Source organism: Streptomyces sp. 184 (assembly GCF_045781775.1).
Taxonomy (GTDB): domain Bacteria; phylum Actinomycetota; class Actinomycetes; order Streptomycetales; family Streptomycetaceae; genus Streptomyces.
This window is the reverse complement of sequence record NZ_CP123230.1, coordinates 7,225,060-7,282,730: the sequence shown is the minus strand read 5'-3', so window position 1 is coordinate 7,282,730 and position 57,671 is coordinate 7,225,060. Positions and strand designations below refer to the sequence as shown.

General features: G+C 74.3%; 44 protein-coding genes and 1 pseudogene (2 of these 45 only partly in view). 24 read left to right on the top strand and 21 right to left on the bottom strand.

Annotated features, from left to right (window positions below):
* A protein-coding gene (locus QBL21_RS30910) for a flavin-containing monooxygenase (RefSeq protein WP_407565522.1) crosses the window boundary here: on the top strand, positions 1-1,038 show its 3' portion. Its footprint begins 243 nt before the window's first position; the window shows 1,038 of its 1,281 coding nt (coding positions 244-1,281); its start codon lies off the left edge, out of view; its stop codon occupies positions 1,036-1,038.
* Between the two features lie 151 nt (positions 1,039-1,189).
* On the opposite strand, the gene QBL21_RS30905 is transcribed toward QBL21_RS30910, so the two are convergent.
* Entirely contained in the window at positions 1,190-1,957 is a 768-nt protein-coding gene (locus tag QBL21_RS30905; protein ID WP_407565521.1) for a class I SAM-dependent methyltransferase, read from the bottom strand.
* A 470-nt stretch (positions 1,958-2,427) separates the two neighbouring features.
* Here QBL21_RS30905 and QBL21_RS30900 point away from each other — a divergent pair, with 470 nt between their 5' ends.
* The gene (locus tag QBL21_RS30900) at positions 2,428-2,787 is read left to right on the top strand and encodes a helix-turn-helix transcriptional regulator (protein ID WP_407565520.1); all 360 of its coding nucleotides are present in this window, start codon (positions 2,428-2,430) and stop codon (positions 2,785-2,787) included.
* 66 nt (positions 2,788-2,853) lie between these two features.
* Here the strand turns inward: QBL21_RS30900 and QBL21_RS30895 are convergent, their stop codons facing one another.
* Positions 2,854-3,192: a hypothetical protein gene (locus QBL21_RS30895; RefSeq protein ID WP_407565519.1), complete on the bottom strand. Its 339-nt coding sequence runs from the start codon at positions 3,190-3,192 to the stop codon at positions 2,854-2,856.
* Between the two features lie 174 nt (positions 3,193-3,366).
* On the opposite strand from QBL21_RS30895, the pseudogene QBL21_RS30890 reads away from it, so the two are divergent.
* Positions 3,367-6,314, top strand: a pseudogene (locus tag QBL21_RS30890) (BTAD domain-containing putative transcriptional regulator).
* A gap of 60 nt (positions 6,315-6,374) precedes the next feature.
* On the opposite strand, the gene QBL21_RS30885 reads toward QBL21_RS30890, so the two are convergent.
* The 3 genes from QBL21_RS30885 to QBL21_RS30875 all read right to left on the bottom strand — a co-directional run bounded on the left by QBL21_RS30885 (position 6,375) and on the right by QBL21_RS30875 (position 12,786).
* Entirely contained in the window at positions 6,375-9,275 is a 2,901-nt protein-coding gene (locus tag QBL21_RS30885; protein ID WP_407565518.1) for a BTAD domain-containing putative transcriptional regulator, read from the bottom strand.
* Positions 9,276-9,496: 221 nt separating this feature from the next.
* On the bottom strand, positions 9,497-9,655 hold the full coding sequence (locus tag QBL21_RS30880) for a hypothetical protein (protein ID WP_407565517.1): 159 nt from the start codon (positions 9,653-9,655) through the stop codon (positions 9,497-9,499).
* A 215-nt stretch (positions 9,656-9,870) separates the two neighbouring features.
* Positions 9,871-12,786 carry a BTAD domain-containing putative transcriptional regulator gene (locus tag QBL21_RS30875; protein WP_407565516.1) on the bottom strand — a complete coding sequence of 972 codons (2,916 nt, stop codon included), beginning with the start codon at positions 12,784-12,786 and terminating at the stop codon, positions 9,871-9,873.
* Positions 12,787-13,247: 461 nt separating this feature from the next.
* Here QBL21_RS30875 and QBL21_RS30870 point away from each other — a divergent pair, with 461 nt between their 5' ends.
* A complete protein-coding gene (locus QBL21_RS30870) occupies positions 13,248-14,168 on the top strand; it encodes a TIGR03619 family F420-dependent LLM class oxidoreductase (protein ID WP_407565515.1) in 921 nt (306 codons plus the stop codon).
* A 52-nt stretch (positions 14,169-14,220) separates the two neighbouring features.
* Here QBL21_RS30870 and QBL21_RS30865 read toward each other — a convergent pair whose 3' ends face one another.
* Both QBL21_RS30865 and QBL21_RS30860 read right to left on the bottom strand, forming a co-directional pair.
* Positions 14,221-15,708 carry a CehA/McbA family metallohydrolase gene (locus QBL21_RS30865; RefSeq protein ID WP_407566621.1) on the bottom strand — a complete coding sequence of 496 codons (1,488 nt, stop codon included), beginning with the start codon at positions 15,706-15,708 and terminating at the stop codon, positions 14,221-14,223.
* Between the two features lie 159 nt (positions 15,709-15,867).
* Positions 15,868-16,248: a hypothetical protein gene (locus QBL21_RS30860; protein ID WP_407565514.1), complete on the bottom strand. Its 381-nt coding sequence runs from the start codon at positions 16,246-16,248 to the stop codon at positions 15,868-15,870.
* A 79-nt stretch (positions 16,249-16,327) separates the two neighbouring features.
* Here QBL21_RS30860 and QBL21_RS30855 point away from each other — a divergent pair, with 79 nt between their 5' ends.
* The 4 genes from QBL21_RS30855 (at position 16,328) to QBL21_RS30840 (ending at position 24,925) form a co-directional block, all read left to right on the top strand.
* Entirely contained in the window at positions 16,328-17,245 is a 918-nt protein-coding gene (locus QBL21_RS30855; RefSeq protein ID WP_407565513.1) for an LLM class flavin-dependent oxidoreductase, read from the top strand.
* Between the two features lie 108 nt (positions 17,246-17,353).
* Positions 17,354-20,017, top strand: coding sequence for a bifunctional FO biosynthesis protein CofGH (locus QBL21_RS30850; RefSeq protein ID WP_407565512.1), 2,664 nt, complete (start codon positions 17,354-17,356; stop codon positions 20,015-20,017).
* A gap of 212 nt (positions 20,018-20,229) precedes the next feature.
* Positions 20,230-23,625, top strand: coding sequence for a tetratricopeptide repeat protein (locus tag QBL21_RS30845; protein ID WP_407565511.1), 3,396 nt, complete (start codon positions 20,230-20,232; stop codon positions 23,623-23,625).
* A 181-nt stretch (positions 23,626-23,806) separates the two neighbouring features.
* Entirely contained in the window at positions 23,807-24,925 is a 1,119-nt protein-coding gene (locus QBL21_RS30840; protein ID WP_407565510.1) for an ADP-ribosylglycohydrolase family protein, read from the top strand.
* On the opposite strand, the gene QBL21_RS30835 is transcribed toward QBL21_RS30840, so the two are convergent.
* Positions 24,913-25,320, bottom strand: a complete 408-nt coding sequence (locus QBL21_RS30835; protein ID WP_407565509.1) for a winged helix-turn-helix transcriptional regulator — start codon at positions 25,318-25,320, stop codon at positions 24,913-24,915. The two genes, QBL21_RS30840 and QBL21_RS30835, sit on opposite strands and share 13 nt — an antisense overlap.
* Before the next feature lie 140 nt (positions 25,321-25,460).
* Here QBL21_RS30835 and QBL21_RS30830 point away from each other — a divergent pair, with 140 nt between their 5' ends.
* Positions 25,461-26,105 carry an NADPH-dependent F420 reductase gene (locus QBL21_RS30830; RefSeq protein ID WP_407565508.1) on the top strand — a complete coding sequence of 215 codons (645 nt, stop codon included), beginning with the start codon at positions 25,461-25,463 and terminating at the stop codon, positions 26,103-26,105.
* A gap of 145 nt (positions 26,106-26,250) precedes the next feature.
* Here the strand turns inward: QBL21_RS30830 and QBL21_RS30825 are convergent, their stop codons facing one another.
* From QBL21_RS30825 to QBL21_RS30815, 3 genes are all read right to left on the bottom strand, one after another.
* A complete protein-coding gene (locus QBL21_RS30825) occupies positions 26,251-26,460 on the bottom strand; it encodes a DUF397 domain-containing protein (RefSeq protein WP_407565507.1) in 210 nt (69 codons plus the stop codon).
* Between the two features lie 220 nt (positions 26,461-26,680).
* Entirely contained in the window at positions 26,681-27,538 is an 858-nt protein-coding gene (locus QBL21_RS30820) for a helix-turn-helix domain-containing protein (RefSeq protein ID WP_407565506.1), read from the bottom strand.
* 333 nt (positions 27,539-27,871) lie between these two features.
* Positions 27,872-28,621 (bottom strand): GPP34 family phosphoprotein, encoded by a 750-nt coding sequence (locus QBL21_RS30815; RefSeq protein WP_407565505.1) that lies wholly within the window; start codon positions 28,619-28,621, stop codon positions 27,872-27,874.
* Between the two features lie 1,872 nt (positions 28,622-30,493).
* Here QBL21_RS30815 and QBL21_RS30810 point away from each other — a divergent pair.
* The 3 genes from QBL21_RS30810 to QBL21_RS30800 all read left to right on the top strand — a co-directional run bounded on the left by QBL21_RS30810 (position 30,494) and on the right by QBL21_RS30800 (position 36,420).
* Positions 30,494-32,344 carry a D-alanyl-D-alanine carboxypeptidase gene (locus QBL21_RS30810; protein WP_407565504.1) on the top strand — a complete coding sequence of 617 codons (1,851 nt, stop codon included), beginning with the start codon at positions 30,494-30,496 and terminating at the stop codon, positions 32,342-32,344.
* An 81-nt stretch (positions 32,345-32,425) separates the two neighbouring features.
* The gene (locus QBL21_RS30805) at positions 32,426-34,654 is read left to right on the top strand and encodes an MFS transporter (RefSeq protein WP_407565503.1); all 2,229 of its coding nucleotides are present in this window, start codon (positions 32,426-32,428) and stop codon (positions 34,652-34,654) included.
* A gap of 425 nt (positions 34,655-35,079) precedes the next feature.
* On the top strand, positions 35,080-36,420 hold the full coding sequence (locus tag QBL21_RS30800) for a winged helix DNA-binding domain-containing protein (protein ID WP_407565502.1): 1,341 nt from the start codon (positions 35,080-35,082) through the stop codon (positions 36,418-36,420).
* Between the two features lie 156 nt (positions 36,421-36,576).
* Here the strand turns inward: QBL21_RS30800 and mihF are convergent, their stop codons facing one another.
* Positions 36,577-36,897 (bottom strand): integration host factor, actinobacterial type, encoded by a 321-nt coding sequence (mihF, locus tag QBL21_RS30795; RefSeq protein ID WP_407565501.1) that lies wholly within the window; start codon positions 36,895-36,897, stop codon positions 36,577-36,579.
* Positions 36,898-37,409: 512 nt separating this feature from the next.
* Here mihF and QBL21_RS30790 point away from each other — a divergent pair.
* From QBL21_RS30790 to QBL21_RS30765, 6 genes are all read left to right on the top strand, one after another.
* Positions 37,410-38,792, top strand: a complete 1,383-nt coding sequence (locus QBL21_RS30790; protein WP_407565500.1) for a radical SAM protein — start codon at positions 37,410-37,412, stop codon at positions 38,790-38,792.
* Positions 38,793-38,856: 64 nt separating this feature from the next.
* The gene (locus QBL21_RS30785; RefSeq protein ID WP_407565499.1) at positions 38,857-39,504 is read left to right on the top strand and encodes a class I SAM-dependent methyltransferase; all 648 of its coding nucleotides are present in this window, start codon (positions 38,857-38,859) and stop codon (positions 39,502-39,504) included.
* A gap of 55 nt (positions 39,505-39,559) precedes the next feature.
* The gene (locus QBL21_RS30780) at positions 39,560-39,994 is read left to right on the top strand and encodes a MerR family transcriptional regulator (protein ID WP_407565498.1); all 435 of its coding nucleotides are present in this window, start codon (positions 39,560-39,562) and stop codon (positions 39,992-39,994) included.
* A 13-nt stretch (positions 39,995-40,007) separates the two neighbouring features.
* Positions 40,008-40,349 (top strand): thioredoxin family protein, encoded by a 342-nt coding sequence (locus tag QBL21_RS30775; RefSeq protein ID WP_407565497.1) that lies wholly within the window; start codon positions 40,008-40,010, stop codon positions 40,347-40,349.
* Between the two features lie 142 nt (positions 40,350-40,491).
* Positions 40,492-41,082, top strand: a complete 591-nt coding sequence (locus QBL21_RS30770) for a hypothetical protein (protein WP_407565496.1) — start codon at positions 40,492-40,494, stop codon at positions 41,080-41,082.
* A gap of 132 nt (positions 41,083-41,214) precedes the next feature.
* A complete protein-coding gene (locus tag QBL21_RS30765; protein WP_407565495.1) occupies positions 41,215-41,622 on the top strand; it encodes a RidA family protein in 408 nt (135 codons plus the stop codon).
* A gap of 10 nt (positions 41,623-41,632) precedes the next feature.
* On the opposite strand, the gene QBL21_RS30760 is transcribed toward QBL21_RS30765, so the two are convergent.
* From QBL21_RS30760 to QBL21_RS30750, 3 genes are all read right to left on the bottom strand, one after another.
* A complete protein-coding gene (locus tag QBL21_RS30760; protein WP_407565494.1) occupies positions 41,633-42,208 on the bottom strand; it encodes a TetR/AcrR family transcriptional regulator in 576 nt (191 codons plus the stop codon).
* Positions 42,209-42,275: 67 nt separating this feature from the next.
* A complete protein-coding gene (locus QBL21_RS30755; protein WP_407565493.1) occupies positions 42,276-43,904 on the bottom strand; it encodes an MFS transporter in 1,629 nt (542 codons plus the stop codon).
* Positions 43,905-44,026: 122 nt separating this feature from the next.
* On the bottom strand, positions 44,027-44,746 hold the full coding sequence (locus QBL21_RS30750) for a TetR/AcrR family transcriptional regulator (RefSeq protein WP_407565492.1): 720 nt from the start codon (positions 44,744-44,746) through the stop codon (positions 44,027-44,029).
* A gap of 200 nt (positions 44,747-44,946) precedes the next feature.
* Between QBL21_RS30750 and QBL21_RS30745 the strand changes: the two genes are divergently transcribed.
* Positions 44,947-48,318, top strand: a complete 3,372-nt coding sequence (locus QBL21_RS30745; RefSeq protein WP_407566620.1) for an MFS transporter — start codon at positions 44,947-44,949, stop codon at positions 48,316-48,318.
* Positions 48,315-50,060, top strand: coding sequence for an ABC transporter ATP-binding protein (locus tag QBL21_RS30740; protein ID WP_407565491.1), 1,746 nt, complete (start codon positions 48,315-48,317; stop codon positions 50,058-50,060). Before QBL21_RS30745 ends, QBL21_RS30740 begins: the two co-directional genes overlap by 4 nt.
* 197 nt (positions 50,061-50,257) lie before the next feature.
* On the opposite strand, the gene QBL21_RS30735 is transcribed toward QBL21_RS30740, so the two are convergent.
* On the bottom strand, positions 50,258-50,800 hold the full coding sequence (locus tag QBL21_RS30735; RefSeq protein ID WP_407565490.1) for a DUF1707 domain-containing protein: 543 nt from the start codon (positions 50,798-50,800) through the stop codon (positions 50,258-50,260).
* Positions 50,801-51,078: 278 nt separating this feature from the next.
* On the opposite strand from QBL21_RS30735, the gene QBL21_RS30730 reads away from it, so the two are divergent.
* Entirely contained in the window at positions 51,079-51,567 is a 489-nt protein-coding gene (locus QBL21_RS30730) for a hypothetical protein (RefSeq protein ID WP_407566619.1), read from the top strand.
* Between the two features lie 91 nt (positions 51,568-51,658).
* On the opposite strand, the gene QBL21_RS30725 is transcribed toward QBL21_RS30730, so the two are convergent.
* From QBL21_RS30725 to QBL21_RS30710, 4 genes are all read right to left on the bottom strand, one after another.
* A complete protein-coding gene (locus tag QBL21_RS30725) occupies positions 51,659-52,681 on the bottom strand; it encodes an aldo/keto reductase (RefSeq protein WP_407565489.1) in 1,023 nt (340 codons plus the stop codon).
* Between the two features lie 39 nt (positions 52,682-52,720).
* Entirely contained in the window at positions 52,721-53,737 is a 1,017-nt protein-coding gene (locus tag QBL21_RS30720; RefSeq protein WP_407565488.1) for an SDR family NAD(P)-dependent oxidoreductase, read from the bottom strand.
* Between the two features lie 116 nt (positions 53,738-53,853).
* A complete protein-coding gene (locus QBL21_RS30715; RefSeq protein WP_407565487.1) occupies positions 53,854-54,045 on the bottom strand; it encodes a hypothetical protein in 192 nt (63 codons plus the stop codon).
* Between the two features lie 139 nt (positions 54,046-54,184).
* The gene (locus QBL21_RS30710; RefSeq protein WP_407565486.1) at positions 54,185-55,246 is read right to left on the bottom strand and encodes a helix-turn-helix domain-containing protein; all 1,062 of its coding nucleotides are present in this window, start codon (positions 55,244-55,246) and stop codon (positions 54,185-54,187) included.
* Between the two features lie 293 nt (positions 55,247-55,539).
* On the opposite strand from QBL21_RS30710, the gene QBL21_RS30705 reads away from it, so the two are divergent.
* Both QBL21_RS30705 and QBL21_RS30700 read left to right on the top strand, forming a co-directional pair.
* Positions 55,540-56,121: a TetR/AcrR family transcriptional regulator gene (locus QBL21_RS30705; protein WP_407565485.1), complete on the top strand. Its 582-nt coding sequence runs from the start codon at positions 55,540-55,542 to the stop codon at positions 56,119-56,121.
* Positions 56,122-56,295: 174 nt separating this feature from the next.
* Positions 56,296-56,907, top strand: a complete 612-nt coding sequence (locus QBL21_RS30700) for a glyoxalase (protein ID WP_407565484.1) — start codon at positions 56,296-56,298, stop codon at positions 56,905-56,907.
* A gap of 33 nt (positions 56,908-56,940) precedes the next feature.
* Here the strand turns inward: QBL21_RS30700 and QBL21_RS30695 are convergent, their stop codons facing one another.
* Positions 56,941-57,567 carry a TetR/AcrR family transcriptional regulator gene (locus tag QBL21_RS30695; RefSeq protein WP_407565483.1) on the bottom strand — a complete coding sequence of 209 codons (627 nt, stop codon included), beginning with the start codon at positions 57,565-57,567 and terminating at the stop codon, positions 56,941-56,943.
* Between the two features lie 35 nt (positions 57,568-57,602).
* On the opposite strand from QBL21_RS30695, the gene QBL21_RS30690 reads away from it, so the two are divergent.
* A protein-coding gene (locus tag QBL21_RS30690; protein ID WP_407565482.1) for a saccharopine dehydrogenase crosses the window boundary here: on the top strand, positions 57,603-57,671 show its beginning. It continues 963 nt past the right edge of the window; the window shows 69 of its 1,032 coding nt (coding positions 1-69); the start codon lies at positions 57,603-57,605; the stop codon falls past the right edge of the window.

The window sequence follows — 57,671 nt, the reverse complement described above, 5'->3', positions numbered from 1 at the left end:
ATGCCGATCCCGCGCCGGTACGGGCGGTGGGTGGGGCGGGACCACCTCGCGCACTACCTGGAGGAGTACGCGGAGCACCACGAGCTGGAGATCGTGCACAACGTCGAGGTGGAGCGGGTGGACCGCGCGGAGGGCGGCGGCGTGGCGGAGGGCGCCGGCCGGGCGGCGGGCGGCGGCCGGGCGGTGGGCGCCGGCCGGGCGGTGGGCGGCGGCCGGGCGGTGGGCGCCGGCTGGAAGGTCGCCGCGACCGGCGGCCGGGTCCTCGACGCCCGCCGCGTCGTCGTCGCCACGGGCTACTGCCACACCCCGTACGTACCGGACTGGCCCGGCCGCGACACGTACCGCGGCGAACTGCTGCATGCCGCGCACTACCGCAACCCCGCCCCGTACGAGGGCAAGGACGTCCTCGTCGTCGGCGCGGGCAACACCGGCGCCGAGATCGCCGTCGACCTGGCGGACGGCGGCGCGAAGCGGGTGCGCCTCGCGGTACGGACACTGCCGCACATCGTGCGCCGGCCGACGGCCGCGTGGGGCGCGGCGGCGGGCCGCCGCCTCGGCGCCGCCCTCCCGGCCCGCACCGTCGACCGGCTGGCGGCCCGCGCGGGCCGCGTCGCGGTCCCGGACCTCGGCGAGTACGGCCTGCCGCGCCCGGCGAGCGGGCTCTACACCCGGGCCCGCGAGGGCGCGGTCCCGATCGTGGACAAGGGCCTCATCGCGGCCGTACGCGCCCGCCGGGTGCTCCCGGTCCCGGCGGTGGCGTCACTGGACACCGGCGGCGTGATCCTCGCGGACGGCGACCGCACGGAACCGGAGGCGGTGATCGCCGCGACGGGCTGGCGCCGCGGCCTGGAGGACGTGGTCGGCCACCTGGACGTCCTGGACGCCCACGGCCTGCCCCGCACCCGCGGCTGGCGGGCACCGGAGGGGGCACCGGGACTGCACTTCGTCGGCTACACGGCGGCGGTCAGCGGGAGCCTGCGGGAAATCGGCGTGGAGGCGGGCAAGTTGGCAAGAGCGGTGGCAAGAAGCCGAGCCTGACCCGAGGGGGGACGCGAGGCGGCACGGACGCCGACCTCGGGGCCCCGCGGGCGGAACCCGCCGAGCGCGGGCGAAGGCCCCGGCGCTCCGCGGGCAGAACGCGCTGAGGGCGGGCGAAGGCCCCGGTGCCCGCGGCCGGAACGCGCCGGTGTCAGGCAGCCCGCCGGAAGAGGGCCGTCCACAGGAACGCCTCCCCGAAGTACGGCGACTCGGCCCCCTCGTCCCGCATCCGCCGCAACTCGACCTCCTCCCACCCCGGTCCGGCGAAGACCCACCGCAGCGACTCCGGCGTGTACGCCAGCCCGCCGCGCAGTCCGCCGTGCCGCCGGCCGTCCCCGTAGAACGCGGCGTCCGGCAGCTCCGAGCCCATGCCCCCGGGCCCGGCGGCGAAGCAGGCGAGGCCGAAGTGCCCGCCGGGGGCGAGGTGGTCGCGCAGCAGGGCGAGGTAGCTGACGCGGCGGTGCGGGGGCAGGTGGTGGAAGCAGCCGGAGTCGTAGATGAGGTCGTACGGTCCGCCGCGCAGCGGGCCGGGCTCGTCCCGTACGAGACCGAAGGCGTCCCCGCAGTGGAACCGCACCGCCACCCCCGCCTCGCGCGCCCGCTCCTCGCCCCAGGCAACGGCGGTGGCGGAGAGGTCGACGGCCTCGACGTCGAAGCCGTGGGCGGCGAGGAAGACGGCGTTGCGGCCCGGGCCGCAGCCGAGGTCGAGTGCCCGGCCGGGGGCGACGAGGTCGCGGTCCAGATACGAGACCAGGTTCTCGTCCGGCTTGTCGGCGAAGAACGGGACGTCCCGCTCCCGGTCCGCGTAGAAGCCGTCCCACCAGCCGCCGCCCTGCTCGGTCCACCGATCGGCACCGGTCGCGAACATCCCGTCCAGCAGCCGCAGTACGTCCTCCACGGACCGCACGTCCCGCTCCATTGCGCGCACTCCCTCCCGCCCGGAGCACGACCGTACGTGAAACGAGGACGGTGCCCGTCCGACGACTTCCCCTGATGGTCATCGGACGGGCACCGTGTTGGCCGCCCACCTGATCGGTGTAGATAGCGGCCGACCGCTCGGCCCGGCATTCCCCCTGCTGGCGGGCCTGATAAGAGAATGGCAGCGACCGATCAACGTTTGGTTAATGCCCACGTCAAGCTTTCGTTCATCGCCCTCACGGCCCGCCGCGGAGCCCGGTCGGAGCACCGTCGGGGCCCGGTCGGGGGCGGGGCGGCAGGGGCGCCTCAGGGGCGCACGAGGTGCCGGGGCAAGGGCGCCTCGGACACATTGGCGAGAAATAGCCAGCATTGGACGGGGACGTCCTGATTCCTTGACGTGCGTCCGGCCGCCCGAATATTTTCACGGCTGCCATACCACTGCGAAACGGGGGGCTGGGAGGTCTAACGGTCGTGGGCCAGAGGAAGTCGAGCGCGTGTGAGACCACTGCGAAAGGAGGTTTACGGGCTCCGGGAGATCCGGACGGAATACCGTCGCTGACCGATCGCGAGCGGCAGACGCTCTTCCTCGTCGGTACGGGCGCGGGAAACCGCCTCATCGCCCGCCGGCTGGGAATCTCGGAACGGACGGTACGGGCGCACCTCAGCAATGCCGTACGCAAGATCGGAGTGCGTTCGCGCTCCGGGGCGGCGGTCTTCGCCTTCGCGTATCTCGATCTCGTGGACCTTCCGGAACCACCGGACGCGAAGGAACCGCCGCGACCGCGCACCGCGGGCGCGCCCCGCCCGCCGGCGAACTCCGCCCGCCGCTGACCGGTGCACCCGCCGCTGACCGCGCGCTGTCCGCCGCCCACCGCGCGCTGACCGCCGCGCAGCGGATCAGCGGGCGCCCTCCGCCGTATCGGCGAGGCACGCCCCCACGAGCCACCCCCGCCGCACCGCCTGCGCCCCGCCCTGGAAGCGGCTCTCCGCGCCGAGGTGCTCCAGCAGTTCGGCCACCCGCCTGCTGTACGTCCGCGGGGACATGTGCAGATTGCGGCAGGCGACCGTGTCCGGCGTCCCGCGCGACAACTCGGCCAGCACCGGCACCAGGTGAGGCGGCGGCGGTGCGGCGAGCTGTCGTACGGACCGGTGGCTGAACCGCTCGTCCGGAAATTCGTCGACGACGAGACGGAGACCGTGTGTCTGCGCTGTTGCCCGGGGAGTCGAATCGCTCATGCCGTACAGCGAAACGGACACCCATGGACACGCTGTGGACAGCGCGTCGAGGGTCGTCAATCCGCTGTCAATCGGCCCCGGCGGACGGCCGCGGAAATGCCGGGGAATGGGCCGGTGGCGGCGGATGTCCCGGGTGCGGCAGACTGTGTGCGCGGGACTGGGCAGGGGGTGGGCATGTCCGAAGGCCAGCGCGCCGGGTTACGCGCCGCGTCACCCGAACACGGCCCGGCAAAGGGCGCGTCGGTGCGCTTCGCCCTGCTGGGGCCGGTGCGGGTCAGGCGCGACGGACAGCCCCTGAACATCGGCTCGCCGCAGCAGCGGGCCGTGCTCGCCATGCTGCTGCTGCGCGGCGGCCGGCACGTGTCCGTGGAAGAACTCGTCGACGCCGTCTGGGGCGAGGCCCCGCCGCGCGACGCCGTGGGGACCGCACGCACCTACGTCTCCCGCCTCCGCCGCGCCCTCGGCCCCGACGCTGACCTGCTGCGCGGCGAAGCCGGCGGCTACGCCGTACACCTGCGCGCCGGCGCCGAACTCGACGTCGAGACCGCCACCCGCCTGGCCGCCGAAGCGGACGCCGCCCTGGCGGCGGGCCACCCCGAGCGGGCCCGCGAACTGCGCGGCGACGCGCTGGAGCTGTGGGACGGCGAACCCCTCGCCGGCCTCCCCGGCCCGTACGTGGAACGGCAGCGCACCCGGCTGGCCGAGTGGCGGCTGTCGCTGCTGGAAGGCCGGCTGGAGCTGGACGTCGAGGTGGGGCGGCGCGCGGAGGCGATCTCGGAGCTGACGGCACTGACGGCGGCGCACCCGCTGCGCGAGCGCTTCCGCGAGCTGCTGATGCTGGCGCTGTACCGCAGCGGCCGGCAGGCGGAGGCCCTGGCGGTGTACACGGACACACGCCGCCACCTCACGGACGAACTCGGCGTGGAACCGGGCCCTGAACTCGCCGCGTTGCAGCAGCGGATCCTGCGGAGCAGGGACCAGCCGGCACCGACGGCATCCGCCCGGGCGACCACCGCGGTTCCACCGGCGCAACTGCCCGCCACGCTCCCGGACTTCACCGGCCGGGGCCTCGTGGTGGAGGAACTGGGCAAGCAACTGGTGCAGGCGCCGCACATGGTGATGGCGGTCTCGTCGGTCTCGGGCATCGGAGGCGTGGGCAAGACCACGCTGGCCGTCCACGTCGCGCACGCGGTACGGGAGTCGTTCCCGGACGGCCAGTTGTACGTCGACCTCCAGGGCTGGGGCTCGTCACCGGCCGACCCGCTGGGCGTCCTGGGCTCGTTCCTCCGCGCCCTCAACGTTCCGGACGCCGACATCCCCGAGACGCTGACCGAGCGCGCCGCCCTGTACCGCTCCGTCCTGGCGGGCCGCCGCGTCCTGGCGCTGCTGGACAACGCGGGCGACGCCGCCCAGGTACGGCCGCTGCTGCCGGGCACCGAGGGCTGCGCGGCGCTGATCACCTCCCGCGCCCGCATGGCCCACCTCGTCGGCGCGCACCACGTCGACCTGGACGTGATGGACCCGGACGAGGCGCTGCTGCTCTTCACCCGCATCGTCGGCACCGAGAGGGTCGAACCCCACCGGGGCGCGGCGATGGACGTCGTAGCGGCCTGCGGCTTCCTGCCGCTGGCGATCCGCATCGCCGCCTCCCGCCTGGCGGCGCGCGCACGTGGACCGTCTCGGTGCTGGCCCGGAAGCTGTCGGACGAACACCGCCGCCTGGACGAACTCCAGGTCGGAGACCTGGCGGTCAAAGCCACCTTCGAACTCGGCTACGGCCAACTCGAACCGGAGCAGGCCCGAGCCTTCCGCCTCCTGGGCCTGGTCGACGGCCCCGACATCTCCCTCAGCGCGGCAGCGGCCATCCTCGACCGCGACGAAGACGACACCGAAGAACTCCTCGAAACCCTGGTCGACACCAGCCTCCTGGAATCCGCAGCCCCCGGCCGCTACCGCTACCACGACCTCCTCCGCCTCTTCGCCCGCACCTGCGCCCAGCGCGAAGAACCGGAGGCGGAACGGGAGGCAGCACCGTCTCGCCTCCTCGACTTCTACCTGGCCACAGCGGCACGGGTGTACGAGCTGGACCGCCCCGGCGACAACCTCACGTCGCATCTCTCCGCGGTGGCGCACCGCGGCCTGCGCTTCGCCGACCGGCACACCGCGCAGGACTGGCGCCTGGGGGAGGCGGACTGCCTGCTTGCCACCGCGCGCCAGCTCGTGGGCACAAGCACCCTCGCCCGCGCCGTCGACCTGCTCATGGTGACCGTCGACCTGGCCGAGTCCGGGAGGTACTCGCTTCCGTTCGCGCGGGTTGCCGGCCACCTGCTGGAGGCCGCGCAACGCTCGGGCGACCGCCGCAGCGAGGGCCGGGTGCACGACGTGCTGTCCGCTTCGTACATCGACTCCGGCCAGTTCGAGCAGGCGGAAATGCACGCCGCGGAGGCCATGCGGCTGGCGCGCGCAAGCGGAGACCGGGTCATCTACGGCCACGCCGCCTCCGACCGCGGCATCGTCGCCGACATCCAGGGACGCTCCAGCGACGCCGCAATCCACCTGGAGGACGCCCTTGCCGCCTACCGCGCCGAGGGGAACCTGCTGGGCGAGGCCAGCGCGTTGGCCAACCTGTCACGTATGCACGGCGACGCCGGGCGGACGACGCTCGCCGTCGAGCTCGCGCAGCAGGCTCTTGCCATTCACCACACGCTCGGCCCGAGCTTCCGGATGGCCAACGGCTTGTACGCCCTCGGCATCATCACCGTGGCAGGCCGACCGGACGACGCGCTCACGCAACTCGACTCCGCGCTAGAGCTCTTCCGCGAGAACCACATGCACTTCTGGGACGGCATGACGCACTTCCGTATGGCCGAAGCCGCGTTCGCGGCCGAGCGGCACTCCGAGGCCGCCGTGCTCGCCGAGCAGTCGCTCGGGCAGTTACAGAGCGTCGGCGGCGACTGGCACCGCGGGATCGTGCTCACCCTCCTGGGCCGTACGCTGCTGGAGATGGGTCAGCGGGGCCGTGCACGGGCCTGCTGGACCGAAGCGCTAACCCGGCTTCGGAAGTCCGATTCCGCGGAGACCGGCGAGGTGAGCGCGCTGCTCGCCTCCATCGCGCCGGACTGATACCGGCTGCCGACCCGTGCCCCGTCGCATCGCGGAGGCGCGCCCCCGTAGGCCGGGTTCTTATCCCTGCTGCGCCTTGGTCGATCCGGACTCGCGGAGTTCGCGGGCCTCGGTCAGACACGCCTGCGCCCGGTCGGGCTGGCCGAGTTCGCCGAGTGCCCGGCCGAGGACGGTGAGCGCGCTGCCGCGGTGCCAGTCGCCCCCGATGCCGCGGAAGCGGGACAGAGCCCTCTCGGCGTACGAAGCCGACTCGGCCGGTTCGTGCACGGCGAGGTGGACCTGCGCGATGCGGAAGTAGGACAGGCCCTCCCACAGCTCCATGCGGTTCGCCCGGAAGAGCGCGGCAGCCGCGTCCAGTTGGGTGAGCGCTTCGAGATGCCGGTCGGCGGTGTTGAGCACGATGCCCAGGGAGTACCTGCTGCTCGCCAGGCGGAGCGGCGCCTTGGCCTGGTCGTCGAGCCGAACCGTCTGCTCCGCCAGCTCGATCGCTCTGGCCGTCGAGCCCGTCTCGCTGTGGATACGGGCGAGGTTGCGCATGGCGCAGGACTCACCGTCCAGGTTCCCGTCCTCCCGGTAGGCGACGAGAGCCCGCTCCAGGCTGTGCGTGGCCTCGTCCTGATGCCCCAGGAGGGAGGCGGTGACACCGCGGTCGTTCGCCCCCTCACCGGCCGCCCAGATGTCACCGCAGGCATCGGCGAGGCGACAGGCGCGGGTGGCGTGCTCGTACGACAGCTCGAAGCGCCCCGTGAACTGGTGGGCCGATGCCAGGACGATGTGGGCGCGGGCCTGGCTGCGGATGTCGTCGGCCTCTCCGGCGGCTTCGAGCGTGGCGGCGGCGAGCGGCACGAACCGCGGGGAGTAGAGGCCGGACTCAGCGAGGTCCTTGGCGGCGAGGAGCAGATCGACGGTGCGCGAGAGCGAGTCGCCCCGGGCGAACTGGCGAACAGCGGCCAGCAGGCACTCGGCTTCGCTGAAGAGCCAGTCCTGCGCGGCGGGATGGCTGTCGAAGTCCAGACCGGCGTGCGCGGTCGGGTTCAGGTGTCTGATCAGGGTGTCGCCGGGGCGGCCGAGTTCGTACACGCGGGCGGTGGTGGCGAGGTAGAAGTCGAGGAGGCGGTTCTGTGCCGCGTCTCGTTGGGGCTCTGGCTGGTCGTGTTGGGCGCAGGTGCGGGCGAAGAGGCGGAGGAGGTCGTGGTAGCGGTAGCGGCCGGGGGCTGCGGATTCCAGGAGGCTGGTGTCGACCAGGGTTTCCAGCAGCTCTTCGGTGTCGTCTTCGTCGCGGTCGAGGATGGCCGCTGCCGCGCTGAGGGAGATGTCGGGGCCGTCGACCAGGCCCAGGAGGCGGAAGGCTCGGGCCTGCTCCGGTTCGAGTTGGCCGTAGCCGAGTTCGAAGGTGGCTTTGACCGCCAGGTCTCCGACGCGGAGTTCGTCCAGGCGGCGGTGTTCGTCCGACAGCTTCCGGGCCAGCACCGAGACGGTCCACGTGCGGCGCGCCGCCAGGCGGGAGGCGGCGATGCGGATCGCCAGCGGCAGGAAGCCGCAGGCGGCGACGACGTCCATCGCGGCGTCGCGTTCGGGGGTGACGCGTTCGGTGCCGACGATGCGGGTGAACAGCAGCAGCGCCTCATCCGGGGCCATCACGTCGAGGTCTACGTGGTGGGCGCCGGCCAGGTCCGCCATCCTTGCCCGCGAGGTGATCACGGCCGCGCAGCCTTCGGTGCCGGGCAGGAGGGGCCGGATCTGGGCGGCGTCGCGGGCGTTGTCCAGCAGCGCCAGCACCCGGCGGCCCGCGAGCATCGAGCGGTACAGCGCCGCGCGTTCCTCCAGCGGCTCGGGGATCTCGGTGTCCGGCGTGCCCAGGGAACGTAGGAACGATCCCAGGACCGCCGCCGGCTCCGCCGGGGAGGCGCCCGCGCCCTGGAGATCGGCGTAGAGCTGGCCGTCCGGGAACGACTCCCGTACCGCGTGCGCGACGTGAACGGCCAGCGTGGTCTTGCCGACACCGCCGATGCCGGAGACCGAGGAGACCGCCATCACCATGCCCGACGCCTGCTCCAACTGCTTGCCCAGCTCGTCCACGAACGCGTCCCGGCCCGTGAAATCCGCCAACCGCGCCGGCAACTGAGCAGGCGACAACCGCACAGGCGTCATGGCCACCGGCGCCACAGACTGCTCACCTCCCCGGAGGATCCGCTGTTGCAGTTCCGCCAGCTTCGGGCCGGGCTCGACTCCCAGCTCATCGATCAAGAGCCGCCGGCTGTCCGTATAGACGGCCAACGCCTCCGCCTGCCGCCCGCTGCGGGACAACGAGAGCATCAGCAGCTCGCGAAACCGCTCCCGCAGCGGGTACCCCGCCGTCAGCGCCGTCAACTCCGAGACGGCCTCGGCGTAGTCGTGCGCCTCGATGTCGAGGTCCAACCGGCGCTCCAGCAGCGACAACCGCCACTCGGTGAGCCGCGCGCGCTCGGTCTCCGCGAACGCCCCGGGCAGCCCGGCGAGCGGTTCGCCGTCCCAGAGCGCCAGGGCCTCGCGGAGCAGCGAGCGGGCCCGTTGGGCATCCCCGCCTTCCGCCGCCACGTCGGCCAGGGCGACGGCCTGTTCGGCGATCGCCACGTCCGACACGGCGCCGGTTCCCGACCGCAGCACGTAGCCGCCGGCCTGGCCGGTGATGAGGTCCGCATCCGGGCCGAGAGCCTTGCGCAGCCGCGAGACGTACGTCCGTACGGTCCCCACGGCATCGCGCGGCGGGTCCTCGCCCCAGACGGCGTCCACGAGTTCGTGGGTGGTGGCGTGGTGGCCGGAGCCGATCAGCAGCGCGGCCAGCACGGTGCGCTGTTGCGGCGGGCCGATGTTGATCGGCGTGCTGCCGCGCCATGCCGCCGGCGGACCGAGCAGGCCGAAGTACAGCAACCCGCCGACATCGCCGACCCGGGCCGGCGATGTCCCACCACGCCCTGCCATGCCCCACCCCCTCTGCTCCGCCCGGCCCCGCCCGACAGTCTGCCGCGGGGCGCGACGCGGTGTCTGTAGCGTCGGGTCGTACGGCCTGATGTCGACGGATGGAACGGCTGGGAGAGGGCACGTCACCTCCCAAGCAGGAGGAAGGCCCGGCCGCAGCAGTCCCCATCTTGCTGCCGCGACCGGGCCGTTTCGGCCCCCCCTCGGGCCGTTCTGTAGGCCGACTAGGGCCTGGAGTTGCCGAGCGGCTTGAGGTCGCCGTTCGAGTCGTCGTCCTTGGTCGGCTCAAGGTCAGTCGGGTCGAGGTTCGGGTCGGGCTCGTCCGTCGGCGGCATCGGCCTGGAGTTGCCCTTTGTCGTGAACTTCTCTTTCTTCTCCGGCACTTGCTCTCCCCCTATTCGGTGGCGTGCATACCTGAGGCACCACGTCCGGCGACTCCCCCGCGGGTCGCCGGACGGGCGCCGCGTGGCCGCTCACCATAATGGTGCTGCACAGCGGCCACCCGGTTGGCCTGCCATTCCCCCGAAGTGACGGGCCTATGACAAGGAGGGTGCCGGTTCGTGATAAACGTTCGATGAACGAGCGCGTTGACCCAGCGTCAGGCGACGGCTGACGGGCTGAGGAGCGCGCGTACTTGGGCTGCTTCCGTGGCTCCTGCCCGCTCGTGCAGGGAGAGCGCTTCGGACCAGCATGCTCGGGCGCGACCGGACTGGCTGATCTGGTCCAGGGCCCTGCCGAGTACGGTCAGCACGTTGGCTCGATGCCAGTCGCCTCCGATGCCCTGGAGGCGCGTGAGCGCCTGCTCGGCCTGGGCGGCGGACTCCGTGGCCTGTCCGGCGGCGAGGTGCACTTCGGCGAGGCGGAACAGCGTCAGGCCGTCCCAGAGGCTCATCCGGTGCGCACGGAAGATCGCCAGTGCCTGGGTCAGTTGGGCGAGTGCGTCCTCGTGCCGGCGGAGACCGGTGAGGGCGATACCCAGTGCGTACATGACGTTTGCCAGCCGGAATTCGGCGTTGAGCTTCCGATATATCGCAATCGCCTGTTCGGCGAGTTCCACCGCTGTTGCCGCGCGGCCCATGTCGTTGTGGAGCCGCGAGAGATTGCTGAGCGCAATGGCTTCACCGTCGAGGTTCCCGTCCGCACGGTAGGCGGTCAGTGCGTACTCCAGGTAGTCGTCGGCTTCCGTGTGACGTTCCTGGATGGAGGCGATGAGGCCGCGGTCCGTCGCCGCTTCGCCGCACACCCAGACGTCGTTGCACGTCTCACCGAGCAGCAGGGCGTGCGTAGCGTGCAGGTCTGCCTGCTCGAACCGGCCGGAGAAGATGTGCGCCGAGGACAGCACCGTGTGCGCCCTGCACTGACTGCGCGTGTCATCCTCTGCCTGCGCCGCCTCCAGGGCGGCAGCCGCGGCGCGGATGAACTGGAGAGAATAGGCACCGGACTCGGCCAGGTCCTTGGCGACGAGCAGCAGGTCTGCCGCGCATGCCAGGGTGTTGCCCCCGGCGGCTTGCCGGACGGCCGCGAGCAGGGAGTCGGCCTCGCGGAAGAGCCAGTCCTGAGCATCCTCTCGGGTGCTGAACTCCAGCCCCGCCCCGATCTCCCACGCCAGATGCTTCGTCAGCGTGTCGCCCGGGCGGCCCAGTTCGTACACCCGCGCCGCCGTCGCCAGGTAGAAGTCCAGCAGCCGCGACAGCGCCGCCTCGCGTTCCGTCGTCGGTTCCTCGCGTTCCGCGCAGTCGCGGGCGAAGAGCCGGACCAGGTCGTGGTAGCGGTAGCGGCCCGGGGCTGCCGATTCCAGGAGGCTGGCGTCGACCAGGGCTTCCAGTAGTTCTTCGGCGTCCTCCGTGGTGCGGTCCACGATCGCCGCTGCCGCCGTGATCGAGATGTCCGGGCCGTCCGCCAGGCCCAGGAGGCGGAAGGCTCGGGCTTGTTCGGGTTCGAGTTGGCCGTAGCCGAGTTCGAAGGTGGCTTTGACCGCGAGGTCGCCTACGCGGAGTTCGTCCAGGCGGCGGTGTTCGTCGGAGAGTTTGCGGGCCAGGACCGAGACGGTCCACGTGCGGCGGGCTGCCAGCCGCGAGGCGGCGATGCGGATGGCCAGGGGCAGGAAGCCGCAGGCGGCTACGACGTCCATGGCCGCGTCGCGTTCCAGGTCCACCCGTTCCGCGCCGACGATGCGGGTGAAGAGCAGCAGTGCCTCGTCCGGGGCCATCACGTCGAGGTCGACGTGGTGCGCGCCGGCCAGGTCCGTCATCCTCGTGCGGGACGTGATCAGCGCCGCGCAGCCCTCCGTGCCGGGGAGCAGGGGGCGGATCTGGGCGGCGTCGCGGGCGTTGTCGAGGAGGGTCAGTATGCGGCGGCCGGCGAGGACCGAGCGGTACAGGGCGGCGCGTTCGTCGACCGGTTCCGGGATGTCCGCGTCCGGGGTGCCGAGGGCGCGGAGGAACGCGCCGAGGACCGCCGCGGGTTCCGCCGGGGACGGGCCGGAGCCCTGGAGGTCGGCGTAGAGCTGGCCGTCGGGGAACGACTCCCGTGCCGCGTGGGCGACGTGGACGGCCAGGGTGGTCTTGCCGACGCCGCCGATGCCCGACACGGACGACACCGCCATCACCGTGTCCGGTGCGTTCGCCAGCTCCTTGCCCAGTTCCTCCACGACGCCGATGCGGCCGGTGAAGTCCGAGACCGTCGCCGGCAACTGCGCGGGGCGTACGACGCGGAACGGCGCGTCGCCCGCGAGGGGTTCGGTCTTGGGGGCGGCCAGTTCCTCGTCGGCCTGGAGGATGCGCTGCTGTAGCTCGGCCAGCTCCTGGCGCGGGTCGACGCCGAGTTCGTCCTGGAGCAGGCGGCGGGTGTCCGCGTACACCGCCAGGGCCTCCGCCTGCCGGCCGCTGCGGTAGAGCGCGAGCATCAGCAGCTCGCGGAACCGTTCCCGCAGTGGGTGGCCCGCGGTCAGCGCCGTCAGCTCGGAGACCGCCTCCGCGTGCCGGGCGGCGTCGAGGTCCAGCTCGATGCGGTGTTCCAGCAGGGTCAGGCGCAGCTCTTCGAGGCGGTCGCGGTGCCAGTCGGCGTACGGGCCGGGGACGCCGCCGAGCGGTTCGCCGGTGAACTGGGCGAGCGCGCCCGCGTACAGCTCGCGCGCCTGCGCGGAGTCGCCGGAGCCGGCCGCGGCTTCGGCGGAGCGGGCCAGTTCCTCCGCGGTGGCGATGTCGACCTCGGTGTCGTGCGCTCGGATCGCGTACCCGCCGGCCTCGCTCACCAGCGCGTCGGCGCCGAGGGTCCGGCGCAGCCTGGAGGCGTACGTCCGCAGCGCGGACACCGCGCGCGGCGGGGGGTCCTCGCCCCAGATGCCGTCGACCAACTCCTGGGCCGTGGCGGTACGGCCACCGCGCAGCAGCAGCGCCGCGAGCATCGCGCGCTGCTGGGGCGTACCGACCGGAAGGGGCTCCTCGCCGCGCCACGCACGGACGGGACCGAGCACGGCGAAGCGCAGCGCACTCGTCTCGTCTTCGTGGGCCATGGCCGCCCCCTCCCCGGTCCCGGTGATTCCAGATAGCCAAGTCTGCCCTGCCGGGGGTGTTTTAGTCAGCAACGACAGCGTCCTGGCTGGGCCATTGGCCCAGTAAGTGGACGTTTTTCGGCCTTCGGGAGCACACCCCGCGCAGCGGCGCGGCGTGTGAACCTTGCCGTGCGCCCCCGCCCACGCACCGCGGGTGAGCTGACGCCTCGTCAGGACGGCGCTACGGTGAGCCCATGCAGACCACCTTGGCGAAGACGATCACGGTGGACAACCACATAGGCCAAACCTGTCGTGCCCGGCAGATCGGCTGGATTCTATATGTGCGGAAGAGGCATTGCCCGTTCGGGCACGGTGGCAACAGGGGTGTCCGAAACCGGGGGGCGCGAAGCGGGGGGTCCGGTATAGGGGGCTTATTGCCGCTCCCGTACGGGCAATTGCCCCGGGGCGCCGGGGCGTAGCGCATGGACTACGGGATGCAGTTGCCGGTCCAGTCGCTGAGCACCCGCTTCGCCGAACCCTGGGAGGCCGGCGCCGGTGTCGCCGACCTCGCGGAGGTGGCGCGGGCCGCGGACCGGCTCGGCTTCGGGTACGTCGCCTGCTGCGACCACGTCGCCGTGCCGGAGCGGCTCGCGGCGGCGATCGGCACCACGTGGTACGACCCGGTGGCCACGCTCGCGTACCTCGCCGGCATCACGCGGCGCGTACGCCTCCTGAGCCACGTGGCCATCGTCGGGCTGCGGCACCCGCTCGCCGTCGCCAAGCAGTACGCGACGCTCGACCACCTCTCGGGCGGGCGGCTGGTGCTGGGGGTCGGGGCGGGGTACGTACGCGAGGAGTTCGAGGCGCTGGGCGTGGACTTCGCGCGGCGGGGGGCGGTGCTGGACGAGTCGATGGACGCGCTGCGGGCGGCGCTGGGGCCGGCGGAGTTCCCGGCGTACGAGGGGGAGCTGTTCGCGTTCCGGGGGCTGGGGCAGCAGCCGCGTCCTGTGCAGCGGCCGGGGCCGCCGCTGTGGGTGGGCGGCTCGTCGCCCGCGGCGACCCGGCGGGCGGCGCTGCGCGGCGACGGGTGGCTGCCGCAGGGCGACAGGCGGGAGCGGCTGCCGGCGCAGATCGGGCGCATTCGGCGGCTGCGCGAACGGGCGGGGCTCGCGGCGCCGTTCACGTTCGGCGCGATCACGGAGGCGGTGTACGTGGGGGAGCCGGCCTGGAACGTCGGCAGCCGGACGCTGACCGGGCCGGCGGAGGCCGTCGCGGAGTCGCTGCGGGAGTACGGGGCGATCGGGGTGGACCAGGTGCAGGTGCGGTTCCGCTCGCGGTCGCGGGCGGAGCTGCTGGACCAGATGGCGGCGTTCGCGGGGGAGGTGGCGCCGCGGCTGGGGTGAGTCCGCGGCGGGGCCGGGGCAGGTTCTTCACCGCCCTGGCCCCGCACCTGCGTCAGCGGCCCAGCCAGATCGGGTTCGTCATCGCCGCCATCGCCCCCGGCAGCCCGCTCGTCCCGCCGTCCTGCACCGGGTGGCGGACCTCCGCGCGGACGAACGCCGCGTACGACGGCGTCGTGCTCCACTCCACCGTCCCCGCACCGTCCGCCAGCGTCGTCGCGTACAACTGGCCCTCGTCCGTCATGAAGCGGACCTGCGTCTTCGCCGGGCCGCCCGCCACCTTCAGCCGTACCGTCACCCGCGCGTCCGACGCGGCCCGCAGCCGCTCCCCGATGCCCGCGTGCTCGCCCCGCGGGCCCGACGCCGTGAACTGCACGTCCACGTCCGCCGACTCCGCGAGCCAGCTCCGTCCCGCCCGCAGCCCGGCCAGCAGCGCCTGCCGGGACAGGTCCTCGGCCAGCACCACCGTCTGCGGCAGGCCCACGACCTGGCCGTCGCGGTGCGCGTCGCTGTTGCCCACCGCCGGCAGCCAGTCCGGCGCCCCTCGGCCGCCGCCCTCGCGGCCCGCCGTCAGCGCGTTGTCCCACGCCGCGACCGCCAGCTCGTCGTCCGCCGTCCAGGGCCCGTTCCACACCTCGACCGCGTCCGCGCCCTCGTAGCCGAACTTCCACTGGCAGCCGACGAACGGGCAGTTGGGGTGCGCCGGTACGACCAGGCCCCCGGCGGCGTGGATCTTCCGCACGTAGCGCGGGTACGCGTCGTCCCGCGCCCGGTAGCGCCAGTCCACGAACACGCCCGGGTCGGTGCCGACCGCCAGGTAGTGCCCGTTGCGCGTGGTCACCTCCTCGCCGCACAGCACCAGCAGGTCGTCGCCCCACAGCCCCTCCCACGCGGCGTGCCCGGAGGACGTGTTGTGCTCGGTCGTCGTGATGAAGTCCAGCCCCGCCGCGCGCGCCGCCGCCGCGGTCTCCGCGGGGGTGCGGGCGCCGTCCGAGTGGACCGTGTGCAGGTGGCAGTCCCCGCGGTACCACGCCCGGCCGCGGCCCTTCGCCCGCTCGGGCGGGAACCGCGGCGGTGCGGTCTCGCCCGACGGGCCGTAGCGCAGGGTGATCTTCACCTCGTAGTCGAGGCCCTGCGGGGCGATCGTGTACGGGCCGAGCACGACGTGCCAGCGGCCGGCCCGTACCGGCCCCGGGAGGTACGCCGGCGTCGTCGCCGCCCGGTCCGCGCTGATCGCGAACTCCGTGCGGAAGCCGCCCGACCAGCCGCGGAAGCCGCGGCCTCCCGAGCCCGTGCCGCGCTCGTCGAAGATGCCGATGTCGAGCGCGTTGCCCGTCGTGCCCGCGGGCACCTGGGGGCGGTCGTAGCCGTACGAGACGTGGATCTCGCGCACCCCGCGCGGCACGTCGACCGGCAGGTAGACGAAGTCCGGCGCGCCCGGCTCCAGATGGCCGGTGACGGTTCTGCTGTCCTCGGAGCCGGAGCGGTCCCCGTCGTCCTCGTTCTCCGCCGCGCCGGCAAAGCTCACGGGGGCGAGCGTCATCGCTCCGGCGGTGGCCGCCGAGAGCTTCAACAGGTCGCGTCTGTCCACGGGTGCGGTCCCTTCGCGTGGGTTCATCGCTGGAACGGTGCTACACGGGTCCTATACGCGGGTGACGCGGAAGGGAACACTGCGCGACGGGTGAGAAGGGCGGGACCCGTGCTACGGACGGGGCTTCCGCCGGCGCGGGAACACCGCGCGCAGCACGTAGACGAGGAAGAGGGCGCCGACCGCGTACAGGAGGGTCTGCCAGTCGCCGGAGTCGCCGCCGCCCGTCGTGCCCGCCGTGCCGGACGTGCTCGTGGTCCCCGTACTCGCCGAGAAGCCTCCGGAGATCGTCGTCCCCGCCCCCACCGTCGCGCCCATCGTCGACCCGGCGTTCATCCCCGGGTCGATGTACCGCCCCGCGGCGCTGCTCGCGCTGCCGATGCCGCCGCCGGACGTCTGCGCCGCCGCGGCCCCCGGCAGCAGGAGCACGCACAGCGCGAGGGCACCGGGAATCCATAACGGAAGCCGCCGGAACCGATGACGTCGTACGCGCATGACGAACCTCCCGAATCTGGGCGGGGGAATCGCTGCCGTGGTTCTTTCCAGCGTACGACCCCCGCCGGATACTGCGCGAATGCATATTTCCGTGACGATCTTCCTCACCGACGAGACCGTGCGCCCGCCCGTCCTCGCCCGCGAGCTGGAGCAACGCGGCTTCCACGGGCTCTATCTCCCCGAGCACACCCACATCCCCGTCAGCCGCGACACCCCCGCCCCCATGGGCGAACCGCTGCCCCGCGAGTACGGGCGCACCCTCGACCCCTTCGTCGCCCTCGGCCAGGCCGCCGCCGTCACCGAGCGCCTCGCGCTCGGCACCGGCATCACGCTCATCGCCCAGCACGACCCGATCGTGCTGGCGAAGCAGGTCGCGACGCTCGACTTCCTCTCCGGCGGCCGGTTCACGCTCGGCGTCGGCTTCGGCTGGAACGTCGAGGAGGCCGACGACCACGGCGTCGACTGGCGCGGCCGGCGGGAGCTGGGGCGGCGGCGGATGGGGCTGATGAACGCCCTCTGGTCGCCGGAGCCCACGGCGTACGAGGCCGGTGAGACGCCCGGCGACGGGGCGGGTGACGGGGCGGGCGAGGTGCCCGGCTCCGCGGCGCGTACCGCCGTACGGGCCTCCGACGCGTACCCCAAGCCCGTCCAGGCGCCCCGCGAGCGCAAGGGCGCGCCCCCGCTCCACGGGCCGCGCACCCTGGTCGGCGGCCGGCCGGGGCCGAAGCTGTTCGCGCACGTCGCCGAGTACGCCGACGGCTGGATGCCCATCGGCGGCGGCGGTCTGACCGACAGCGTGCCCCGGCTGCGGCAGGTGTGGGAGGACGCCGGGCGGGACCCGGCGGCACTGGAGGTGGTGCCGTACGCCGTGCGGCCGAGCGAGGGCAAGCTCGCGTACCTCGCCGCGCAGGGGGTGCGGGAGGCCGTCGTCCAACTCCCGCCCGCCGGCGAGGCGGAGGTGCTGCGCACGCTCGACGCCTACGCTCCCTTCCTCTGACCCCGCCGGCGCGATCGGGTCACGGCCACCGCAGCCCCGCCCGACCGCACCCCCCGCCCCGGCCCCCCCGCGGCCCGGCGGCCTGCCCCGGCGTCCGACCTGCCTCGTATGCTCGGAAAGATGACGAAGCCGCCGCCCGTCCCCGCCCCCACCGCCAACGCGATGCGCCGTGCCCTCCGGCGCGCCCGCGACGGCGTCGCCCTCGACGTGTCCGAGGCCGCCGTGCTGCTCCAGGCCCGCGGCGACGACCTCACCGACCTGTCCGCCTCCGCCGCCCGCGTGCGCGACGCCGGGCTGGCGGCGGCCGGCCGGCCCGGCGTCATCACGTACTCCCGCAGCGTCTTCCTGCCGCTGACCCGGCTCTGCCGCGACCGCTGCCACTACTGCACGTTCGTCACCGTCCCCGGCAAGCTCCGCAGGGACGGCCACGGGATGTTCATGTCCCCGGACGAGGTGCTGGACATCGCCCGCCGCGGCGCCGCGCTCGGCTGCAAGGAAGCGCTGTTCACGCTCGGCGACCGGCCCGAGGACCGGTGGCCCGAGGCGCGCGAGTGGCTGGAGGCGCACGGGTACGACGACACCCAGGCGTACGTCCGCGCCATGGCCGTCCGCGTCCTGGAGGAGACCGGCCTCCTGCCCCACCTCAACCCGGGCGTGGTGACGTGGGCCGGCTTCCAGCGGCTCAAGCCCGTGGCCGCCTCCATGGGGATGATGCTGGAGACCACCGCCGAGCGGCTGTGGAGCGAGCCCGGCGGGCCGCACCACGGCTCTCCCGACAAGGAGCCGGCCGTACGGCTGCGGGTGCTGGAGGACGCCGGGCGCTCCTCCGTGCCGTTCACCAGCGGGCTGCTCATCGGCATCGGCGAGACGCCGGCGGAGCGCGCCGAGTCGCTGTTCGCGCTGCGCCGCGTGCAGCGGGCGTACCAGGGCCTCCAGGAGGTCATCGTGCAGAACTTCCGCGCCAAGCCGGACACGGCGATGCGCGGCATGCCCGACGCCGAGCTTGACGACCTCGCCGCCACCGTCGCCGTCACCCGGCTCATCCTGGGCCCGGCGATCGGCGTGCAGGCGCCGCCGAACCTCGTGGACGCGGAGTACGGCAAGCTCATCGCGGCCGGCATCGACGACTGGGGCGGGGTCTCGCCGCTCACCCCGGACCACGTCAACCCCGAGCGGCCGTGGCCGCGGTTGGACGAACTGGCGGCGCGGTCGGCGGCGGCCGGGTTCGAGCTGCGCGAACGGCTCGCGGTCTACCCGGAGTTCGTCCGGCGCGGCGAGCCGTGGCTCGACCCCCGGGTGATGCCGCACGTCAGCGCACTGGCCGACCCGGAGACCGGGCTCGCACGGGACGTACAACCGCGAGGGCTGCCCTGGCAGGAGCCGGACGGCGGCTTCGCCGCCGGGGGCCGTACGGACCTGCACCGCACCATCGACACCGAGGGCCGCACGGGCGACCGGCGCACCGACTTCGACGCGGTGTACGGCGACTGGGAGGCCCTGCGCGAGACGGCCCGGGAACTGTCCGGGGACGCCGCGAACCCCGCGGGCGGCCCGGCCCCGGCGGCCCCCGCCACCGCCCATGCCCACGCAGCCGCGCCCGACCGTCTCGACCCCGACGTACGCGCCGCCCTCGCCCGCGCCGCCGACGACCCCGTCCGGCTCACCGACGACCAGGCCCTCGCCCTGCTGCACGCGGACGGCCCCGCCCTCGACGCCCTCTGCGGCATCGCCGACGACCTCCGCCGCGCCACCGTCGGCGACGACGTCACGTACATCGTCACCCGGAACATCAACTTCACCAACGTCTGCTACACCGGCTGCCGCTTCTGCGCCTTCGCCCAGCGCCGCACCGACGCCGACGCCTACACCCTCTCCCTCGACCAGGTCGCCGACCGCGCCGCGCAGGCGTGGGACGTGGGCGCCGTCGAGGTGTGCATGCAGGGCGGCATCCACCCCGACCTGCCCGGCACGGCGTACTTCGACATCGCCCGCGCGGTGAAGGAGCGGGTGCCGGGCATCCACGTGCACGCGTTCTCGCCGATGGAGGTCATGAACGGCGCCGCCCGCACCGGCCTGTCCGTGCGCGACTGGCTGACCGCCGCCCAGGAGGCCGGGCTCGGCTCCATCCCGGGCACGGCCGCCGAGATCCTCGACGACGAGGTGCGCTGGATCCTCACCAAGGGCAAGCTGCCCGCCGCCGACTGGATCGAGGTCGTCACCACGGCGCACGACCTGGGCCTGAGGTCCTCGTCCACGATGATGTACGGGCACGTGGACCAGCCCCGCCACTGGCTGGGCCACCTGCGGCTGCTCGCGCGGCTCCAGCAGCGCACGGGCGGCTTCACGGAGTTCGTCACGCTGCCGTTCATCCACACCAACGCGCCGGTCTACCTGGCGGGCATCGCCCGCCCCGGGCCGACGATGCGCGACAACCGCGCGGTCACCGCCATGGCCCGGCTGCTGCTCCACCCGCACATCACCAACATCCAGACGAGCTGGGTCAAGCTCGGCGCGGACGGCGCGGCGCAGATGCTCCGCTCCGGCGCCAACGACCTGGGCGGCACGCTGATGGAGGAGACGATCTCGCGGATGGCGGGGTCGTCCTACGGGTCGTACCGCTCGGTGAAGGACCTCGTCGCGATCGCCGCCGCCGCGGGCCGCCCGGCCCGGCCGCGGACGACGACGTACGGGGAGGTGCCGGAGGAGCGGCGGCGGGCGGCGGAGGCGGCGGACGGGCGGCTGCCGGAACTGCTGCCGGTGCTGGGCCAGTAGCGGCGGGAGTGCGGACCGGGGCGCGCCGTCCCTGCGTGGACCGCGGGCTGTCCTGCCCGTACGGGCCCGGGGCTGTCCCGCCCGTACGGGCCGGGGCGCCGTCCCGTACGGACCCGGCGTCCCCGGTCCGTGACGACGCGGCCCGAACCCGTCCCGGCCTGCCACCCGCCCCGCCCCCGAGGCTCTAAGCTCGCTCCGGGGGAGGTGGCGCCGTGCCCGAAGTGCGTCCGTCCATGCAGGACTTGATCCGCGACCGCCGCCGGTCCGGCTTCGTCGGCCGGCAGCGCGAGATCGCCGCGTACCGGGACAACTTCCGCTGCCCCCCGGAGGATCCCGCGCACCGCTTCCTCTTCCACTTCCACGGCGTCGCCGGCGTCGGCAAGACGTCGCTGCTGCGTCGGCTGCTCCAGCTCGCCGGCGAGCAGGGGGCGCTGACCGCGCAGGTGGACGAGGCGGCGGCCAGCGTGCCCGAGGCGATGGAGGCGGTCAGCACCCAACTCGCCCGCCAGGGCCACCCGCTGAAGGGCTTCGACCGGCTGCTCCAGCGCTACCGCCAGCGGCGCCACGAGGCGGACTCCGTCGTCGCCACCTTCGACGGCGCCCAGGCCCCGCCCGGCGCCGCCGCCCCCGGCGTGCCGGGCCAGGCCGGCCCGGTGGACACGGCCGCCGCCCCCGCGGCCCAGGTACCCGTCGCCGCCTCGCCCGCCGCCGGCATCGCCGCCCAGGCGGGCCTGGCCGGCCTCGGCCTCGTACCGGGACTCGGCGCAGTCGCCGGCGCCATGGACCCGCAGCAGGTCGCGCAGAGCCTCGACCGCTGGCGCGCCGCGCTCTCCACCCGGCTGCGCAGCCACGACGACGTCCAACTCGTCCTGTCCCCGCTCCAGGCCCTCACCCCCGCCTTCCTGGACGACCTGCGCGCCGTCGCCACCGCCGTCCCCTGGATCGCGCTCTTCTTCGACACGTACGAGCGCACCGGACCGGTCCTCGACGCCTGGCTGTGCGACGTGATGACCAGCGACCGCTACGGCGCGCTCCCCGCCAACCTCGTGGTGACCCGCGCCGGGCAGCAGCGGCTCGACCCCGCCCGCTGGCCCGCCGGAGACTTCGCCGCCGAACTGGAGCTGGAGGTCTTCACCGAGGAGGAGGCCCGCGGGCTGATCGCCGCCAAGGGCATCGCCGACGCACAGCTTGTGGACGAGATCCTGCACCTGTCCGGGCGGCTGCCGGTGCTCACCTCGATGCTCGCCGAGACGCCGCCGGTCGGCTCCGGCGGCGGCTGGGACCCGAGCGGCACGGCGGTGGAGCGGTTCCTGAAGTGGGTGGCGGACCCGGTGCAGAAATCCGCGGCGCTGGCCGCCGCGCTGCCGCCGGCGCTGGACGAGGACGTGTTCCGCGTCGCCGTCGAGCCAGCGGCCGGCGGGCTCTACGGGTGGCTGCGCGCGCTGCCGTTCGTCAGCGACGAGGCCGGCCGCGTGCAGTACCACGGCGTGGTGCGCTCGGCGATGCTGCGGGTGCTGCGCACCCGGTCGCCGCAGCGGTGGCGCGAGCAGCACCGCGCGCTCGCTGCGGCGCACGCCGGGTGGTGCGCGGAGCTGGAGGCGAGCCTGCCGGCCGGGAGCGATCCGGACGAGGACCGCTGGGTGGACGAGCGGTGGTTCCGCCACCGCCGCAACGAGACGTACCACCTGCTGTGCGCCGACCCCCAGGGCGCGATGCCGCGCGCCCGCCGCGACGCGCTCCAGGCCGCCGACGTCGGCCCGGCCGACGTCCGGCGGTGGGCGCAGACGCTGGAGCAGGCGGGCGCGGACGCGGACAGCGAGCCGGTACGGGACTGGGGCCGGCGGCTGCTGGCGGCGCTGGGGGAGGACGGGCGCGCGCTGATCGGGGTGTGCACGTACCTGCTGCGCGAGGCGGAGCTGACGCAGGCGGAGCAGGTGCTCGCGTACACGCTGCGCGGGCGGGAGCGCCGCAACGGCGACGAACTCGACGCCGCCGTCGCCGACTTCGACCGGGCGCTGGCGCTCGACCCGGACTACACCCGCGCGTACGCGGGCCGCGGGCAGGCGTACCTCTTCCTCAACCGCTACCGGGAGGCGGAGGCGGACTTCGCGCACTGCGTCGAGCACGACCCCGACCGCTCCTGGTCGCTGACCCAGCGCGGCCGGGCCCGGCTCGCCCTGGAGCACTTCGACGACGCCCTGGCCGACCTCAACCAGGCGATCGAGCTGGACCCCTCCCCGATGACCTGGGCGATGCGCGGCGAGGCGCACCGCCTGACGGGCTCCCTGTCCCAGGCGATCACCGACCTCGACCGGGCCGTCGAGGCGGCGGACGGCGAGTACGCGTACGCCATCGCCAGCCGCGGGCAGTGCCACGCCAAGCTGGGCCGGTCCGAGAAGGCGTTCGCGGACATGGACCGCGCGCTCGAACTCGATCCGCAGTGGGCGTGGTGCTGGATCGAACGCGGCCTGATGCACGAGGAGGCCGAGCGGCACGAGGCGGCGATCGCGGACTTCACCCGCGCGCTGGAACTGGCGCCGGCCAGCGAGGCGGCGTACTCCCACCGCGGCTACTGCCACCGGGTCCTGGGGCGGCTGGACGACGCCCTCGCGGATCTGGACCGGGTGCTCCAGCTCGATCCGCAGTGGGCGGAGCGCTGGGCGGACCGCGGGGAGGTGCACCGGCTCGCCGGGCGGACGGAGCAGGCGCTCGCGGACTTCGAGCGGTCCATCGAGATCAGGGACGACTACGCCTGGGCGATCGCCAGCCGGGGCCAGTGCTTGCTTGCGCTGGACCGCTACGACGAGGCGCTGGCCGACCTGGACCGCGCGCTGGAGATCGACCCCGCCCTGCCGTGGGTGCTGGCGGAGCGCGCCGAACTCCACCGGATGTCCGACCGCTTCACGGAGTCGCTCGCGGACTACCGGCGCGCCCTGGAGATCGACGGCACGCTCCTGTGGACGCGGCTCGGCCTGGCCCGCACCTTCGGCCACCTCGGCCGGACGGCGGAGGCGTACGCCGAGCTCGACGCGGTCCTCGCCCTCCGGCCCGAGCACCCCGGTGCGCTGCGCCTGCGGGGCCGGCTGCTCGCCCTGGAGGGCCGGTGGGAGGACGCGCTCACGGTGCTCGACCGGGCGCTCGCGGCCGAACCCGGCAACGAGTCCGCGCACAACCACCGGGGCGAGACGCTCATGCTGCTCGGCCGGTACGAGGAGGCGGCACCGCACGTCGCTGCGGCGCTCGCGGCCGATCCCGACGACGGCGTGAACCGGTTCGACGACGCCCTGCTGGCCCGGCTGACGCACGGCCCGCAGCCCGCCGAGCGCTGGGCGGCGGCGGAGGCGGCGATGCTGAAGGACTGCATCACCGACGCGGACCGGGCCGAGTGCCGGCTGATGTGCCGTACCGCCGCCGGGGACTGGGCAGCCGCCGAAGCGGCGCTGGCGGAGCTGGTGGCCGCGGCGCCGTACTGGCTGCTGCTCAGAGGGCTGCACGCGCTGTTCGGCCTGCTGGCCGCGGTCCCGGACACAGCGGCGGCGGACCGCGCCCGGATCGAGGGGTATCGGCGGGTAGTCGGCGATTTGCTCCGCGAACTGCCCCGCGCCTGACGGGCATACGCCCTCTGGCCTCTCCGTTTCCCTCTATTACAGTGCTGGGCCGAAGCACGTGGAAACACCGCGGGACCCGACGGCCCGAGACGCACGCCGCCGGGCCGGCCCGCCGCACGACCAGACAGCGCGAGACCCGACAGAGCGAGACCTGACCGAACGTCCGGACTGAGGTGGCCGAGTGACGACCGCACGCCGCACCTGGGGCCGCGCCGAACAGCAGGACTTCCGCAGCAGAGTGCGCGGCTGCCTGCTCGGCGGCGCGATAGGCGACGCCCTCGGCGCCGGCGTCACCGACGCCTCGCTGGCGGACATACGGACCGCCCACGGGCCGCAGGGCGCCGCCGACTTCGCCCCGGCCCACGGCCGCCGCGGCGCGGTCACCGGCGCCACCCAGATGACCCTGTTCACCGTCGACGGCCTCATCCGCGCCCAGGTGCGCCGCGACGGCGGCCGGTGGCACCCGCCGACCGACGTGCACGCCGCGTACCGCCGCTGGTACGCCACGCAGAAGGACTGGGGCCCCGACGAGCGCAAGGCCGAGGACGGCTGGCTCGCCCGCGAGGAGTGGCTGTACTCGCAGCGCGGCGCCCCCCGCTCCTGCCTGCGCGGCCTGGCCGACGACCGCATGGGCACCCTCCAGCAGCCCCGCAACGCCGAGGCGAAGGACCCGGGGGCCGTGGTGCGCTCCGCGCCGTTCGGGCTGCTGGTCGGCTGGGAGCCGCAGTTGGTCTTCCAGCTCGCCGCCGAGTGCGCCACGCAGACCCACGGCCACCCCACCGGCTATCTGGCGGCGGGCGCGTACGCGGTCGCGGTCCACGGCCTCGCCCGCGGCGACGCGCCGGAGGACGCCGTACGGCGGGCGCTGGAGATCCTCGCCACGCGCCCGGGCCACGAGGAGACCACGGCGGCCGTACGCGCCGCGCTCGACGCCCTCGACGCGCGCCAGGGCCAGGACCCCGGGCCGGAGCAGGTGGAGCCGCTGGGCACCGGCGAGAGCGCCGCGGAGGCCGTCGCCGTCGCCCTGTACTGCGCGCTGGCGGCCACCGACGTACGCCACGGGCTGCTGCTCGCCGTCAACCACGGCGGCGCCTCCGACACCACCGGCTCCCTCTGCGGCAGCCTCCTGGGCGCCCAGCACGGCGAGACGGCGCTGCCGCCGGCGTGGGTGGCGGAGGTCGAGGGGCGCGGCACGATCCTGCAACTGGCCGACGACTTCGCCCTGGAGATGACCCTCGGGCCCGCGCTCCACGGCGACACGGCCCCCAACGAGTCCTGGCTCCTGCGCTATCCGCGCTGACCCCGCCCGGCCCGCCCGGCCTGCTCTGCCCGCTCCTGGGCCGCGAGCACCGCGTCGCCGTGCTCCCACGACCAGGCGCCGAGCGCCTCCAGCGGCCCGAGCAGCGACCGCCCGCTGGCGGTGAGCCGGTACTCGACGCGCGGCGGTGCCTCGGCGTAGCGGCGGTGCTCCACGAGCCCGTAAGCCTCCAGCCTCCGCAGCGTCTGGTTGAGGACCTTCGGGCTGATGCCGCCGATGTCCTTCCGCAGCGCGGCGGGGCGGCGCGGGCCCGGGCGCAGCGCGAAGATCACGATCCCGTTCCAGGCGTGCGCGAGCACGTCCATGCCCACGCGGGCGCGGCAGTCCGCGAGGAAGGGGCTGGTGTGCGTCGGGACGGCCGGCAGCGTGTCGCTCATTTCCCGCTCCTTCTCCTGCTGCTCCTGGCGTCCTTCTAGCCCATCCGTTACGCACCGGACGGTGTCTTTCGACCTTCCTAGTGTCCCTGGCGACACCGCGGACACGGATCGTGCGGGTACGGACCGAAGGAGGAACGAGCATGCGTATCGGAGTGCTGGGCACCGGGGCCATGGCGGCGGCGCTGGCCGGCTCGTGGGCGCGCGCCGGTCATGAACTGCTGATCGGCGGGCGGAGCGCGGCGAAGGCGGAGACGTTGGCCGGGCGCGTCGGCGGCCGGGCCGGGAGCCTGCGCGAGGCGGCCGGGTTCGGGAGCGTCGTCCTGCTGGCCGTCCCGTACGCGGCGCTGGCGGACACCCTGCGCCGGGCGGGCGCGGACGAGGGAACGCTGCGGGGACGTACCGTCGTCGACTGCACCAACCCCCTCGACATGGCGACCATGGAGCCGGCCCCGGAGCTGCTGGACGGCGGGCCGAGCGCGGCCCGGCGGATCGCCGGCCTGGTCGGCGGGGCGCACGTCGTCAAGGGCTTCAACCTCGCCCCCGCGCAGGTGTGGGGACGAAGCCCGTACGGGCCGGGGGACGCGCCGGTCGACGTGCCGCTGTGCGGGGACGACGAGGCCGCGCTGGCGGCGGTGCGGACCCTCGTGGGGGAGATGGGGTGCGAGCCCCTGGACGGCGGAGGGCTGGAGCGGGCCGGGCTGCTGGAGGCGACGGCGGCCGTCGCGGCCGGCCTCTGGGGCCAGGGCCGGCAACCCGGCGCCGTGTTCGGCCCCGCCGGGGGCTGAGGGAGGCTGAGGGAGGCGGACATGGGGAACCCTCTCGGCCGGGACGGCGATCCAGTCGAGAGGGCCTTCGGACGCGCAGTCGTGCAGTTATGCCCTGCTGCTCTGTCCTCGGTGGTTCCCGGGTGACGTCACGGAGTCACCCGGGTCACTCCGTACGGAAGGCGCCGCCTGCCGCCTCGGCCACGAAGGCGGCCCACGAGTCGGGGGCGAAGTCCAGGACCGGTCCGTCCGGCACCTTGGAGTCGCGTACGGATACCAGCCCGGGAGCGGTCGAACGCACCTCGATGCACTCGCCGTTGCCCGCGGAGTAGGTCGACTTGGTCCAAGCGCCGGTGGCGCCGAGTTCGATTGCCATGTTCTCTCCGGTTTGCTGAAGGACTCAACTTCTGGCCCTGCCCGTTCCAGGCCGGAGTGTTGTCGACGCCCCGGCCCGACGCCGAGACGCTACCGCTCAACAACCCACCGGTCAGGGAGCTTTCACTCGACCGGATGGCGATAGGTCGCTGCTCTTTCGGTGTATCCCGGTACGGGTGTACTGTGCCTCCGCTTTGGGGTACCCGGCGCGCGCCCGATTATCAGCGGGTGTACCCCTTCGCCGCATCCGCGATGAACTTCCGGGTCTGCTCGGGATTGAGCGCCTGTGCCCGCAGATGCTCGTACATCATGCTGTAGTTGTGGACGTCGTCGCTCTTCTCCAGGTAGAGATCGCTGGTGACGCCCTCCAGATAGATTACGCTGGAGTCGGACTCCTCGGGGAACTCCAGGATCGCGTACTGCCCCGTGACCCCCGGGTGCGCGCCCGTCTCGAACGGCAGCACCTGCACGGTGACGTGCGGCAACTGCGACACCTCCAGCAGGTGGTCCAACTGCTCGCGCATGATCAGCTCGTTGCCCACCCGGCGCCGCAGCGCCGCCTCGTCGAACACCGCCCACAGACGCAGCGGCTGCTCCGTCTCCCTTATCCGGTCCTGCCGCCGCATCCGCACGTTCACGCGCTTCTCGACGTCCGCCGCGGTCACCTCCGGCGAGCTGCCGGCGATGACGGCCTCGGCGTACGCGCGGGTCTGGAGCAGGCCCGGGACGATGAGCGACTGGTAGATGCGCAGCGAGGCGGCGGCGGTCTCCAGGCCGATGTAGACGCTGTACGGCACGTCCCCGAAGGCGTTCCACCAGCCCTGCTGGCGGGACTCCTTCGCCATCTGCATCAGCGAGCTGACGACCCGCTCGTCCTCCACCTCGTACACCCCGCACAGGTCGCGTACGTCCCGCTGGCTGATGCTGCGCCGGCCGTTCTCCAGCCGGCTGATCTTCGACTGCGAGACCAGCAGCCGGTCCGCGACCTGCTCCGCGGTCATGTTCTTCTGCTCGCGCAGCCTGCGCAGCTCCTGGCCGAGACGGCGTCGCCTGACGGTGGGGTTGACGTTGGACGCCAAGGGAGTTGCACCTCCGGGTGCGTATATCCGCGTACGGACGTATCTCATTACTGGGTGCAGCCTGCCACCGACGGAGCGTGCGTCGCTGCGATCGTCGCGAAATCGCCGCAGAGGGCAAAGGTTTGGCCCACAATGTGCGCCGCATGAGGGCGCGAGCACCCGCAATGGCCGCCGGAACGCACGGCAGGGCCCCGTCCGTCGAGGCCACTCGACTGGACAGGGCCCTGCGTTGCGGCTCCCGTTCCCGGCCCGGCGCACCGCGGCGCCACGCCTCGCCCGTACGCACCCGGAGGCGGGTACGGGCTCGGCGTCGCTCGCGGCCGACGGGCGGGCTCAGCGCACCGCGGCCGTCCGGATCATCCCCGCGCGGCGGGACCCCGCGGGAACTCCGGCAGGCTGCGCGACCGCCGGCGGACGAGCCGCGGGACGGCTGCCTCCGGGAGCGCGCCGCGGCTGAGCGGTGGCACCGTTCTGCACGTCCATCACAGCGTGCGCCACCAGACCGCCCATCGGGTCGTGCCTGATCAGATCCCGGAGCCGGGAGCGCGCGGAGCGCCCCTCGTTCCCGGGGTAGAGGTGCTTGCCGAGACCGACCGCGTGGGCCAGCGCGGCAAGCGCCGCGGTCCGCGGGTCCGGCGGTACGCCGGTGCGGATCGCGCTGTCCAGCCGGGCACGTATCTCCCGGCTGATCGCGGTGTCCGTTGCCTGATATCGAGTGGTTGGTAGTACCCCGCACATTTGGCTCTCCACGGCATGCACCATGCCGCAGCGCTCCAGATGTGCGAGATACGTCTGGCGCAACCCCAGGCGTGGCCCACCTATCCAGTTCACCGCGCGCACGGGACTGCCCCGGCGACGCAGCAGTTCCAGTGCTGTGTCCAAAGTGGGGTCCCCGGTCGGACGCGGAAGTATCACGGCGATACGATCCCCGTCCGGGGCTATTCGCCCGGCCAGAGCGAGCTCGACGAGCTGTGCTCCTGCCAGGCCGAGGTCGAGCGACTGCGGCTGTGCGGTGGTACCCGTGGCCGGGTCCAGCGCCAGCAACAGAAGCTCCTCCGGAAGTGTTCTGCGGCTCCTGCCCATCCATGCCTCCCCGCGTGGATGAATGACAGGGTGACGCCTCTCACATTGGTCTGTCGAGAGTGCGTGGGCGCTTTGAGCGGGAACCTGTAGGTATGTCGTTCTCGTCTCTCAGATGCGGGCGAGAGACGGCTGCGTCCCCTTAGGGTGGGTGGCCACGCCATGGTTGACGCGGTTGTGCGGTTGTGACGCAGGAGGAGGAAGTCGGTGGCGGTCGAGTCCCCCGGAAGGTCCGAGGAGCAGCAACCGTCGGGGTCGGCGACCGTGGACGAACGCGAACCTCGCGATTCGCGCGATGCGAACGATTCGGACGGCGAACGCGACCCACGCCTGGCGTTCGCGTCCCCCACCGACAACGCCCCCGCCGCCGCGCCGGTTCCCACCCAGTCCGACGCCGAGCCGGCAACTGAGCCCGACCGGGCGGCGGATGGCGCGGGCGGGGCGGATGCGGCGAAGGACGACGCGGGAAGCACCGAGGACGGTCCCCGGCCGAAGCCCAAGGGCAAGCCGGCGGCGGCCGGGACCCGGTCCCGGCCGAAGGCCAAGGCGAAGAACGACGCCGGGGCGAAGCCGGCGGACGAGGACGGCAAGACACCGGACCCGGCGAGCGCCGCCCCCGGATCGCGCCCGAAGCGGGGCGCGGCGAAGCGGGGCGCGGCGAAGCCCGCCAGTGGCGACGCCGGTGCCGCTTCCGGCGGCGACGAGACGCCGGGCAAGGCCGCGTCCGGCACTCCGGCGCGCGACGCCGCTTCCGACGCGAAGGCGGCACCCGGGCCGAAGTCCAAGCCCGCACCCAAGGCGAAGAGCGCCCGGGCGGCGAAGCCCGCGGCCGAGGACGGCGAGGCCGACGAGCCGGCCGCCGCGACGCCGCCGAAGCCGCCGGCGGACAGCGCCGGCTCCGGCACGAAGCCCAAGGCCGCGCCCGCGGCGCGAGGCGGCGCCGGGCCGAATGACGACACGGCGACAGCGACGTTCGGGGTCCCTGCGGTCGCGCCGGACACGGATGGCGCGGCTGCGCCGGCCGCGTCGCGGCCGAAGCCCAAGGGCGGTCCGGCCGGCGACGGCGGCGACGGCGGATCCGGCGCGCGAGGCGCGGACCGGACGAAGCCCGGGAGCGCCGCCGCGGGGAGCACCGCGGTGCCCGGAGCCGGGGCCGGGGCAGGAACCGAGGGGGGCCAGAAGGGCTCTGAGGGGCCTCAGGCCGCCTCTCGTGGGGCCGGTGGGGTCCCGGGTGGGTCCGAGGGCTCTGAGGCGGCTGAGGCGCGTGTGGAGGGCGCCCGAAGCCGCGCCGGTGCCCGCGACTCCGGAGCGACGGGCGCTGCCGCCCCCAAGGACTCCCGGCCGACGGCCTCGAACACCTCGAAGGACGCCGCGCCGACGGGCTCAGCCGCTTCCGGGGACTCCGCCCCCTCGCGCTCCGGCGCCTCGAAGGACTCCCCGGCGACGGGCTCTGACGCTTCCGAGGACTCCCGGCAGACGGCTTCCGACGCATCCGGAGACTCTGCGCCCACGCGCTCCCGCGCCTCGAAGGACTCCTCGACGACACCCTCCGGTGCCCCGGCGTCCACGGGCCCGGGCCCCTCCAAGGACTCCTCGCCCACCCGTCCGGGTGCCCCCGGGGACTCCCCGGCGACGCGCTCCGGTGCCCCAGGGGGCTCCCGGGCCACGCGCTCCGGCGCCTCCGGGAATTCCTCGGCTACGGACTCCGGCGGTCCCGCCGACTCCTCGGCCACCCGCTCCGGCGCCTCCAGGGACTCCGCGCCCCCCGGCTCTGGCGTGCCCGAGGACTCCTCGCCCGCGCGCTCCGGCGCCTCCGGGGACTCCCCGGCCACGAGCCCCGGTGCCCCCGGCGCCTCCGCGTCCCCCGGCTCAGGCGTGCCAAAGGACTCCCCGCCCGCGCGCTCTGGCGCCCCCGGTGGCTCTTCCGCATCCCGGGGCAAGGACTCCGCCACCGCCAGCTTCCGGCTCGTTGCCGAGGCGCAGGCCGCCAAGGCGGACGGGGACGACCAGCTTCGGGCCGCCGTGGCCGCCTGGGTGACGAAGTCCGGCGACGACGTGCCCAGCGATCCCGCACCGGCGGACGTGCCCGGTGACGTCGAGGACGAGCCCTCCGACGCCGTACCGGTGGTCGACGAGGACCGCGGCGAGGACGGCGACGAGGACTCCGCCGCGCCGCCCGCAGGGCAGGCCGCAGGGCGGCTCGCCGGGCCTCCCGGCAGCACCTTCGTGCCGCTCAGGACCGACTCCGACCTGCCCGCGAGGCCCGCCGCACCGCCGCCGCCCCCCGCCGCGCCCCCGGCGATCCCCAAGCCCGCCGGGGCCCCCGACAACGCCGCGCCGCCCAGGCCCGCCGGTGCCCCCGCCGCGCCGCCCGCGCCGGCCGGGGCGCCCGGTGCGACGCCCGGGTGGGAGCGGACGCAGCAGCAGCCTCTTCCGCCGTACGAGGAGAAGCGCCCGCTCGACCTGCTCGCCGAGCTGACCAACACCCCGCCCCCGCCCGAGACCCTCACCCGGACCCTCGTCCGGCGCGTGAAGATCTGGACGCCGCTGGTCATCCTGCTCGCGATCGCCCTCGGCGTGGTCCAGATGCTCCGCCCGCTGCCCGCCGCGTCCCTCACCCTCACGGCCGACTCCAGCTACGCCTTCGAGGGCGGCACCCCCGAGATGCCCTGGCCCACCGAGGGGCAGGCGTCGATAGGCGTGGCGGGGCTCGGCAGCCTCGGTTCGTACGGGAAGCAGAAGTCCGTGCCGATCGGCAGCGTCGCCAAGGTGATGACCGCGTACGTGATCCTGCGCGACCACCCCATGAAGCCGGGCGGCAACGGCGCGGCGATCCCCGTCGACGACACCGCCGTCGACGAGGCCGCCCTCAGCGCCGAGGGCGAGACGACCGTCGAGCTGGACCCGGACTCGAAGCTCAGCCAGAAGGAAGCCCTTCAGGCCCTGCTCATCGCCTCCGCCAACAACGTCGCCCGCCTGCTGGCCCGCTGGCACTCGGACGGCGACATGAAGGCGTTCGTGGACGAGATGAACAGGACCGCCGAGGAACTGGGCATGGACGGCACCACCTACACCGACCCCAGCGGCCTGAAGGACACCACCGTCTCCACCGCCGAGGACCAGGTGATCCTCGGCAAGGCGGCGATGAAGGACCCGCTGTTCAAGCAGATCGTCGCGATGCCCGTCTACACCGACAGCCGCGGCGACGACCACGACAACAGCAACAAGATGGTTCCGCTGCACGGCATCGGCATCAAGGTCGGCTCGACCACCAAGGCCGGCGGCAACTTCCTCTTCGCCACCGAGAAGAAGGTCGCGGGGGAGCAGCAGTTGATCGTCGGCGCGGTCCTCGGGCAGTACGCGGTGCCGCAGCTTCCGACGGCCATGGAGTTCGGCCGGCAGTTGATGGCGGAGGGCGAGAAGGTGCTCACCGACATGACCGTCGTGAAGAAGGGCGACGTCGTCGGCGAGGTGGACGACGGCCTCGGGAGTACGACGCCCGTGGTGGCGACCGAGGACGTCGTGGCGCCGGGCTGGGGCGGGCTGAAGGTGGGCCTGGAACTCGGCGCGGACCGCTCCGGAGAGGTGCCGCACGAGGGTGCGAAGGGTGACGTCGTCGGGGTGTTGACGATGGGCTCTGGCCAGGGCGAAGTGCGGGTGCCGGTGGCGCTTGCGGAGGACTTGTCGGAGCCTGGCATGGGAGCGAAGCTCAGCAGGCTCGGTTAGCTCCCGGGGGCGTCGTACGCCCGTGCTAGCGTCGCTGGCACCACCCCCGGGGACGTCAAGGGAAGACGGGGAGTCGTCGCAGTGACCACCGTGCAGCCGGACCGCGAAGCCGCGGCCGGCAGCCGATCGGCATCAGGAGCCGCCGCAGGAGCCGCCGCCGCGGGCGTGCCCTCGGCGGGGTCCGTGGACCCTGCGGGAAGCAGCGGGGAGAAGCGCGCACCGGGCGCGGCGGACGAGGGCGGTGACGGCGACGTCGACGGCGACGGTACGGACGTGAAACGGGACGACGGCGGCGGCGGATGCGACGCCGGTGCCGGCGGCGCCGCACGGGACGGCGGCGCCGGTGCCGCGGACGCCCCGGCGGACTTCGGCGGCCCGGCCCGTACGGACGCACTCAAGGGCGGCATCGCCCGTACGGACGCACTCGACGGCAGCGGCCTCGTCCGTACGGACGCGATCGTCCCCCCGGACGCCCCCGCCGACGGCGCCGCCGCCCGCCCCGCGTTCGCCGACCGCCTGCGCGCCGCGCTGCCCGCGTCCCTGCCCGACCGGCTCCGTCCGCACCTGCGCTGGCTCGCCCAGCGCCCCGTGCTGACCACCCTCGTCGCCGCCGGCATCCTGCACATCCTGTGGCTGCTGCTCCTCGCCAACGAGGGCGGCGACCTGGCGGCGCAGGACGCCTGGGCCGAGTTCGCGGGCCGGCATCCGTCGACGGCGTACAACTTCGCCTGGTACGGCGGCCTGCACCCCGTCTCGTACAGCGTCGTCTCGCCGTACCTGATGGCCGTGCTCGGCGTGCGCACGACGATGATGCTCGTCGGTACGCTCTCCGCCGGCGTGCTGGCGCTGATCCTCGCCCGCTGCCGGCAGGTGCCCCGTCCGCTGGTGCCGTCGCTGTGGGGCGCCCTGGCGCTCCTGGGCAACGCGGCCTCCGGCCGGGTGACGTTCGGGCTGGGGCTGCTCTTCGGGCTGGTCGCGATCGCGCTGGTCTTCCCCGGGCACCGTGACGACGAGGGCGGCGCGGACGCGAAGGGCCGGCGGCGCGTGGGCGGCTGGCGGGGGGCCGCGGTCGTCCTGTCCACCGTGCTGGCGACGGCGGCGAGCCCGCTGGCCGGGCTGTTCGTCGGTCTGGTCGCCGCCGGGCTGTTCCTCCAGAAGCGGCGCGCCGAGGCCTATCTGCTCGGGCTGGCGCCGCCGGTGGTCGTCGCACTGTCCACCTGGCTGTTCCCGTCCCAGGGGAACATGCCGATGCCGTGGATCTCCGCGGTGGCACCGATGATCACCGCCGTGCTGGTCTGGCTGGTGGCGCCCGAGTCGTGGCGCACGGTCCGGATCGTCACCGCGATCTACTTCTTCGCCACGCTCGCCGCCTGGATCGTGCCCTCGCCGATCGGCAGCAACATCGAGCGGCTGGCGCTGATCTTCGGCGGCACGGTGCTGCTGGTCATCGCGCAGACGGGGACACGGCCGGCGGCGCCGCGGCTGATGCGCCCGGTGGCGGCGGTGTATCTGGCGTTCGCGTCCGTCACCGTCTGGGTGGTCGTCAAGCCCGTCGTCGACCTCGTGCTCACCAGCCCCACCGCGGCCTGGACGCGCGAGCTGGCGCCGCTGGTGGACCAGTTGCGGCAGGTGGACGCGGAGGCGGGCCGGGTCGAGGTGGTGCCGGCGCGCAGCCACCGGGAGGCGTCGGCCCTCGCTCCGTACGTGAGCCTGGCCCGCGGGTGGATGCGGCAGGCGGACATGGAGCGGCACGAGATCTTCTACGACGGCAGCCTGACCCCGGAGACGTACCACGCCTGGCTGAAGAACTGGGCCGTGCGGTACGTGGTGCTGCCGGTGGAGGACCGGCCGGACACCGGGGCGCACGAGGAGGCGAAGATCGTCGCCAAGGGGCAGCCGTACCTGACGGAGATCTGGGCGGACGCGAACTGGCGGCTGTTCCGGGTGAACGACCCCACGCCGCTGGTCGAGGCGCCCGCGGAGGTGCGGCGGGCGGACGAGGGCGAGCTGGTCATCGACGTGAAGTATGCGGGGCCCGTGCTGGTGCGGGTGCCGTTCTCGCCGTGGCTCGGGCTGGTCGACGAGGACGGCGAGGGCGTCGAGGCACCGGAGGTGCTGGACGACGACGGGTCGGACGGGCCGGATGCCGACGGGGTCCGGGAGTGGTCGGAGAGCGGGCAGCTCTACGTCAACCTGGAGGGCTGCGTGACGAAGGCCGGCGAGTGGACCCGGCTGCACGCCCCCCGCCCGGGCACGTACCGCATCTCGGCCCCGTACCAACTGCCGCGCGGCACGCACTGCCCGGACTAGCGCGCGGTCGGGGCGGGCCTGCCGGGGTTGTGGGAGTCCGGGGTCAGTGGGAGTCGCTGCGCCGCCGGCCGCTCGCCGAGCACCTTCGGTTGCGTACGGTACGTCCGGCCGGCGCGCCGCAGCGTCTCGGCGCGGGCCTGCGCCGGTAGCGCCTGGTCCGGCAACGGCGGGGGTTCCACGAGTCACATGCCATCGGCGACCACCTCCTCGGCCCGCGCCACTGCCCCGTGCGCCGAACCGTGACACCAGTGTGCTGTGGGGAGGGGATGTCGGGGCCGATTCCGCGGGAAAAGGGCGCGGGTGGGTGGGGCCGGTGGTAAAGGGCGTTCGGGTGGGGTGCGGCGGGCGGGGTTGCGGACGGAAGCTGACCGGAAGGCGTCCTACGGTCGGATCATCCGGGCGGGCGAGAGCGAGAGGGACGGCGGATGGGCACGCGGACGATGACGTGGCGGCAGGCGAGCGCGAGGCGGCTGGCGCGCAGCGGACTGGCGACGCCGCTGACCCCGGCGGGCTCCACGGACACGGGCTCCGCGGGGGCGGCCGGTCGCCATGCGGGCGGTGGTGCGGCGGACGTTGCCCCGGCGCCCGGCAGCCCTGTGACCGGTGGTCACGCGGCCGACGCCTCCGCGCCCGTTGCCCCTGCGCCCGGGGCCCCCGCCGCCCCACATGACGTGCCCGCCGGTACTCCCGCCGCCGTGCTGTGCACCCTCTGCGGGGCCCAGGCGCAGGTGCTCTCCGCCGCCGAGCTGTCCGTCGGCATGCGCCTCGCCGGTGCCACCCGCGCCGACGTACGCCGTGCGCTGTGGGACGACCGCACCGTGGTCAAGACCTTCGGCCCCCGCGGCACCATCCACCTCCTCGCCGCCGCCGACCTGCCCCTGTGGACCGGCGCCCTCGGCGCGCTCCCCGGCGGCTCCGGCAACGGCGGCGGCACCCTCGGCCTGCTCACCCCCGACCAGGCCGACGCCGTCGTCGCCGCCGCGGCCGACGCTCTGGCCGACGCGGAGCTGACGGTCGACGAGCTGACCGACGCCATCGCCGAGCGCGCCGGGTCGTGGGCGGCGGACCCGGTGATGGAGGCGTTCCAGACGAAGTGGCCGCGGTGGCGGGCGGCCACCGCGCTGGCCGCGCACCGCGGCGCGCTGTGCTTCGGCCCGAACCGCGGCCGGAAGGTCACGTACACGAGCCCGCAGCGCTGGCTGCCGGGCTTCGCCCCCGCGGCCCCGGACGACGCGCTGGCCGCGCTCGTACGCCGCTACCTGTACGCCTACGGCCCCGCCACCCCGCAGGACTTCGCCCGCTGGCTCGCCGCCCCCGCCGCCTGGGCCCGCGACCTCTTCGCGGCGCGGGCACAGGCGGACGAGATCGAGCCGGTGGAGCTGGCGGGCGTGCCGTCGTGGGTGGTGGCGGGTGACGTGGCGGCGCCGGCCGAGGAGGCGCGCGGGGTGCGGCTGCTGCCGTACTTCGACGCGTACGCCATCGCCTGCCGCCCCCGCGAACTGCTCTTCCCCGGGCGGGCCTACGAGCGCGCCCTCGCCGGTGGCCAGGCGGGCAACTTCCCGGTGCTGCTCGTCGACGGCGAGGTCGCGGGCGTGTGGCACCAGCGCCGCTCGGGCCGCCGGATCGCCGTCACCGTCGAGCCGCTCGACCGGCTGCCGGCGGCGCGCAGACGGGCGCTGGGGGTCGAGGTGGAGCGGCTGGGGGAGATCATGGAGGGCCGGGTGGAGCTGACGGTGGGCCGGGTGGACGTGGGCCCGCACGCCTAGCGGCGGTGCCGTGCGGGCCGGTGCGTACGACGGTGCCCGGTCCGTACACGACGATCCGCATCCCCGCCCCCCGACCCCGACCTCGCCCCGCGGACCGCCGGCCCCCGGCGTCCGCGCCCCCGACGCGCGCCCCCGACCCCGCCCCCCGGCGGGGGGTCAGCTCCGTACCGCCGCGCCGATCAGCTCCCGCTGCCCCGGCGCCAGGCTGCGCAGCCTGCGGCTGTCCGACAGCCCCAGCCTCGCCATCAGCTTCGCCGTCTGCGCCGGCCCCACCCCCGGCAGCGCCAGCAGGAAGTCCTTCGCCAGCATGTCCCCGGCCAGGGCGTCCCGCGCCGCGCGCTCCAGCGCCTGCACGCAGTCGACCTCCCCGTTCTTGATCGCCCGGACGAGAGCGGTCCGGGCTCGCTGGGCCTCAAGTGCCTGGTCCAAGGCGCGCGCACACTCCACCGGACTGCGCTGTCCCGGGATCTTCCTCATAGGCCCCATCCGCACTACTCCCCTCTAGCTACTGCGACTTGAGGAGAACAGTAGCCGGAGTATCCGGATTTGATCCGCCATTTGAGTGTGTGCCGTTAAAGTCAGTTGTGCTGAAAAGAGGCCGACTTGGGCGTTTAGTCGCGATGTCGGACGGTCTGCTGTACGTATCCACGGCTCCGCCGAATGGCTGACACGCCCGGCCGGTACGCCCCGGCCGTACCGACTCCGCCGCAGCCCCGCCCCTGCGCGGCGTCCCGCGGCGGCCCCGCGGCGCGTTCCGCCGCACCCCCGCGCCGCCCGCGCCGCCCGCGCCCCCGCGGCCCTCCCGGTACCCCCTCCGCCTACCCCCGCCGACGCCGGAGCCCCACCGCCCGCGGCCCCGCACCTCCACCCGAATTCACCCGAAAGGAAAAACGGGCCCCCACGCCCCCGCCGCCCGCCGCGGTCGGCCGCACGTGTTCAATGGAGGGTGCGGCGTCGCTCCGCCACGGACGCCGGGAAGGAGCAAGTACATGGACACCGCAGCCACCGCAGCCACCGCAGCCGGCCGTAGCCGGACCGACCTGGTCGAGGGCCTGATGGCCCGCTTCCCGCACGTGCCCAGGGAAGCGGTGATCAAGGAGGACCTGCTGCGGGGCGGGATGGCCTTCGACGACTCCGCGCTCAGCGGTGCCGGCGAGGACGGCTCCGGCGAGGTGAAGCCGAAGTCGTACTTCATCTTCTCCTTCGACCACGGCACGCTCCCCGAGCTCGGCGCCGCCGCCCTCAACCGTCCGCCGGAGGAGATCGTCCTCACCGGCGGCCCGTACGACCTGCGCCGCACCGTCGTCTCCGTACGGGTCAACCCCTCGTCCCCGTACCGCGTGAAGCCCGGCGACGACGGGGCCCTCGGCCTCTACCTCGACGGCGTCCGCATCGCCGACGTCGGCCTGCCGCCGATGCCGGACTACTACCGGCACAAGCTCGCCAACGGCAAGTCCGTCATGGAGGTCGCGCCGACCATCCAGTGGGGCTACCTGATCTACCTCACGGTCTTCCGCGTCTGCCAGTACTTCGGCGCCAAGGAGGAGTGCCAGTACTGCGACATCAACCACAACTGGCGCCAGCACAAGGCCGCCGGACGCCCGTACACGGGCGTGAAGCCGGTGGAGGAGGTGCTGGAGGCGCTGGAGATCATCGACCGGTACGACACCGCGAAGACCTCCACCGCGTACACCCTCACCGGCGGCGCCGTCACCTCGCACATCGGCGGCAGGGACGAGGCCGACTTCTACGGCCAGTACGCCAAGGCCATCGAGGAGCGCTTCCCGGGCCGCTGGATCGGCAAGGTCGTCGCCCAGGCGCTGCCCAAGGCCGACGTGCAGCGCTTCCGCGACTACGGCGCGCAGATCTACCACCCCAACTTCGAGGTGTGGGACCGCCGGCTCTTCGAGCTGTACTGCCCCGGCAAGGAGCGCTACGTCGGCCGCGACGAGTGGCACCGCCGCATCCTCGACTCCGCCGAGGTCTTCGGCCCGGCGAACGTCATCCCCAACTTCGTCGCGGGCGTGGAGATGGCCGAGCCGTTCGGCTTCACCACGGTCGGCGAGGCCGTCGCGTCCACGCGCGAGGGGCTGGACTTCTTCATGTCGCACGGGGTCGTGCCGCGGTTCACCACCTGGTGCCCGGAGCCGACGACGCCGCTGGGCAAGGCCAACCCCGAGGGCGCGCCGCTGGAGTACCACATCCGGCTGCTGGAGACGTACCAGGACGCGCTGGACACCCACGGGCTGTCGTCCCCGCCGGGGTACGGGCCGCCCGGGGCGGGCCGCGCGGTGTTCTCCGTCAGCTCCTTCATGGACTCGATGCCGCTGCCCGACGACGCGGCCGAGGCCGCGGTCCCGGCGCGGACGTGACGGAGCCCCCGGCGGCCTGAAACCCGCGCGACCGCCCCGCACCGCGGGTGGGATGCTGTGCCCCATGGGGAGCGCGGGAGACCACGACCGGACACGGACCACCTACGACACCGTGGCGGAGTCGTACCTCGACACCGTCGGCGGCGAGCTGGCGTACAAGCCGCTGGACCGGGCGCTGCTCGCGGCGCTCCTGGAGCAGGCCGAGGACGGCGCCCCGGTCGCCGACCTGGGCTGCGGGCCCGGGCACGTCACGGGGTGGCTCGCGGCGCACGGGGCGCGGGCGGTGGGCGTCGACCTGTCGCCGGGCATGGTCGCCCTGGCCCGGCGCGAGCACCCGGACGCGGAGTTCCGCGAGGGCGACCTGCTGCGGCTGCCGGCGGCGGACGGCGAGTTCGGCGCGGCGGTCGCGCTGTACTCGGTCATCCACCTCGAACCGGACGAGCTGGCGCCCGCGTTCGCCGAGGCGTGGCGGGTGCTGCGGCCCGGCGGGCGGCTGCTGGTCTCGTTCCACGCCGGCACCGAGGTGCGGCACCTGGACGACTGGTGGGGGCACCGGGTGGACGTGGACTTCCGCTTCCTGGAGCCGGCGGCGGTGGCCGGCCTGCTCCGGGCGGCCGGCTTCGACGTCGAGGCGACGCTGGAGCGCACCCACTACCCCCAGGAGCCGGAGACGACCCGCGCCTACCTCCTCGCCCGCCGGCCGGGCGCGTGACTCCGCGCGGCCGGCGCTTGTCCTGACGTCGGCGTCAACGTCTAACGTCGAACGTATGCGCATCGGGGAACTCGCCGAGAGAGCCGGGGTCAGCACGCGGACCCTGCGCTACTACGAGTCGCGCGGGCTGCTGCCCGCCGCCGACCGCGGCGCCAACGGCCACCGCGTGTACGGCGACGACGCGCTGCGGCTCGTGGAGCAGATCCGTACGCTCCAGGACTTCGGCTTCGAGCTGGAGGACACCCGGCCGTTCGTGGAGTGCCTGCGCGCCGGCCATCCGGCGGGCGACTCCTGCCCCGACGCGCGTGCGATGTACCGCAGGAAGATCGCCGAGCTGGACGGGCTGATGGCCGAACTGCGGGCGGCGCGCGACCACCTGACCGCGCAGCTCGCGCGCGCCGAGGCGCTGCCGTCGCCGTGCGGCTCGGGCGGTCTCGGGGCCGGTGCCGGTGCCGGTGCCGGGGACGACGTGCCGCTGTGCGGCGGCTGACGGGAGAGGGACCATGACGACGACACAGGCTGCCCAGGGCGTTCCGTACGTCACGGACGAGACGTTCACCGAGGAGGTGCTGAGCGCCGGCGTGCCGGTGCTGGTGCAGTTCACCGCCCAGTGGTGCCCGTCGTGCAAGCAGCTCACCCCGGTCCTTGCGGCGCTCGCCGCGGAGCTGGGCGACCGGGTCAAGGCCGTACGCCTCGACGTCGACCACAACCCGCGGACGACCGTCGACCACGGGGTCCTCGCGATCCCGACGCTGCTCGTCTTCCAGGACGGCGAGCCCGTGCGCTCCGTCGTCGGCGCCCGCTCCAAGGCCCGCCTGCTGAAGGACCTCGACGGCGTGATCTGACCCCTCCCGTCCCGCCGGGCCCTCCCCGCTCTCGTCGCGGGCGGGCGGGGGCTCGGCCGGGCTTCGGCCGGGCTTCAGCCGGGTGGGGTGGTTGCCGGTGTGCCTGCGGGGCCGTGGGCGTCGATGAGGCAAAACTCCGCGTATGTCTGCATACGCTCCGCGCGGCGCGTACCGCCTCCGCCGCGCCCTCACGCTCCTCTTCGCGCCCCTCCTCACCGCGGCCGCCCTGCTCGCGGGCCCGGCAGCCCCGCCCGCCGCCGCCTGCCCGGCCGGAGCCTGCGGCTCCGTCGTCACCGCCCCGCTCCAGCCGCCCGCCCCCGCCGCCGAGCCGTGCCCCAGCCCCGACCCCGTGGTGTGCCGGATCCGCGTGCTGCCGTGGGACGAGAAGGCCGAGGCCCAGCAGACGCGGATGCGCTACCACGGGCTGCTGGAGGACATGCGCCGTACCGCCGCCCGGATGCGCGCGGACGGCGCCGGCGACGAGGAGATCGCCAGGAAGCTCGTCGGCATGCGCAACCAGGCCAAGGAGATCACCCGCGCCGGCATGTCGCCGGACGAGGTCCGCATTCTGGAGGCGCGCAACCAGGCCAAGTACGGCAACCCCCTCGGCCCGACGGCCGACCAGCTCCACGCCAAGTACGGCTCGTGGCAGGAGGTCATCGCCGCCTCCACCCGTACCAGCACGGCCGTGGACGAGGCCCTGAGCCTGCACTACCACCCCTGCCCCGTGTAACGCCCGCGGCTGCCGGGGCCGCAGAGAAATGCGTGGCGGACGGGGCCGATCCTTGCGAGGGTCGTAGGGCTCGAACCCCGGCCCGGAGCCCGGCGCGAACCCGGCTCGGAGCCCAGCTCAGAAGGAGTGCCCGTGCCCCGTGCCGTCACGCTGATCCGCTCCGCGACCCTGTCGGACGTCGCCGAGTACGCCTACGCCGCCACGGCCCCCGCCGGGGCCCGGATGATCCACCTCGCCGGCGCCTGCCCGCTGAACGCCGACGGCACCACCGCCGCGGTCGGGGACTACGCGGGGCAGGCGGCCAAGTCCGTCGAGAACCTCCGTACCGCCCTCGCCGACGCCGGCGCCGCGCTGCCGGACGTGATCAGCACCCGCGTCCTCGTCGCCTCCACCCGGCAGGAGGACCTGGTAACGGCGTGGCAGGTGGTACGGGACGCCTTCGGCGAACACGACGTGCCCAGCACGCTGATGGGCGTCACCGTCCTCGGCTACCACGACCAGCTCGTGGAGATCGAGGCCGTCGCCGCGGTGCTGGACTAGGCGCCGGCCGCTAGTCCTCGTCGGTCCGCAGGCTGTGCGCGAGCACCGCGCGGATCCGGCGTACGTCCGGGCGGGCGTCGGTGAGCAGGATGTCCGCGCACAGCCCGTCGGTCGCGGCGACGAGCGCGTCGACCGCCCGCGGGTCGGCGGAGTGCCGCGCGCCGATCCGCGCGACGACGTCCCGCCACCGCCGCGCGACGGGCCGGAGGGCGGGGCGGCGGGCGGCCATCGTGGACAACTCGCGCTCGGCGAGCGCGCGTTTGCGGCCCTCGCCGCCCGCGGACGCGACGAGGGCGGCGAGGCCGTCGAGGTCGTCGCCGTCGCCCTCGATGATCTCGTGCAGTTGGCGGGTGTACTCGTCGGCGACCGTGGACAGCGCCGCGACCAGCAGGTCGTCGAGGGTCGCGAAGTAGTACGCGGTGAGGCTGGTGGGCACGTCCGCCTCGCGGGCCACGGTGCGGTGCGTGACGCCGCCGGCGCCGTCGCGCTGGACGACGCGGAGCGTGGCCTCGATGATCTCCGCCCGGCGGCGCAGGCCGCGCGCGCGGCGGCCGTCGGTGACGGGCTCGGCCGTGCGGCGCGTCACGCCGTGCTCCACGAGGCGGTCCTCCCGTCGGGGGCGGTGGGTGGGACCAGGGTAGCCAGACCTCCGCTCAGCCCCGCTGCTGCTCCGCCTCCTTCGCCGACTCCGCCTCCTGCACCGTCTCTTCCGTCTCTTGCGTCTCCTTCATCTCTTCCGCTTCCGCTTCCGCTTCCTCCGCCGCTTCCTCCGCCGGCCCTACGCCCCGCAGCGCGACCGCCGCCACCACCGCGAGCGCAGCCACCGCCGCCCCCGCGATCCCCGTGGCCACGTTCAGCCCCGTGACGAACGCCTCCTCCGACCGCCGCAGCACCCACCCCGGCAGCTCCGCCTCCGCCCCCGCCGCGGCGGGGAGGCTGTCGCCGGCCGCCTCCCGGGCACCGTCAGGCAGCCCGGCCGGTATCCACCCCTCCATCCGTGCCCGGTAGACCACCGTCGTGACGCTCCCCAGCACCGCGACGCCCACCGCGAGCCCCAGCTCCTGCACCGTCTCCGACAGCGCCGACGCCGACCCCGCCTTCGCCGGCGGCGCCGAGCCGACGACGAGGTCCGTACCCAGCGCGGCGAGGGCGCCGAGCCCGAGGTAGACGAGCGCGAAGCCGGCGACGACCGGGGCGGCGCCGTCCGTGCGGTCGACGGTGGCGAGCAGCCCGTACCCGATCGTGGACACGCCCAGCGTCGCCCCGACGACGTACCCCGGGCGGATCCTGCGCGCCAGCAGCGGCGCCCCGATGGCCGCGACGAACATCATCAGCGCCGGCGGGCCCATCCACACCCCCGCGGCCAGCGGCGTCATGCCCTCCACCAACTGGAGGTGCTGCGTGACCAGATACATCACGCCACCGACACCGACGAGCCCGACCAGCAGCAGCCCCAGCGCCACCCCGAACGTCCGCTCGGCGAACAGCCGCAGGTCCAGCAGCGGTGCGGCGAGCGTCCTCTGGCGTCGTACGAACCACACCCCCGAGGCCGCGCCGACCGCCAGCGCCGGGACCGTCGCGCCGCCCAGCCCGCCGGCGCCCTCCGCCGCGACGTGCTTGACGGCGTAGACCACGGGCAGGATCGCGGCGAGCGAGAGCACGACGCTGGGGAGGTCGAACGGGCCGTCCTGGCGCGCCCGGTACTCGGGCAGCAGCAGGGGCGCGGCGACCAGCACCACCGCGACCATCGGCACCGCGACGAGGAACGCCGAGCCCCACCAGAAGCTCTCCAGCAGCGCCCCGCCGACGAGCGGCCCGGCGGCCATGCCCAGGGCGAACATGGTCGCCCAGATGCCGATGGCCAGCGCGCGCTGGCGGGCGTCGGCGAACATGTTGCTGATCAGCGCGAGCGTGGAGGGCATGAGGGTCGCCCCGGCGACCCCGAGCGCCGCCCGCGCGGCGATCAGCGCCTCGGCGCTCGGCGCGTACGCGGCGGCGACCGAGGCGGCGCCGAAGGCGGCGGCGCCGACGAGGAGCAGCCGGCGGCGGCCGAAGCGGTCGCCCAGCGTGCCCATGGTGACGAGGAAGCCGGCGATCAGGAAGCCGTACGCGTCCATGATCCACAGGGATTGGGTGCCGCTGGGGTGCAGCTCGGCGGCGAGGGCGGGGAGCGCCAGGTAGAGGACGGTGACGTCCAGGCCGAGGAGCACGGTGGGGACGGCGAGCACGGCGAGGCCCGCCCACTCCCGGGGGCCGGCGCGGCGGGCGACGGACGTGGTCATGCGGGGCTCCCTCGGCGGTGTGGACGACTCCTTTCTTGAACGATAGTTCTAGTTGTTGTTTTGTTCAAATTGTTGGGCGGGGGCGGGGGCGGGGGCGGTGGGGGTGGGGCTGGGGGCTGGATTCAGGCGGTCTGGCCGGCCTCGGCGAGGAGTCCGTCGACGATGATCCGCAGCACCTGGGGATACAGGTCGAGGGCCGACCGCTCCGGCCACAGGTCGCCGATGGCGGCCAACTGCGGCTGCCGGGACGGGTCGAGGCGGCGCAGGCTGAACATCAGGTCGGCGCCGCCGACGTCGGCGCGGCGGCGGTCCGAGCGGGCGCGTACGAGGACTTCGCCGACCGTGTAGTACCAGATGTTCCGGAAGAGGTCGACGGCCTGCGCGTGCGTACAGCCGGCGTCTGCCGCGCCTGCGACGATCGTCTCCACGAACCACAGGGCGGAGTCGCCGAGCCGCCCGATGAAGCCGTCCGCGGTCAGCGCCTCGGCGGCCCAGGGCCAGTCGGCGAGCGCGTCGTGCATCGTCAGGGCGGCCACGACGATGCGCTCGCGCGGGTCGTCGGGCAGCTCGGGCAGGGTCAGTTGGCCGAGGTGCTGGTTGACCAGCTCGACCACCAGATCGTCCTTGTTCTGTACGTGGTGGTAGAGCGTCGTCGTCCCGATGCCGATCTCGGCGGCCAGCCGGCGGACGGTCAGCGTCTCCCAGCCGTCCTCGTCGATGACCCGGCGGGCCGCCGCCAGGATCTCGGCGCGCGAGGTCGAGCGCGGCCGGCCGGTGCGGCCGGGAGGCGTGCGGCCGGGGGGCGTGGGGGCGGGCTGTCGGCGGTCTCGTTGTCCGGGCACGTCCCCATCATGCTCTGCCTCCTTCTCGTCCGGACCGTTGTCGGGTGGGTGGTGTACTTTAGGAACGTGTTCCGGAACATGTTCCGAAAGTCGGGCGAAGCACGGGAGGGATCATGACGGGGGACCGGACCGAGACGGCAGGCCGGGAAGGGCCGGCGGGCGCCGACGTGGAGTCCGGGGGCGCCGCGCGGGCGGGGCTCGTGCTGGCGACGGCGGCGGTGGCGCAGTTCCTCGTGTCGCTGGACCTGTCGGTGGTGAACGTCGGGCTGCCGGAGATCGGCGATGCCCTGGGCTTCGGCGAGCTGGGCCTGACCTGGGTCATCCATGCGTACGCGCTCACCTTCGGCGGGCTGCTCCTGCTGGGCGGCAAGGCCGCCGATCGCTACGGGCAGAAGCGGATGCTGCTCTTCGGCCTCGGCCTGTTCGGCGTCGCCTCCCTCCTCGGCGGCTTCGCCACCGAGCCGGGGCACCTGGTCGCGGCCCGCGCCGCGCAGGGCGTCGGCGCCGCGGCCCTCGCCCCGGCGGGGCTCGCGCTGCTGACGGCGACGTTCCCGGGCGGCCGGGCGCGGGTGCGGGCGTTCGGCATCTGGAGCGCGATGAACGCCGCGGGCGGCGCGCTCGGGGTGCTGATCGGGGGAGTGCTCACGGAGTACGCCGGCTGGCGCTGGGTCATGTTCGTGAACGTACCGATGGCGCTGATCGCGCTGGCCATGACCTGGCGCGGCGTCGCGACCGACGGGCCACGGGCGCGCGTCGGCCGCGGGGACGAGCGCGGGGACGGCCGCGGGGGCGCGGGCGTCGGCGGGGGCGCGGGCCGGGAGCGGGGCCGGCCGGACGTGCTCGGGGGCGTGCTGGCGACCGGCGGCATGACGCTGCTGGTCTTCGGCATCGTCCGCACGGACAGGCACGCCTGGACCTCCGCAGTCACGGTCACCACGCTGGCCGTCGCCCTCGCGCTGCTGACGGCGTTCGTCCTGGTCGAACGGACCACCAGCCGCGATCCGCTGATCCGGCTCGGCCTGCTCGCCAACCGCTCGGTGCTCGGCGCGATCACGTACACGCTGGTGATCGGCGCGGCCATGGCGTCGTCGTTCTACTTCATGTCGCTCTACCTCCAGCGGGTCCTGGGCAACGGCCCGGCGGAGACGGGGCTCCAGTTCCTTCCCTTCGCCCTCGGTGTGGTCGCCGGCTCGGTGCTCGCGGTGAAGCTCGGCTACCGGTACGGGCCGAAGGTCCTGCTCGCCGGCGGCGGGCTGCTGACGGCGGCGGGCTTCGCCTGGTTCGGCCTCGTCGACGCGGACGGTACGTACGCGGTGGACGTGCTCGGGCCCTCGATCCTGGCCAGCGTCGGCTTCGGGCTCGTCCTGGGCCCGCTGGTCTCCGTCGCCACCGGCGGCGTCGCGGCCCACGAGGCGGGCATGGCCTCCGGCCTGCTCAACAGCGCCCGCCAACTCGGCGCAGCGCTGGGCCTGGCAGCCCTCGGCACCGTGGCCCACAACCGCACGGGGGAGACGCAGACACGGGACGGCCTCAACGACGGTTACGCGCTGGGCCTGACGCTGTGCGCGGCGCTGCTGGTGGTGGCGGTGGTGATCGCCCTCACGATCCTTCCGCACCCTCCGAAGAACCACCCGCCGCACGCGGGTGCCGCACCGCCGCGCGTGGACGCCAAACCGCCCCGCGCGGACGCTGCACCGCCCCGCGCAGACGCCCCACCACCCCCCAACGGCCCCGAAACCTCACCCCGGGAAGAGCAGCCGCCGCGTACCCGCACGATCTCCCGGCTCCTCCGCCCCCACCTCCGCGGGTTCGCCGCCGTCGTGCTGCTCCAGGTCGTCGGCGCCCTCGCCGGCCTCGTGCCGCTGCTCGCCGTCGTCGAGCTGGGCCGTACGTTCCTGGCCCCCGGCCCCGTCGACCGCGACCGGGTCTGGACCGTCGTCGCCGTGGGCGCCGCCGGGCTGTTCGTGCGGCTGCTGTTCACGGCCGCGTCGTCCGGCGTCGGCCATCTCCTCGACGGCCGGGTGCAGTTGTCGTTCCGCCGCCGGTTGGCCGCCCGTCTGGGGCGCGTGCCCATCGGCTGGTTCTCCCGGCGCCGCACCGGCGAGCTGGCCAAGGTGGTCGGCGAGGACGTGGGTGCGATGCACCCGCTCATCGCGCACGCGCCCGGCGAGCTGATCTCCGCCTTCGTCGTCCCGGCCGCCTCGCTGGCCTACCTCTTCACCATCGACTGGCGGCTCACGCTCATCACGCTCATCCCCGTGGTCGTGGCCCTCGCGCACGTTCCGCTGTTCATGGTCCCCGCGCGGCTGCGCGACCAGGAGGAGTTCGACGCGGCCATGGGCCGGATCTCCAGCGCGTCCGTCGAGTTCGTGCAGGGGATCGCCGAGGTCAAGGCGTTCGGCGGCGGCGAGCGCGCGCACCGCAGGTTCCGTACCGCCGCCGACGACTTCGCCGACACGTTCAAGCGGATGGTCCACGGCCTCGCTCCCATCGGGGCGGGCATGCAGGTGGCGCTGTCGCCGCCGTTCGTGCTGCTGGTCGTGCTCGTCGGCGGCACCTCCATGATCACGGCCGGGGCGCTGGCGCCCGCCGACCTCCTGCCGTTCCTCCTCCTCGGCCTCGGCCTCACCGCCCCCGTCGCCGCCCTCGGCCACGGCTTCGACGACCTCCAGGGCGCCCGCCGCGCCGTCGGCCGCATCCGGGACGTGCTCGACGTGGACCCGCTGCCGCAGCCCGCGCGCCCGCTCGTGCCGCGGGGCCACCGCGTCGAGCTGCGCGGCGTCCGGTTCGGCTACGACCCGGGGCGCGAGGTGCTGCGCGGGATCGACCTGGTCCTCGAACCGGGCACGGTCACCGCGGTCGTCGGCGCGTCCGGCAGCGGGAAGTCCACCCTGGTCCAGTTGCTGCCGCGGTTCTTCGACCCCGACCGGGGCTCGGTCCTCCTCGGCGGCGTCGACCTCCGCGACATCGCCCCCGCCGACCTGTACCGCGCGGTCTCGTTCGTCTTCCAGGACGTCCGCCTGCTGCGCGCCTCCGTCGCCGACAACATCGCCCTGGCCGTACCGCACGCCGAGCGTGCGGACGTCATCGCCGCCGCCCGCCGGGCGCACATCCACGACCGGATCCTCGAACTGCCCCGCGGCTACGACACGGTGATCGGCGAGGAGGCGGAGCTGTCGGGCGGCGAGGCACAGCGCCTCTCGCTCGCCCGCGCACTGCTCGCCGCGGCGCCCGTCCTCGTCCTCGACGAGGCGACGTCCTTCGCCGACCCGCAGACCGAACTCGCGGTACGCCGCACCCTGGCGGCCCCCGCCGGCGACCGGACGACCCTGATCATCGCCCACCGCCTGGAGACCGTCGCCGAGGCCGACACCGTCGTGATGCTCGCGGACGGCGCGGTCGCCGAGCGGGGCAGCCCGGCCGAACTGCTGGCCCGCGGCGGCAGGTTCGCCGAGTTCTGGCGGACGCACCGGGCCGCGGAGGACCCCGACCCGCCGGGAACGCCCACGCCCGCCGCCGCCGACGGGACGACCGCACCCGCCGCGGTCCTGCAAGGAGACGAGCGCCGATGATCCGCACCCTGCTGCGCGTGCTGGGACTGCGGCACGCCCGCCCCCTGCGCCGCACCGTCGCGCTGATGCTGGCGACCGCGATCGTGGAGGGACTGTCCTACGCCCTGCTCGTCCCCGTGCTGCGTGCGCTGTTCGGCAGCTCGCCCGAGGACGCCTGGCCCTGGCTGACCGCCTTCGGCGCCGTCTTCGCGCTCTACGGCGTGCTGCGGTTCAGCAGCGACCTCGCCGGCTTCCGCGTCGGTGTCGAGCTGCTGCGCGGGCTGTACCACCGGCTCGGCGACCACCTCGCCCGGCTGCCCGTCGGCTGGTACGGCGCGGGCCGCGTCGGCGAGGTCTCCGCCCTCGCCGGCCAGGGCGTGCTCCAGGCCATGAGCGTCATCGCGCACCTGCTGGCCCCGTCGATCTCCGCTGCCGTGACCCCGCTGACGATCGTCGCCGTCATGCTCGTCTTCAACTGGCAGCTCGGGCTGGCCGCGCTGGCCGCCGTCCCGGTGGTCGCCGCCACGCAGATCTGGACGAGCCGGTCGATGGCCGCCGCCGACGAGGAGCGCGCCGCGCGCGACCACGAGGCCACCGGCCGCGTCATCGAGTACCTCCAGGCCCAGCCGGTGCTGCGCGCCGGCGGCAGGTCCGCCGAGCGGTTCCGGCTGCTGGACGACTCCCTGCACGACGTGCAGCGGGCCTCCCGCCGCACCACGCTGTCCGTCCTGCCCGGCGCCCTGGGCCTCACCCTCACCGTGCAGGCGCTCTTCACCACGCTCCTGGCCCTCGGCGCCTACCTCGCCCTCAACGGCGACGTCGGCGCGCACGAGGTGCTGGCGATCCTCGTCCTCGCCGCCCGCTGCGCGGACCCGCTGCTGTCCCTGTCGGACGTGGCCGGCAAGTTCCGCGCCGCCCGCACCGTGCTGACGCAGCTCGACACCGTGCTCCGCACGCCGCCCCTCCCGGAAGCCCCCGACCCGGTCCAGCCGGCCGGCCACACCCTGGAGTTCGACGCCGTCCGCTTCCGCCACGGCGACCGCACGGTCCTCGACGGCGTCACCCTCACCGTCGCCGAAGGCGAACGCCTCGCCGTCGTCGGCCCCTCCGGCGCCGGCAAGAGCACCCTGCTCCAACTCCTCACCCGCTTCTACGACGTGGACGCCGGCGCCGTCCGCGTCGGGGGCCAGGACGTCCGCGCGATCGGCACCGAGACCCTGATGTCCCGCATCGCCATCGTCTTCCAGCGCGTCTACCTCTTCGACGGCACCATCGAGGACAACGTCCGCCTGGGCCGCCCCGACGCCACCGAAGCCGAGGTCCGCGCAGCCGCCACCGCCGCCCGCCTCGACGAGGTGATCGACCGCCTCCCCGGCGGCTGGGCCGCCCACGTCGGCGAGGGCGGCACCGCCCTCTCCGGCGGCGAACGCCAGCGCGTGGCCATCGCCCGCGCCCTGCTCAAGAACGCCCCGATCGTCCTGCTGGACGAAGTCACCTCGGCCCTCGACCCGGTCAACGAGGCCGCCGTCCACCAGGGCATCGAACGCCTCATGGCCGGCCGCACCGTCGTCCTCGTGGCCCACCGCATGCGCACGGTCCGCCGCGCCGACCGCATCGTCTTCCTCGACGCGGGCCGCATAGCCGAAGAGGGCACCCACGAAGCCCTCCTGGCCCGCAACGGCCCCTACGCCGCCTTCCACCACGCCACCCTTACCCCCACCCACCCCGCGACCCCCACCCCACCCACCACCGCAACGCCCTGACGATCGGCGCAGCGGCACCCTCGACAGCCGGGCCGAGGGTCATGCGGGCGACGGGGAAGGCGGAGGAGGCGGACAGGTTTCCCGGTGGCTTCGCCGTTCCCGAGTCTCCGCCCGACGAGCCCCCGCCCGACGAGGCCGGGCCGTACCCGCCCGCGGGCTGAACGCCAACGGCCGGTGCTTCGCCCGCGCGTCGTTGGTCAGCGGCGCGCGTGGCGTACCGTCAGGCGGCCGAAGCCCATGACCCCCGAGATCCGTATCGTCGGTCCCCCGGAGGTGGGGCGGCGCGGCGGTTTGTAGACGGAGTCCTTCATGCCGTTGCGTACGCCGTCGAGGTCGACGACCGCGTCGTGCGGCACCGTGATCGAGGCCCTGCCGGTGCCGACGTGCAGCACGATGTCGACCACCGGGTGCTCGATCACCGCCCGGGACAGGTCCAGCCGCACGCGGCCGTAGGCCGACTCCACCCGCAGCGTCCGCGGCACCCGCCACGCCCCGCTCCGCCGGATCCGCCCGGCGGCCGCGCCGATCGTGGCCTCGGCGCCCGGGTTCTCGGCGGGCAGCGACGCCAGCGCGGCGTCCAGTTCGCCGCGTGTCGTGGCGGAGAGCGCCCGGTCGAGGCGTGCGTCCATGTCCTCGCGGGTGAGGCGGCCTTCGGCGTACGCGTCCCGCAGCCGGCGTGCGCCGCTGTCCCGTTCCTCGTCGCCGACCAGCGTCGAAGCATCATCCGGAGGGGAGGTCACGGCCTCACTCTAGCGCCGCCGTGCGCGCCGCCCGCGTGCGCCGGCACCGGCCCCGGTGCCCCCGCGCCCCGTCGCGCGTCGCGCGGTCCCCGCCAACGTCCCGAAGATCGGGGGGATTTGCGCCGGAGACTCCTACAACCTCCGGGGGGCGTCACGGGTCTTACCGGGTATCCGGGGCATGAGCCGTATGCTTCTGAAATCCCTCTGTGTCCAGAAAAGGGAGTACAGCTATGCGTTCCACCCGAATCAGGAAGTTCGCTCTGGTCGCCGCCGCCACCGTGCTGGTCCTCACGCCCGCCGGTGCGGCCTACGCGGGCAGCGGCCCCGCGCCGTCGCCCGCCGGGACCGGCGACCGCGCCGCGGCCACCGCACCGACCGCCCAGGGCAACCCCGAGAGCAGGCGGGCGCAGGCCGCCGGGGTCTGCGAGGACGCGTACCAGATCGGCGCGACCGGCCTCGTCAAGCGCTCGGGCACGACCATCGCCTCCGTCAAGCAGTTCTACTCGCCGTCGTGCAAGGAGAACTACGGCTATCTGTGGGTGTGGGACGGCTTCCACACGGGCGCGAAGCCGTACGACGTGACCCTCGGCGTGTTCAGCTACGACCGGGACGCCGTGGTCGGCAAGGTCACGCGCAACGACACCAGGCAGCAGGAGTTCTGGACCCAGGGCACCGACACCGCGGAAGAGTGCACCGCCGCCGTCGGCACGCTGCGCGTCGAGGGCGCCCCGCTGCCCAACCAGGCCGCGTCCGAGAAGCGCTGCTGACACCTTTCGCCGTGCGCACGCATCGGTGGACGGCCGATGCGTGCGTACGGCGCGGGTCCTTACCCCGGTGCGTGCGCAGCGGCGGTGGGTCCTAGCGCTCGCTGTCCAGATGCGTCATCGCCGCCGCCCCGTACCGCTCGCCCGCGACCGCCGCCCGCGGTACGGCGCGCTCGACGGCCGCCGACTCCTCCTCCGTCAGCGTCAGTCGGGCCGCCGCCACCGCGTCCGTGACCCGGTGCGGCTTGCGCGCCCCGACCAGCGCCACGATGTCGCCCTCGGGCCGGGCCCCGGCCCGTGCCCCCGCCCGCCCCTGCGCCAGCACCCACGCGATCGCGAGCTGCGCGACGGTGAGGCCGCGCGGCTCGGCGATCTTCCGCAGGTTCTCCACGAGCGTCAGGTTGGCCGCCACGTTGTCGTCCTGGAAGCGCGGCAGGTGGGCGCGCGCGCCGGTCGCGTCGGCCGCCGGCCGGTAGCCGCCGGACAGCAGGCCGCGCGACAGCACCCCGTACGCCGTGACGCCGATGCCCAGCTCCCGGCACGTCTCCAGCACGCCGTCCTCGGCGCCGCGGCTGAAGAGCGAGTACTCGATCTGCACATCCGTGATCGGGTGGACGGCGTGCGCCCGCCGGATCGTCTCCGGGCCCACCTCCGACAGCCCGATGCCGCGCACGTACCCGCCCCGTACCGCCTCGGCGATGGCGCCGACCGTCTCCTCGACCGGCACGGCGGGGTCGAGCCGGGCCGGGCGGTAGATGTCGACGTGGTCGGTGCCGAGCCGCTGGAGCGAGTACGCCAGGAAGGTCTTCACCGCCGCCGGCCGCCCGTCGCTGATCCCGAACGTGCCGTCCAGGCCGCACAACTGCCCGAACTTCACGCTCAGCACCACCTTCTCCCGGTCCCCGGCCCGCAGCGCCTGCCGGATCAGCCACTCGTTGTGGCCCATGCCGTAGAAGTCGGCGGTGTCCAGCAGCGTCACCCCGGCGTCGATCGCGGCGCGGATCGTCGCGACCGACTCCTTCTCGTCCGCGGGCCCGTACGCACCGGACATCGCGCTGCACCCGAGCCCGATCGGGGCCACCCGCGGGCCTGCCGCTCCCAGTCGTCGCATCTCCATGCGCGCAACTGTAGGCAGCGGGCGCCTACTTGACGCCCGTCAACCCCGGCCGGGCGCCGCGCCGAAGGCGTCGATGCCCGTCAGCTCCGCCGACAGCGCCCACAGCCGGGCGGCCTGGGCGGGGTCGGTGGCGTGGTCCCGTACGCCCGGCCGCAGTTCCTGCTCGCCGCCGGGGGCGGCCGGCTCGGCGACGTCGCAGTCCTCGCAGTACACGCCGCCCAGGCCGGCCAGTGCCGGCGCGGTCGCCGCCCACACCTGGGTGGCCGCGCCCTGCTCGACCGTCTTGAAGGCGCCGCTGAGATTGCCGTCCTCGTCGATCCAGCCCTGCGCGATCTGCTCCTCGCGGGGGACGTGGCGGCCGAGTTCGGTGAGGATCATCCCGGGGTGCACGCTGAAGGCGCGTACGCCGGAGTCCCGGCCGAGGGCGTCGAGGTGGACGGCGAACAGCGCGTTCGCGGTCTTCGACTGGCCGTACGCCACCCACTTGTCGTACGGCTCGGCCCGGAAGTGCGGGTCGTCCCAGCGGATGCCGGAGAGGTGGTGGCCGCGGGAGGACAGGGCGACGACGCGGGCGCCGCCTTCGTGTACGAGGGCGGGGCGGAGGTGGTTGGCGAGGGCGTAGTGGCCGAGGTGGTTGACGGCGAGCTGCCCCTCCCAGCCCGCGGGTCCGACGCGGGTCTCGGGGACGGCCATCACCCCGGCGTTGTGGACGAGGAGGTCGAGGGAGCGGCCGGTGGCGAGGAACCGGTCGGCGAAGCCGCGGACGCTGTCCAGGTCGGCGAGGTCCATCTCGTCGACCTCGACGCCGCCGGGGCCTTCGGCGCCGACCAGGCCGTCGAGCGCCTCGGCGGCGACGTCGCGCCGCCTGGCCGGTACGACGACGCGGGCCCCGGCCCGTACGAGCGCGCGGGTCGTCTCCAGCCCCAGGCCGACGTAGCCGCCGGTGACGACGGCGAGCCGGCCGCCCAGATCGACGCCCCGCAGGACGTCGGAGGTGGTGCTCCGGGCGCCGAAGCCGGAGCCGGTGTGCTGCTGCGGAGTGGTCGTGTGCGTCATGCCGTGGACGCTACGACTTCGAGGACGCTCTATCGCAAACCCGACACGGGGTGCGGGGACGGCAGCACCGCCCCCGCCCGCCCGCCCGCACCCGGGTCCCGGGGTGCCCGGGGCCCTCAGCCCCAGTCGTGCTCCAGGGGCGCGACGTGCCAGTCGCTCTCCAGCGGGGCGACGTGCCAGTCGCTCTCCTGCGGTGCGAAGGCGCCATCCCGGTCGAAGTCCTCGGCCGTCGCGGCTCCCGCGGACACCCCGAGCGTGCCGCCCGCGATCATGAGGGTGGCGACCAGCCGTGCTGCGGTCTTCTTCATCGACGTACTCCCTTGCCGTGGTCGGTAGGTGGCGCGAGCAGGCTGGCGGACCGGCGGCCCGGGGCCACAGACCTTTCGGACGTACCCGAATGACAGCCGGCCCCCGCGCCCTCCGCAGCCCCCGCCGCCCCCGACCCGCTCAGGCCGTGACCGCCGGTGCGCGGCCGGCGAGGAGGGCGGTGCCGAGGGGGGTGAGGGAGTGGTGCACGCGGTTGCGCAGGCGCGTGCTGGTGATCAGCCCGGCGCGCCGGAGTACCGCCGCGTGCTCGCTGGCCGAGGACGCCGACACCCCCGCCCGGCGGGCGAGTTCGGAGGTGGTGCAGAGGCCGCCGAGGCTCTGGAGGACGGCCGCCCGGGTGTGCCCGAGGAGCTGCGCGAGGTTCTCGGTCCCGACGGCACTTTCCGTACGTGCCGGCCCCGCGCCGTCGCAGCCCCCGCCGCCCCCGCCGCGCGCGCCGCCCGCGCCGTCCCCGCCGCCCCCGCCGGAGGAGGCCCGCGCCGGTGGCCGGGCCGGATAGACGAGGATCGGCGGCAGCGTGCCGTCCGCCAGCGCGACCGGCAGTTGCCGGCAGAAGTACGACGGCACGAGCACGAGCCCGCGCCCGTCGAGGTGGAGGTCGCGGTCGATCGGGTAGTCCACGGTCAGCACCGGCGGTCGCCAGCGCAGCACCGAGCCGAAGGTGTGCAGCATCGCGTCCGTACCCGCGACGCTCTGCGTCTGCGCACGCCACAGCCTGTCCTGCTCCGTACGCTCGCTGATCCACGGCCACGCCGGCCGCAGCACGGACTGGTGGTACGCGCGCAGCGCCCGCCCCAGCCGCCGCAGGCTCTCCGGCTCGCCGTCCGCGAGCGGCCGTATCCACGTGGGCGGTGTGGCCCGTTCCACGAGCCGGGCCAGCTCGGCGCGCAGCCGCGGGCGGGGCGTGGACAGCACGGCGTCGATGCCGGACTCCAGGCCGCCCAGCGAGGCGGCCGGGGTGAGGAAGTCGGGGAAGTAGCCGCGCGGCGGCATCACCGGCCGCAGCATCCGCAGCGCGGACCGGCCGCGCGCGCAGTCCCGCGTACGCCAGGCGCGCAGCGCCGGGTCCGGGCGCCGCTCGGTGAGCTGGTGCACGCTCAGGACGGTCTCCCAGAGCGGGTCCGGCCCGTCGGCGATCCGGGTGCGCGCCAGGTCGGCGGCGGTGAAGTGCACACGCAGCAAAGTCCCTCCCCGTGTCGTGTCCCGGCTGGCGGGCACGTGCCCCCGTTTCCCGGCTTCGCCCGCGCCGGGACTTCCCGGCGGTGCGGGGCGGACCCGGTCCCCTGTTCCGGGCCCGCCGGCACCGACGGTGTGGAACGGTCGGGGAACGACCGTTCTCCGCCCAGAGCGTAATGTCGAGAACGGGCGTTCTCAAGTGGCTGGACAACGCCGAGACTGGATCGGGACAGCGCCGGTACGTTGGGAGCGGCGTGACGGCGCAGCGGCGGGAACGCGGGCGGAACGGAGCAGCGGACATGGATGCGGACAACGAGGTCGCCCGGCAGCGCGTGCTGGAGGCCGCCGACGAACTCTTCTACACCCACGGCATCCGCGCTGTCGGCATGGACCGGATCCGCGACGCCGCCGGCGTCTCCCTCAAGCGGCTCTACCACTGCTACGCCTCCAAGGACGAGCTGGTCGAGGCGTACCTGCGGCACCGCGACCTCCGGGTGCGCGGGGCGCTGGAGGAGTTCGTCGCCAAGGAGGCCACCGGCCTGCCGCGGGAGCGGGTGCTGGCGGTCTTCGACTGGCTGCACTGGTGGTTCGGCGAACCGGGCTTCCGCGGCTGCCCGTTCACGAACGCCTTCAACGAGATCGGTGCCGACAGCAGCCGCGCCGCCGCCGCGGTCCGCGACCACCAGCTCGCCGTCAGCGCGTACCTCCGCGGCCTGATCGCCGCCACCGGCACCCCCGACCCGGACGCGGTCACCAACCGCTTCCTGATCCTGTACGCCGGCTCCCTCACCTTCGCCGCCATCTCCGGCAGCAGCGCCCCGGCCACGTACGCCCGCGAGACGGCGGCGGCGATCCTCCCGGCGGACCTCCCGCACACCTGACCCGGCCCCCGCTCATCGACCCGCCCTCCCCGCTCATCGACCCGCCCCCCGCGCACCTGACCTGGCCCCCTCGCACCTGACGGTCCGCCGCACCCCCGCCGCCCCCGGCGCCCAACGCGCGGCACGCGCCCGAGTGCCGCCTGCGCACCGCCCGCCGCGCCTAACATGACCGCCATGGCATTAATCCAATACGTGATCATCGAGGCGGCCGAGCCCGACGCCGCCGAGCAGTTCTACACTTCCGGCCTCGCCATGGACGGCCAGGTGCGGGTCCAGGGGTCCGAGGAGCCGACCTCCGGTTTCCGCGGCTTCACGATGTCGCTGATCGTCGGCCAGCCGGCCGACGCCAACGCCCTCGTCGACACCTCCGTCGAAGCCGGCGCCACGACCGTGAAGCCGCCGAAGAAGTCCCTGTGGGGCTACGGCGGCGTGGTCAAGGCCCCGGACGGCACGGTCTGGACGGTGGCGTCCAAGTCCAAGAAGGACTCCGGCCCGGCCACCGGCAAGATCGAGCAGATCGTGCTCCAGCTCGCGGTCGAGGACGTGAAGGCGAGCAAGCAGTTCTACGTCGACCGCGGCTTCGAGGCGACGAAGAGCTACGGCGGCAAGTACGTCGAGTTCGCCGACCCGGCCGCCCCGGTCGCCTTCTCCCTCTACAAGCGCGCCGACCTCGCCAAGGTCGCGGGCGTGCCGCCCGAGGGCTCCGGCTCGCACCGGCTGAAGATCGTCGCGGAGACCGAGGCGTTCACCGACCCGGACGGCTTCGAGTGGGTGGCGCCTTCGTAACGCGGGCGGCTTGTGAGCACGGGCGGCCCGCGCTCAGGGCAGCAGGAGTTGGCGTACGAGACAGTCCGCCGCCCACCGCTCCCAGCGCGCGGGCGGCCAGCCGCGGCCGGTGACGAGCAGGCCGTAGGTCTCCGGACCGAGCACGGCGAGCGCGACGTCGGCGGCCGACGCGGCGTCATGGCCGTCGCGCAGGCCGCCGGCCTTGGCCACCAGCGCCTCGGCGAACCGGAGCTGGACGGTGTGCCGCTGCTGCTCGTACGTCCGCCACAGCCCGGCCAGCTCGGGATCCGCGCCGACCGCGCCGCGTACGACCTCCAAGACCTCCGCCGTACGCGCCAGGATCGCGCGGGCACCGGCGGCCTGGCGGGCGAGCTGGGCGGCGGGGTCGGGCTCGGCGAGGACCTCGCGGGCCCAGGGGCGGTCGAGTGTGGCGACGGGGTCGGTGTCGCCGGCGATCGCGGTGTCGAGGAGTTCCTTCACGAGGGCGCGTTTGCTGCCGAAGGTGAAGTAGACGGTCTGCACGCCGACTTCGGCGGCCCTGGCGATGTCCTCGACGGTGGTGGCGGTCCAGCCGTGCGCGGCGAAGAGGCGGGCGGCGGCGTCGAGCATGCGCTGCCGGGTGCGGCGGGTCTTCTCGGCGCGGGTCATGCGGGCGGTCACGGCGCTTCCTCTCTCCGGTCTGGTTTCATTGTAGTGTGACTACAGCGAAATCCGGCGGCGCGGGCCGCGTGCTGGTGGCCGGCGGCTACGGGGCCGTCGGGGCG

Excerpts from the sequence above, each read along its gene's own strand:
- QBL21_RS30905 (WP_407565521.1), bottom strand. The coding sequence starts at position 1,957 with ATGGAGCGGGACGTGCGGTCCGTGGAGGACGTACTGCGGCTGCTGGAC.
- QBL21_RS30895 (WP_407565519.1), bottom strand. The coding sequence starts at position 3,192 with ATGAGCGATTCGACTCCCCGGGCAACAGCGCAGACACACGGTCTCCGT.
- QBL21_RS30885 (WP_407565518.1), bottom strand. The coding sequence starts at position 9,275 with ATGGCAGGGCGTGGTGGGACATCGCCGGCCCGGGTCGGCGATGTCGGC.
- QBL21_RS30875 (WP_407565516.1), bottom strand. The coding sequence starts at position 12,786 with ATGGCCCACGAAGACGAGACGAGTGCGCTGCGCTTCGCCGTGCTCGGT.
- QBL21_RS30870 (WP_407565515.1), top strand. The coding sequence starts at position 13,248 with ATGGACTACGGGATGCAGTTGCCGGTCCAGTCGCTGAGCACCCGCTTC.
- QBL21_RS30865 (WP_407566621.1), bottom strand. The coding sequence starts at position 15,708 with ATGACGCTCGCCCCCGTGAGCTTTGCCGGCGCGGCGGAGAACGAGGAC.
- QBL21_RS30860 (WP_407565514.1), bottom strand. The coding sequence starts at position 16,248 with ATGCGCGTACGACGTCATCGGTTCCGGCGGCTTCCGTTATGGATTCCC.
- QBL21_RS30855 (WP_407565513.1), top strand. The coding sequence starts at position 16,328 with ATGCATATTTCCGTGACGATCTTCCTCACCGACGAGACCGTGCGCCCG.
- QBL21_RS30850 (WP_407565512.1), top strand. The coding sequence starts at position 17,354 with ATGCTCGGAAAGATGACGAAGCCGCCGCCCGTCCCCGCCCCCACCGCC.
- QBL21_RS30835 (WP_407565509.1), bottom strand. The coding sequence starts at position 25,320 with ATGAGCGACACGCTGCCGGCCGTCCCGACGCACACCAGCCCCTTCCTC.
- QBL21_RS30830 (WP_407565508.1), top strand. The coding sequence starts at position 25,461 with ATGCGTATCGGAGTGCTGGGCACCGGGGCCATGGCGGCGGCGCTGGCC.
- QBL21_RS30825 (WP_407565507.1), bottom strand. The coding sequence starts at position 26,460 with ATGGCAATCGAACTCGGCGCCACCGGCGCTTGGACCAAGTCGACCTAC.
- QBL21_RS30815 (WP_407565505.1), bottom strand. The coding sequence starts at position 28,621 with ATGGGCAGGAGCCGCAGAACACTTCCGGAGGAGCTTCTGTTGCTGGCG.
- QBL21_RS30800 (WP_407565502.1), top strand. The coding sequence starts at position 35,080 with ATGGGCACGCGGACGATGACGTGGCGGCAGGCGAGCGCGAGGCGGCTG.
- mihF (WP_407565501.1), bottom strand. The coding sequence starts at position 36,897 with ATGAGGAAGATCCCGGGACAGCGCAGTCCGGTGGAGTGTGCGCGCGCC.
- QBL21_RS30790 (WP_407565500.1), top strand. The coding sequence starts at position 37,410 with ATGGACACCGCAGCCACCGCAGCCACCGCAGCCGGCCGTAGCCGGACC.
- QBL21_RS30785 (WP_407565499.1), top strand. The coding sequence starts at position 38,857 with ATGGGGAGCGCGGGAGACCACGACCGGACACGGACCACCTACGACACC.
- QBL21_RS30780 (WP_407565498.1), top strand. The coding sequence starts at position 39,560 with ATGCGCATCGGGGAACTCGCCGAGAGAGCCGGGGTCAGCACGCGGACC.
- QBL21_RS30775 (WP_407565497.1), top strand. The coding sequence starts at position 40,008 with ATGACGACGACACAGGCTGCCCAGGGCGTTCCGTACGTCACGGACGAG.
- QBL21_RS30770 (WP_407565496.1), top strand. The coding sequence starts at position 40,492 with ATGTCTGCATACGCTCCGCGCGGCGCGTACCGCCTCCGCCGCGCCCTC.
- QBL21_RS30755 (WP_407565493.1), bottom strand. The coding sequence starts at position 43,904 with ATGACCACGTCCGTCGCCCGCCGCGCCGGCCCCCGGGAGTGGGCGGGC.
- QBL21_RS30740 (WP_407565491.1), top strand. The coding sequence starts at position 48,315 with ATGATCCGCACCCTGCTGCGCGTGCTGGGACTGCGGCACGCCCGCCCC.
- QBL21_RS30725 (WP_407565489.1), bottom strand. The coding sequence starts at position 52,681 with ATGGAGATGCGACGACTGGGAGCGGCAGGCCCGCGGGTGGCCCCGATC.
- QBL21_RS30720 (WP_407565488.1), bottom strand. The coding sequence starts at position 53,737 with ATGACGCACACGACCACTCCGCAGCAGCACACCGGCTCCGGCTTCGGC.
- QBL21_RS30715 (WP_407565487.1), bottom strand. The coding sequence starts at position 54,045 with ATGAAGAAGACCGCAGCACGGCTGGTCGCCACCCTCATGATCGCGGGC.
- QBL21_RS30705 (WP_407565485.1), top strand. The coding sequence starts at position 55,540 with ATGGATGCGGACAACGAGGTCGCCCGGCAGCGCGTGCTGGAGGCCGCC.
- QBL21_RS30700 (WP_407565484.1), top strand. The coding sequence starts at position 56,296 with ATGGCATTAATCCAATACGTGATCATCGAGGCGGCCGAGCCCGACGCC.